59 protein-coding genes and 12 pseudogenes (1 of these 71 only partly in view) are annotated in these 57,671 nt (G+C 39.9%); 21 read left to right on the top strand and 50 right to left on the bottom strand.

The window, feature by feature from the left end; translation table 11 throughout:
- From mtaB to gpr, 12 genes are all read right to left on the bottom strand, one after another.
- Positions 1–1,124: the 5' portion of a tRNA (N(6)-L-threonylcarbamoyladenosine(37)-C(2))-methylthiotransferase MtaB gene (gene mtaB, locus QA442_RS08975; RefSeq protein ID WP_095431717.1), read on the bottom strand. The gene continues 232 nt to the left of window position 1, outside the view; 1,124 of the gene's 1,356 nt are visible here — the first part of the coding sequence; the start codon lies at positions 1,122–1,124; the stop codon falls past the left edge of the window.
- Positions 1,124–1,894 (bottom strand): 16S rRNA (uracil(1498)-N(3))-methyltransferase, encoded by a 771-nt coding sequence (locus QA442_RS08970; protein ID WP_014664656.1) that lies wholly within the window; start codon positions 1,892–1,894, stop codon positions 1,124–1,126. The genes mtaB and QA442_RS08970 overlap by 1 nt, the downstream gene beginning before the upstream one ends.
- 22 nt (positions 1,895–1,916) lie before the next feature.
- A complete protein-coding gene (gene prmA, locus QA442_RS08965; RefSeq protein ID WP_069149894.1) occupies positions 1,917–2,852 on the bottom strand; it encodes a 50S ribosomal protein L11 methyltransferase in 936 nt (311 codons plus the stop codon).
- Positions 2,853–2,876: 24 nt separating this feature from the next.
- Entirely contained in the window at positions 2,877–4,004 is a 1,128-nt protein-coding gene (gene dnaJ / locus QA442_RS08960) for a molecular chaperone DnaJ (protein WP_014114461.1), read from the bottom strand.
- A gap of 199 nt (positions 4,005–4,203) precedes the next feature.
- The gene (dnaK, locus tag QA442_RS08955; protein ID WP_014114462.1) at positions 4,204–6,039 is read right to left on the bottom strand and encodes a molecular chaperone DnaK; all 1,836 of its coding nucleotides are present in this window, start codon (positions 6,037–6,039) and stop codon (positions 4,204–4,206) included.
- Positions 6,040–6,062: 23 nt separating this feature from the next.
- On the bottom strand, positions 6,063–6,626 hold the full coding sequence (gene grpE, locus QA442_RS08950) for a nucleotide exchange factor GrpE (RefSeq protein ID WP_095431718.1): 564 nt from the start codon (positions 6,624–6,626) through the stop codon (positions 6,063–6,065).
- A gap of 71 nt (positions 6,627–6,697) precedes the next feature.
- Positions 6,698–7,729 carry a heat-inducible transcriptional repressor HrcA gene (gene hrcA, locus QA442_RS08945; RefSeq protein ID WP_003226167.1) on the bottom strand — a complete coding sequence of 344 codons (1,032 nt, stop codon included), beginning with the start codon at positions 7,727–7,729 and terminating at the stop codon, positions 6,698–6,700.
- An 80-nt stretch (positions 7,730–7,809) separates the two neighbouring features.
- Entirely contained in the window at positions 7,810–8,949 is a 1,140-nt protein-coding gene (gene hemW / locus QA442_RS08940; protein WP_095431719.1) for a radical SAM family heme chaperone HemW, read from the bottom strand.
- A gap of 55 nt (positions 8,950–9,004) precedes the next feature.
- The gene (gene lepA, locus QA442_RS08935) at positions 9,005–10,840 is read right to left on the bottom strand and encodes a translation elongation factor 4 (protein ID WP_014664662.1); all 1,836 of its coding nucleotides are present in this window, start codon (positions 10,838–10,840) and stop codon (positions 9,005–9,007) included.
- 133 nt (positions 10,841–10,973) lie between these two features.
- A complete protein-coding gene (locus QA442_RS08930; RefSeq protein WP_014664663.1) occupies positions 10,974–11,312 on the bottom strand; it encodes a YqxA family protein in 339 nt (112 codons plus the stop codon).
- 16 nt (positions 11,313–11,328) lie between these two features.
- Positions 11,329–12,534, bottom strand: a complete 1,206-nt coding sequence (gene spoIIP, locus QA442_RS08925; RefSeq protein ID WP_040082576.1) for a spore autolysin SpoIIP — start codon at positions 12,532–12,534, stop codon at positions 11,329–11,331.
- A gap of 62 nt (positions 12,535–12,596) precedes the next feature.
- Complete coding sequence (gene gpr, locus QA442_RS08920) at positions 12,597–13,703, bottom strand: GPR endopeptidase (protein ID WP_069839518.1); 1,107 nt, start codon at positions 13,701–13,703, stop codon at positions 12,597–12,599.
- Between the two features lie 203 nt (positions 13,704–13,906).
- Between gpr and rpsT the strand changes: the two genes are divergently transcribed.
- Positions 13,907–14,173: a 30S ribosomal protein S20 gene (gene rpsT, locus QA442_RS08915; protein ID WP_003229989.1), complete on the top strand. Its 267-nt coding sequence runs from the start codon at positions 13,907–13,909 to the stop codon at positions 14,171–14,173.
- Positions 14,174–14,187: 14 nt separating this feature from the next.
- On the opposite strand, the gene holA is transcribed toward rpsT, so the two are convergent.
- Positions 14,188–15,231, bottom strand: a complete 1,044-nt coding sequence (holA, locus tag QA442_RS08910; RefSeq protein WP_095431720.1) for a DNA polymerase III subunit delta — start codon at positions 15,229–15,231, stop codon at positions 14,188–14,190.
- A 39-nt stretch (positions 15,232–15,270) separates the two neighbouring features.
- Positions 15,271–15,384, bottom strand: a complete 114-nt coding sequence (locus QA442_RS08905) for a hypothetical protein (protein WP_134975484.1) — start codon at positions 15,382–15,384, stop codon at positions 15,271–15,273.
- A gap of 76 nt (positions 15,385–15,460) precedes the next feature.
- Between QA442_RS08905 and QA442_RS08900 the strand changes: the two genes are divergently transcribed.
- The gene (locus QA442_RS08900; protein WP_003229983.1) at positions 15,461–15,595 is read left to right on the top strand and encodes a YqzM family protein; all 135 of its coding nucleotides are present in this window, start codon (positions 15,461–15,463) and stop codon (positions 15,593–15,595) included.
- A gap of 40 nt (positions 15,596–15,635) precedes the next feature.
- On the opposite strand, the gene QA442_RS08895 is transcribed toward QA442_RS08900, so the two are convergent.
- The 3 genes and pseudogenes from QA442_RS08895 to QA442_RS08885 all read right to left on the bottom strand — a co-directional run bounded on the left by QA442_RS08895 (position 15,636) and on the right by QA442_RS08885 (position 19,223).
- Positions 15,636–17,966 carry a DNA internalization-related competence protein ComEC/Rec2 gene (locus QA442_RS08895; RefSeq protein ID WP_095431721.1) on the bottom strand — a complete coding sequence of 777 codons (2,331 nt, stop codon included), beginning with the start codon at positions 17,964–17,966 and terminating at the stop codon, positions 15,636–15,638.
- 3 nt (positions 17,967–17,969) lie between these two features.
- Positions 17,970–18,539: pseudogene (locus QA442_RS08890) on the bottom strand (ComE operon protein 2).
- A 66-nt stretch (positions 18,540–18,605) separates the two neighbouring features.
- Complete coding sequence (locus QA442_RS08885) at positions 18,606–19,223, bottom strand: helix-hairpin-helix domain-containing protein (protein ID WP_095431722.1); 618 nt, start codon at positions 19,221–19,223, stop codon at positions 18,606–18,608.
- Positions 19,224–19,306: 83 nt separating this feature from the next.
- On the opposite strand from QA442_RS08885, the gene comER reads away from it, so the two are divergent.
- Positions 19,307–20,128, top strand: coding sequence for a late competence protein ComER (gene comER, locus QA442_RS08880; protein WP_095431723.1), 822 nt, complete (start codon positions 19,307–19,309; stop codon positions 20,126–20,128).
- Positions 20,129–20,193: 65 nt separating this feature from the next.
- On the opposite strand, the gene QA442_RS08875 is transcribed toward comER, so the two are convergent.
- Genes QA442_RS08875 through QA442_RS08840 form a run of 8 tightly spaced genes read right to left on the bottom strand, consistent with a single transcriptional unit; the run spans position 20,194 to position 25,205 of the window.
- The gene (locus tag QA442_RS08875) at positions 20,194–20,937 is read right to left on the bottom strand and encodes a class I SAM-dependent DNA methyltransferase (RefSeq protein ID WP_095431724.1); all 744 of its coding nucleotides are present in this window, start codon (positions 20,935–20,937) and stop codon (positions 20,194–20,196) included.
- Positions 20,934–21,290 (bottom strand): ribosome silencing factor, encoded by a 357-nt coding sequence (gene rsfS / locus QA442_RS08870; protein WP_014664671.1) that lies wholly within the window; start codon positions 21,288–21,290, stop codon positions 20,934–20,936. Before rsfS ends, QA442_RS08875 begins: the two co-directional genes overlap by 4 nt.
- A gap of 17 nt (positions 21,291–21,307) precedes the next feature.
- Positions 21,308–21,868 carry a bis(5'-nucleosyl)-tetraphosphatase (symmetrical) YqeK gene (gene yqeK, locus QA442_RS08865; RefSeq protein ID WP_069149899.1) on the bottom strand — a complete coding sequence of 187 codons (561 nt, stop codon included), beginning with the start codon at positions 21,866–21,868 and terminating at the stop codon, positions 21,308–21,310.
- A complete protein-coding gene (locus QA442_RS08860; protein WP_014664673.1) occupies positions 21,858–22,427 on the bottom strand; it encodes a nicotinate-nucleotide adenylyltransferase in 570 nt (189 codons plus the stop codon). Before QA442_RS08860 ends, yqeK begins: the two co-directional genes overlap by 11 nt.
- An 11-nt stretch (positions 22,428–22,438) precedes the next feature.
- Complete coding sequence (gene yhbY, locus QA442_RS08855) at positions 22,439–22,729, bottom strand: ribosome assembly RNA-binding protein YhbY (RefSeq protein ID WP_095431725.1); 291 nt, start codon at positions 22,727–22,729, stop codon at positions 22,439–22,441.
- Entirely contained in the window at positions 22,723–23,565 is an 843-nt protein-coding gene (aroE, locus tag QA442_RS08850; RefSeq protein ID WP_095431726.1) for a shikimate dehydrogenase, read from the bottom strand. Before aroE ends, yhbY begins: the two co-directional genes overlap by 7 nt.
- A gap of 17 nt (positions 23,566–23,582) precedes the next feature.
- Entirely contained in the window at positions 23,583–24,683 is a 1,101-nt protein-coding gene (yqeH, locus tag QA442_RS08845) for a ribosome biogenesis GTPase YqeH (RefSeq protein WP_095431727.1), read from the bottom strand.
- A 3-nt stretch (positions 24,684–24,686) separates the two neighbouring features.
- Positions 24,687–25,205, bottom strand: coding sequence for a YqeG family HAD IIIA-type phosphatase (locus QA442_RS08840; RefSeq protein ID WP_003226126.1), 519 nt, complete (start codon positions 25,203–25,205; stop codon positions 24,687–24,689).
- A gap of 361 nt (positions 25,206–25,566) precedes the next feature.
- On the opposite strand from QA442_RS08840, the gene sda reads away from it, so the two are divergent.
- Positions 25,567–25,707, top strand: coding sequence for a sporulation histidine kinase inhibitor Sda (gene sda / locus QA442_RS08835; RefSeq protein ID WP_003226124.1), 141 nt, complete (start codon positions 25,567–25,569; stop codon positions 25,705–25,707).
- A gap of 305 nt (positions 25,708–26,012) precedes the next feature.
- Here the strand turns inward: sda and QA442_RS08830 are convergent, their stop codons facing one another.
- Positions 26,013–26,744 carry an SGNH/GDSL hydrolase family protein gene (locus QA442_RS08830; protein WP_095431728.1) on the bottom strand — a complete coding sequence of 244 codons (732 nt, stop codon included), beginning with the start codon at positions 26,742–26,744 and terminating at the stop codon, positions 26,013–26,015.
- 432 nt (positions 26,745–27,176) lie between these two features.
- On the opposite strand from QA442_RS08830, the gene QA442_RS08825 reads away from it, so the two are divergent.
- The gene (locus tag QA442_RS08825) at positions 27,177–27,803 is read left to right on the top strand and encodes a TVP38/TMEM64 family protein (RefSeq protein ID WP_095431729.1); all 627 of its coding nucleotides are present in this window, start codon (positions 27,177–27,179) and stop codon (positions 27,801–27,803) included.
- 18 nt (positions 27,804–27,821) lie between these two features.
- Here QA442_RS08825 and QA442_RS08820 read toward each other — a convergent pair.
- Positions 27,822–28,306 (bottom strand): annotated as a pseudogene (locus tag QA442_RS08820) (NAD(P)-binding domain-containing protein).
- Positions 28,307–28,540: 234 nt separating this feature from the next.
- Between QA442_RS08820 and QA442_RS08815 the strand changes: the two are divergent.
- Positions 28,541–29,263, top strand: a complete 723-nt coding sequence (locus tag QA442_RS08815; protein WP_095431742.1) for a YqeB family protein — start codon at positions 28,541–28,543, stop codon at positions 29,261–29,263.
- Positions 29,264–29,295: 32 nt separating this feature from the next.
- Here QA442_RS08815 and nucB read toward each other — a convergent pair whose 3' ends face one another.
- Positions 29,296–29,706, bottom strand: a complete 411-nt coding sequence (nucB, locus tag QA442_RS08810; protein ID WP_279474033.1) for a sporulation-specific Dnase NucB — start codon at positions 29,704–29,706, stop codon at positions 29,296–29,298.
- Positions 29,707–29,902: 196 nt separating this feature from the next.
- Here nucB and sigK point away from each other — a divergent pair, with 196 nt between their 5' ends.
- Positions 29,903–30,631 carry an RNA polymerase sporulation sigma factor SigK gene (sigK, locus tag QA442_RS08805; protein WP_013308023.1) on the top strand — a complete coding sequence of 243 codons (729 nt, stop codon included), beginning with the start codon at positions 29,903–29,905 and terminating at the stop codon, positions 30,629–30,631.
- Between the two features lie 102 nt (positions 30,632–30,733).
- On the opposite strand, the pseudogene QA442_RS22220 reads toward sigK, so the two are convergent.
- The 3 genes and pseudogenes from QA442_RS22220 to QA442_RS08790 all read right to left on the bottom strand — a co-directional run.
- A pseudogene (locus QA442_RS22220) lies at positions 30,734–30,871 on the bottom strand (recombinase family protein); the annotation flags it as partial.
- A gap of 352 nt (positions 30,872–31,223) precedes the next feature.
- Positions 31,224–31,844, bottom strand: coding sequence for an amidohydrolase family protein (locus QA442_RS08795; RefSeq protein ID WP_095432930.1), 621 nt, complete (start codon positions 31,842–31,844; stop codon positions 31,224–31,226).
- Between the two features lie 488 nt (positions 31,845–32,332).
- Entirely contained in the window at positions 32,333–33,886 is a 1,554-nt protein-coding gene (locus tag QA442_RS08790; protein ID WP_103750527.1) for an RNA-dependent RNA polymerase family protein, read from the bottom strand.
- A 397-nt stretch (positions 33,887–34,283) separates the two neighbouring features.
- Between QA442_RS08790 and rapE the strand changes: the two genes are divergently transcribed.
- The 7 genes and pseudogenes from rapE (at position 34,284) to QA442_RS08755 (ending at position 39,158) form a co-directional block, all read left to right on the top strand.
- Complete coding sequence (rapE, locus tag QA442_RS08785; protein WP_069839531.1) at positions 34,284–35,411, top strand: response regulator aspartate phosphatase RapE; 1,128 nt, start codon at positions 34,284–34,286, stop codon at positions 35,409–35,411.
- Entirely contained in the window at positions 35,401–35,535 is a 135-nt protein-coding gene (gene phrE / locus QA442_RS08780) for a phosphatase RapE inhibitor PhrE (RefSeq protein ID WP_014114495.1), read from the top strand. Before rapE ends, phrE begins: the two co-directional genes overlap by 11 nt.
- Before the next feature lie 223 nt (positions 35,536–35,758).
- Positions 35,759–37,593: pseudogene (locus tag QA442_RS08775) on the top strand (T7SS effector LXG polymorphic toxin).
- A gap of 11 nt (positions 37,594–37,604) precedes the next feature.
- Positions 37,605–38,057: an SMI1/KNR4 family protein gene (locus QA442_RS08770; RefSeq protein ID WP_019260159.1), complete on the top strand. Its 453-nt coding sequence runs from the start codon at positions 37,605–37,607 to the stop codon at positions 38,055–38,057.
- 96 nt (positions 38,058–38,153) lie between these two features.
- On the top strand, positions 38,154–38,513 hold the full coding sequence (gene cdiI, locus QA442_RS08765) for a ribonuclease toxin immunity protein CdiI (protein ID WP_095432943.1): 360 nt from the start codon (positions 38,154–38,156) through the stop codon (positions 38,511–38,513).
- Between the two features lie 45 nt (positions 38,514–38,558).
- Positions 38,559–38,883 (top strand): annotated as a pseudogene (locus QA442_RS08760) (tRNA-Val4).
- The gene (locus QA442_RS08755; RefSeq protein ID WP_095432937.1) at positions 38,880–39,158 is read left to right on the top strand and encodes a hypothetical protein; all 279 of its coding nucleotides are present in this window, start codon (positions 38,880–38,882) and stop codon (positions 39,156–39,158) included. Before QA442_RS08760 ends, QA442_RS08755 begins: the two are co-directional and overlap by 4 nt.
- 110 nt (positions 39,159–39,268) lie before the next feature.
- On the opposite strand, the pseudogene QA442_RS08750 reads toward QA442_RS08755, so the two are convergent.
- A pseudogene (locus tag QA442_RS08750) lies at positions 39,269–39,522 on the bottom strand (peptidoglycan-binding domain-containing protein); the annotation flags it as partial.
- A 419-nt stretch (positions 39,523–39,941) separates the two neighbouring features.
- Positions 39,942–41,072: an amidase domain-containing protein gene (locus QA442_RS08745; RefSeq protein ID WP_279474024.1), complete on the bottom strand. Its 1,131-nt coding sequence runs from the start codon at positions 41,070–41,072 to the stop codon at positions 39,942–39,944.
- A 124-nt stretch (positions 41,073–41,196) separates the two neighbouring features.
- Between QA442_RS08745 and QA442_RS08740 the strand changes: the two genes are divergently transcribed.
- The gene (locus QA442_RS08740; RefSeq protein WP_095432939.1) at positions 41,197–41,520 is read left to right on the top strand and encodes a hypothetical protein; all 324 of its coding nucleotides are present in this window, start codon (positions 41,197–41,199) and stop codon (positions 41,518–41,520) included.
- A 404-nt stretch (positions 41,521–41,924) separates the two neighbouring features.
- Here the strand turns inward: QA442_RS08740 and QA442_RS22215 are convergent.
- The 3 genes and pseudogenes from QA442_RS22215 to QA442_RS08720 form a co-directional block, all read right to left on the bottom strand.
- Positions 41,925–42,058, bottom strand: a pseudogene (locus tag QA442_RS22215) (N-acetylmuramoyl-L-alanine amidase); the annotation flags it as partial.
- A pseudogene (locus tag QA442_RS08725) lies at positions 42,058–42,360 on the bottom strand (ATP-binding protein); the annotation flags it as partial. The pseudogenes QA442_RS22215 and QA442_RS08725, both read right to left, overlap by 1 nt.
- Positions 42,361–42,519: 159 nt before the next feature.
- Positions 42,520–42,921 (bottom strand): hypothetical protein, encoded by a 402-nt coding sequence (locus QA442_RS08720; protein WP_095432940.1) that lies wholly within the window; start codon positions 42,919–42,921, stop codon positions 42,520–42,522.
- Between the two features lie 346 nt (positions 42,922–43,267).
- Here QA442_RS08720 and QA442_RS08715 point away from each other — a divergent pair, with 346 nt between their 5' ends.
- Together QA442_RS08715 and QA442_RS08710 are read left to right on the top strand one after the other, a co-directional pair.
- Positions 43,268–44,110, top strand: a complete 843-nt coding sequence (locus QA442_RS08715) for a sialate O-acetylesterase (RefSeq protein WP_095432941.1) — start codon at positions 43,268–43,270, stop codon at positions 44,108–44,110.
- A complete protein-coding gene (locus QA442_RS08710; protein ID WP_095432942.1) occupies positions 44,107–44,649 on the top strand; it encodes a PadR family transcriptional regulator in 543 nt (180 codons plus the stop codon). The genes QA442_RS08715 and QA442_RS08710 overlap by 4 nt, the downstream gene beginning before the upstream one ends.
- A 192-nt stretch (positions 44,650–44,841) precedes the next feature.
- Here the strand turns inward: QA442_RS08710 and QA442_RS08705 are convergent, their stop codons facing one another.
- On the bottom strand, positions 44,842–45,378 hold the full coding sequence (locus tag QA442_RS08705) for an ATP-binding protein (RefSeq protein ID WP_279474022.1): 537 nt from the start codon (positions 45,376–45,378) through the stop codon (positions 44,842–44,844).
- Positions 45,379–45,646: 268 nt separating this feature from the next.
- Between QA442_RS08705 and QA442_RS08700 the strand changes: the two are divergent.
- Positions 45,647–45,907 (top strand): annotated as a pseudogene (locus QA442_RS08700) (ImmA/IrrE family metallo-endopeptidase); the annotation flags it as partial.
- A 590-nt stretch (positions 45,908–46,497) separates the two neighbouring features.
- Positions 46,498–46,695 (top strand): annotated as a pseudogene (locus QA442_RS22210) (DUF255 domain-containing protein); the annotation flags it as partial.
- 458 nt (positions 46,696–47,153) lie between these two features.
- On the opposite strand, the gene QA442_RS08690 reads toward QA442_RS22210, so the two are convergent.
- From QA442_RS08690 to QA442_RS08645, 10 genes and pseudogenes are all read right to left on the bottom strand, one after another.
- On the bottom strand, positions 47,154–47,930 hold the full coding sequence (locus QA442_RS08690; protein ID WP_095432904.1) for a sulfite exporter TauE/SafE family protein: 777 nt from the start codon (positions 47,928–47,930) through the stop codon (positions 47,154–47,156).
- A gap of 59 nt (positions 47,931–47,989) precedes the next feature.
- Positions 47,990–48,217, bottom strand: a complete 228-nt coding sequence (locus tag QA442_RS08685) for a sulfurtransferase TusA family protein (protein WP_014664707.1) — start codon at positions 48,215–48,217, stop codon at positions 47,990–47,992.
- 33 nt (positions 48,218–48,250) lie between these two features.
- Positions 48,251–49,415, bottom strand: a pseudogene (locus tag QA442_RS08680) (MBL fold metallo-hydrolase).
- Positions 49,381–49,950: a sulfurtransferase TusA family protein gene (locus tag QA442_RS08675; RefSeq protein ID WP_095432903.1), complete on the bottom strand. Its 570-nt coding sequence runs from the start codon at positions 49,948–49,950 to the stop codon at positions 49,381–49,383. Before QA442_RS08675 ends, QA442_RS08680 begins: the two are co-directional and overlap by 35 nt.
- Before the next feature lie 65 nt (positions 49,951–50,015).
- Positions 50,016–50,384: a rhodanese-like domain-containing protein gene (locus tag QA442_RS08670; protein WP_069839540.1), complete on the bottom strand. Its 369-nt coding sequence runs from the start codon at positions 50,382–50,384 to the stop codon at positions 50,016–50,018.
- A gap of 46 nt (positions 50,385–50,430) precedes the next feature.
- Entirely contained in the window at positions 50,431–50,913 is a 483-nt protein-coding gene (locus tag QA442_RS08665) for a DsrE/DsrF/DrsH-like family protein (protein ID WP_095432902.1), read from the bottom strand.
- A 147-nt stretch (positions 50,914–51,060) separates the two neighbouring features.
- The gene (locus tag QA442_RS08660) at positions 51,061–51,321 is read right to left on the bottom strand and encodes a metal-sensitive transcriptional regulator (RefSeq protein WP_003237170.1); all 261 of its coding nucleotides are present in this window, start codon (positions 51,319–51,321) and stop codon (positions 51,061–51,063) included.
- Positions 51,322–51,342: 21 nt separating this feature from the next.
- Positions 51,343–51,660, bottom strand: a complete 318-nt coding sequence (locus QA442_RS08655; protein WP_095432901.1) for a sulfurtransferase — start codon at positions 51,658–51,660, stop codon at positions 51,343–51,345.
- A 359-nt stretch (positions 51,661–52,019) separates the two neighbouring features.
- The gene (locus QA442_RS08650; protein ID WP_279474018.1) at positions 52,020–52,580 is read right to left on the bottom strand and encodes a cupin domain-containing protein; all 561 of its coding nucleotides are present in this window, start codon (positions 52,578–52,580) and stop codon (positions 52,020–52,022) included.
- 235 nt (positions 52,581–52,815) lie between these two features.
- On the bottom strand, positions 52,816–52,932 hold the full coding sequence (locus QA442_RS08645) for a hypothetical protein (RefSeq protein WP_139123539.1): 117 nt from the start codon (positions 52,930–52,932) through the stop codon (positions 52,816–52,818).
- A gap of 134 nt (positions 52,933–53,066) precedes the next feature.
- Here QA442_RS08645 and QA442_RS08640 point away from each other — a divergent pair.
- Positions 53,067–53,458 (top strand): annotated as a pseudogene (locus QA442_RS08640) (aspartate phosphatase); the annotation flags it as partial.
- A 231-nt stretch (positions 53,459–53,689) separates the two neighbouring features.
- On the opposite strand, the gene ilvD reads toward QA442_RS08640, so the two are convergent.
- The 3 genes from ilvD to QA442_RS08625 all read right to left on the bottom strand — a co-directional run bounded on the left by ilvD (position 53,690) and on the right by QA442_RS08625 (position 57,166).
- Positions 53,690–55,384, bottom strand: coding sequence for a dihydroxy-acid dehydratase (gene ilvD, locus QA442_RS08635; RefSeq protein ID WP_069839543.1), 1,695 nt, complete (start codon positions 55,382–55,384; stop codon positions 53,690–53,692).
- Positions 55,377–56,063 (bottom strand): GntR family transcriptional regulator, encoded by a 687-nt coding sequence (locus tag QA442_RS08630; protein WP_069839544.1) that lies wholly within the window; start codon positions 56,061–56,063, stop codon positions 55,377–55,379. Before QA442_RS08630 ends, ilvD begins: the two co-directional genes overlap by 8 nt.
- 194 nt (positions 56,064–56,257) lie before the next feature.
- A complete protein-coding gene (locus tag QA442_RS08625) occupies positions 56,258–57,166 on the bottom strand; it encodes a LysR family transcriptional regulator (protein WP_095432899.1) in 909 nt (302 codons plus the stop codon).
- 158 nt (positions 57,167–57,324) lie between these two features.
- On the opposite strand from QA442_RS08625, the gene QA442_RS08620 reads away from it, so the two are divergent.
- A complete protein-coding gene (locus QA442_RS08620) occupies positions 57,325–57,612 on the top strand; it encodes a DUF1330 domain-containing protein (RefSeq protein WP_069839546.1) in 288 nt (95 codons plus the stop codon).
- Positions 57,613–57,671: the final 59 nt, after the last annotated feature.

The following is a 57,671-nucleotide window of genomic DNA, read 5'->3' as shown; positions in this document are numbered from 1 at the left end:
TCATACTGAGAAGCGTATTCCTTTGCAAGCTGGTCAGAAAGAGCAATCAGGCGGTGCACACGTTCGTTTTTCACGTTTTCATCCACTTGGTCTTCCATTCGCGCAGCTGGTGTTCCTGTACGTTTACTATAAGGGAAAACATGCAGTTCAGAGAATTTATGTTCTTTAATAAAGTTATAGGTTTCCATAAATTCTTCTTCTGTTTCACCAGGGAACCCAACAATAACATCAGAAGTAACGGCTAAGCCTGGCAGTGCTTTTTTCAATTTGTTTAAACGGTCTGCAAAGAATTCCATTGTATATTTGCGTCTCATCCGTTTAAGCACTGTGTTTGAGCCGGATTGGATAGGAATATGCAAATGATTCACTATCTTATCTGAGCGGTCTAAGACTTCGATCACTTCGTCAGTGATTTGGCTGGCTTCGATTGAAGAAATTCTGATCCGTTTCACGCCTTCTACACGAGAGTCTAATTCGCTCAAAAGCTTAGCGAAGTTGTAATCTTTCATATCTTCGCCGTAACCGCCCGTGTGAATACCTGTAAGAACAATTTCTTTATAGCCCGCATTGACAAGCTGCTGCGCTTGTTTAATGACTTCTTCAGGGTCGCGGGAGCGTAGCAGGCCACGCGCCCACGGAATGATACAGAATGTGCAGAAATTATTGCAGCCCTCTTGTATTTTCAATGACGCTCTTGTCCGGTCCGTGAAAGCAGGCACATCGAGCTCTTCATAGACTCTTGCTTTCATGATGTTGCTGACGCCGTTAATCGGCTGGCGTTCTTCACGGTATTGGTCAATGTAGCCAAGCATTTTTTCACGGTCCTGTGTTCCAACTACAATATCGACACCAGGGATCGCCATAATCTCAGCAGGTGAGGTTTGCGCGTAGCAGCCTGTGACACAGATGACACCGTCAGGATTTTGACGAATGGCGCGTCTGATCACTTGGCGGCTTTTTTTATCTCCAGTATTAGTTACTGTACATGTATTAATGACATATACATCAGCTGTTTGTTCAAAGTCTCTTCTTTCATAGCCCGCTTCTTTGAAAAGCTGCCAGATTGCTTCTGTTTCATAATGGTTGACTTTACAGCCAAGCGTATGGAAAGCAACAGTTGCCATTACTGATCACCTCTTAATAACTCTGTTTGATAAGAAATCGCACTCAACGCATATAGCGGAGCGGTTTCTGTCCTTAAAATTCTCGGTCCAAGGCCGCACGGCACACCGTCTTTCTCAGTGAGCCGTTCAACCTCCGCTTCTGTTAAACCGCCTTCGGGACCAAATACGATCAAAAGAGATGATCCTTTCGGAAGGCTGCTTACAACCGCGCTGAATGCGCTTATTTCCCCTTGCTTCGATGACTCCTCGTATGCAACGACACATTTATCGAAATCCTGCATCCTTTGAAGAAGCTGCTGAAAAGAATGGACATCCATCACTTGCGGCACTTCGTTACGGTACGATTGTTCAGCCGCTTCCTTCGCAATTTTCGTCCATCTTTCCCGCTTTTTCTTCGCCTTTTTGTCATCCAGCTTGACAACAGAACGCGCGGCTTGGAAGGGAATAAAGGCATGAGCTCCGAGCTCAGTCCCCTTTTGGATAATCCATTCAAGCTTATCTCCTTTCGGGAGGCCGCTCGCAATATAGATCTTTATCGGAAGCTCTCTGTTTTCATTCGTCCATTCTATCACAAGGCAGGACACTTTATCTTTGGAAACAGATTGAAGTTCACATTTTGCCTCGAAGCCGTCTTGAGAGCAGCAGATGATATGATCTCCCTCATTCATTCTCATCACGTTCACAATATGATGAACATCTTCGCCGGTAACCGAAAAAGCCGGCGCTTCCTCTATTTGCTGCTTCGTGAGCTCGATAAAATATCGTTGCATACGCTGTGACACCTACTAACTGTTATTTTTTCGCAATAATGCTGACCCAATCTTCCATTGAAAGGATTTCTACAATGGTGAAGCCAGCTTGTTCCAATGCTTCTTTTACTTCTTGTTTTTTATGGCCGATGATACCTGACGTAATAAAATGTCCGCCTTCTTTTAACAGGCTGTACGCTTGTGAAGTAAAGCGAAGAATGACTTCAGCCAAAATGTTGGCCACAATCACATCATGTTCACCTTCAATCCCGTCTAACAAGTTGTTTTGCTTCACTTGTGCAATATCGCTCACTTTGTTCAGCTTAAGATTGAGGCGTGCACTTTCTACAGCTACAGGGTCAAGATCATAGGCATGAACCGATTCAGCCTCAAGCATTGCAGCCGCAATACTTAAAATTCCGGAACCTGTACCAACATCAATCACCTTATCACCCTTTTGCACAATGCGTTCAAGCGCCTGAATGCAGAGCACGGTTGTCGGATGTGTCCCTGTGCCGAAAGCCATTCCCGGGTCCATTTCAATAATCAGTTCATCAGTATGGACCGGCGTATATTCCTCCCACGTCGGCACAATCGTAAACTTTTCAGAAATTTTCACAGGATGATAATACTTTTTCCAGGCAGTCGCCCACTCTTCTTCATTTACTTCAGAAATGGTGATGTGATTTCTGCCCAAATCAATATTGTAAAGAAGGAGATTATTAATCGTTTCTTTAATGCCGTCTACAGTTTCGCCTAGAAAACTGTTAACCGGCAGATATGCTTTGACAATGACACCCTCATCAGGATAATCATTGGGGTCGAGCTGGTAGATTTCCCCGTACACATTCTCACGTTCTTTAATTAAATCAAGCGGGTCCTCTATCACAACCCCACTTGCACCAGCTTCATGCAATATATTTGAGATAGGTTCGACCGCTTCATGTGTTGTGTGAATGCTTAATTCGGACCATTTCAAAACTACCAACTCCTCATCCAATAATTAATCGCCTTTAAACGCGCGTTTTACCTTGTCAAAGAAACTCATTTCCTGTTCATCAGGCAGGTTTCCGCTGACCTCGGCAAATTCGCGGATAATGTCTTTTTGTTTATCTGTCAGGTTTGTCGGCGTAACGACGCGGACGACGATATGCTGGTCACCCTGTCCATAGCCCCTGACATTTTGAACGCCTTTTCCTCTTAATCTGAATTTCGTTCCTGTTTGTGTACCGGCTGGAATTTTCAATTTCACTTTTCCATGCAGCGTCGGAACTTCTACCTCATCTCCAAGAGCAGCCTGAGCAAACGTTAACGGCATTTCACAGTAAATATCATCGCCGTCACGCTCGAAGAACTCGTGGGCGCGCACATGGAACACGACAAATAAATCCCCGGCAGGGCCACCGTTTACTCCTGGTTCACCCTGTCCCGAGAGACGAAGCTGCTGTCCGTCATCTACACCGGCTGGAATTGTCACGTTGATTTTTTTGCGTTTTTTGATTTTTCCTTTGCCGCCGCAATCCGCACACTTGTCTTTAATAATTTTGCCCGTACCTTCACAGTGGTGGCAGACCCGTCTGTTCACGACTTTTCCAAACGGCGTGTTTTGCTCCACGTTTAACTGGCCGGAGCCTCCGCAGTGGGAGCACGTTTCCGGGTTTGTTCCAGGTTTCGCACCTGAGCCTTTACATGTGTCGCACGTTTCCTCTCGCGGAATTTCAATCGTTGTTTCTTTACCGAAAGCGGCATCCTCAAACGACAAGGTCATCGTGTATTGCAAATCGGCACCTTGGCGCGGAGCGTTTGGATCTCTTCGTCTTGTGCCTCCGCCGAAAATACTTGAAAAAATATCATCGAAACCAAAACCGCCGAAATCGCCGCCGCCAAAACCACCGCCGCCGAAGCCCTGATTAGGATCAGTATGCCCAAATTGGTCGTAATGCGCACGTTTTTGGTCATCTGACAGCGCTTCGTACGCTTCTTTTACCTCTTTAAATTTTTCATCTGATCCGGCTTCTTTGTTAATATCAGGATGATATTTTTTTGACAGCTTCCGATAAGCTTTTTTAATTTCATCCTTTGAAGCGCTCTTACTTACTCCCAGCACTTCATAGTAATCACGCTTACTCATCTCGCTTCACTCTCCCGAATTTCTCACATAAATTAGATTGTATCATTTTGAATTATGATTTTTCAATTCCTTTTATCCCGGGCAAGAAAAAAAGTCAAAGCCAAGAGATGCCTGACTTTGACTTTCTAATCATTGAATCAGATTATGAAATGTTTTCTTTTCTGTCAGCCCCGGAAGCGGGACTGACTTTAAAAAGAATTTATTTTTTGTTTTGGTCGTCGTTTACTTCTTCGTATTCAGCGTCGACAACGTTGTCATCCGCTTTGCCTTCAGCGTTTGCTCCGCCTTGAGCTTGCTGTGCTTTAGCAGCTTCTTCATAAAGCTTCATAGAAAGCTCTTGGACGATTGCTTGAAGCTCATCTTTTTTCGCTTTGATCTCTTCAAATTCGTTTTTCTCAATCGCCGCTTTTAAAGCGTCTTTGGCATCGTTGGCTTTTTTCACTTGTTCTTCATCCACTTTGCCTTCAAGATCTTTTAATGTTTTCTCAGTTTGGAAAACAAGCTGATCTGCTTCGTTGCGGACTTCGATTTCTTCTTTTTTCTTCGCATCAGCGTCAGCATTTTCTTCCGCTTCTTTTACCATGCGTTCGATCTCATCATCAGAAAGACCTGAAGAAGATTTGATTGTAATGTTTTGCTCTTTTCCTGTGCCTAAGTCTTTTGCTCTTACGTTTACGATACCGTTTTTGTCAATATCGAAAGAAACTTCGATTTGAGGCACGCCGCGTGGTGCTGGCGGGATATCAGTAAGCTGGAAGCGGCCGAGTGTTTTATTGTCGGCAGACATTGGGCGCTCACCTTGAAGAACATGGATGTCAACAGCTGTTTGGTTATCAGCAGCAGTTGAGAACACTTGAGATTTGCTTGTAGGGATCGTCGTATTGCGGTCGATCAGTTTTGTGAACACGCCGCCCATTGTTTCGATACCGAGAGAAAGCGGTGTAACGTCAAGAAGAACCACGTCTTTTACGTCACCTGTGATAACGCCGCCCTGAATCGCAGCACCAAGCGCCACAACTTCATCCGGGTTTACGCCTTTATGTGCTTCTTTTCCGGTTTCTTTTTTGATTGCTTCTTGTACGGCAGGGATACGAGTTGATCCGCCGACAAGGATGACTTTGTCGATTTCGCTTGCAGAAAGCCCTGCATCTTGAAGCGCTTGACGGACAGGACCCATTGTGCGCTCTACTAAATGAGAAGAAAGCTCTTCAAATTTAGCGCGAGTTAATGTAAGTTCAAGGTGAAGCGGTCCTGCTTCTCCAGCTGTGATAAACGGTAAAGAAATTTGCGTAGAAGATACGCCGGAAAGATCTTTTTTCGCTTTTTCAGCTGCGTCTTTCAAACGTTGAAGCGCCATTTTGTCTTTTGACAGATCAATGCCGTTTTCTTTTTTGAATTCAGATACAAGGTGATCGATGATGACTTGGTCAAAATCGTCCCCGCCCAGACGGTTGTCACCTGCAGTTGAACGAACTTCGAATACACCGTCGCCAAGTTCAAGGATTGAAACGTCGAATGTACCGCCGCCAAGGTCGTATACTAGGATCGTTTGATCTTCATCTGTTTTATCAAGTCCGTATGCAAGAGCTGCTGCAGTCGGCTCGTTGATGATACGTTCTACTTCAAGACCTGCAATTTTACCAGCGTCTTTTGTCGCTTGACGCTCAGCATCGTTAAAGTAAGCAGGAACTGTGATAACTGCTTTTGATACTGTTTCGCCAAGATAGCTTTCAGCGTATGATTTAAGGTGTTGAAGGATGATAGCAGACACTTCTTGAGGAGTGTAATCTTTTCCTTCAATTTCCACTTTATAGTCAGTACCCATATGGCGTTTAACAGACATGATTGTGTTAGGGTTTGTGATAGATTGGCGTTTAGCCACTTCCCCTACTTGGCGTTCGCCGTTTTTGAATGCAACAACTGATGGCGTTGTGCGGTTTCCTTCAGCGTTAGCAATAACTTTAGGCTCGCCGCCTTCAAGCACTGCCACACATGAGTTTGTTGTTCCTAAGTCGATTCCGATAACTTTACTCACTTGAATAACCTCCTGCTATGTAATTATTGATTCACTTTGACCATGGAAGGGCGAATGACGCGATCCTTCAGCTTATAGCCTTTTTGCATTTCCTCAACAACAATGTTGGAGCCGTAATTTTCGTCTTCAGCCTGCATAACGGCTTGGTGCAGATTAGGATCAAATTCCTGCCCTACAGCTTCGATGGCTTCGACGCCTTCTTTTTTCAAGGCTTCTACGAGCTGACGGTGGACCATTTCCATTCCCTGGAGCAAACTTTTCGTCTGTTCATTGTCGGTTTCAACCTGCAGCGCTCGTTCAAAGCTGTCAAGAGCCGGCAGCAAATCAGTCACGATATTTTGAGAACGGTATTTTTGGGACGCTTCCATCTCTAAACGGCTGCGTCGTTTATAGTTTTCAAAGTCTGCTTGAACACGCAAAAGTTTGTTTTCTTTTTCCTCAAGCAAACCTTGCAATTCGTTAATTTGATTTTGAAGAAGTTCGCTTTCATTTATTTCTTCCTGCTGTTCATCAGCGGCAGCTTGTTCTTCAATGATTTCTTGCTCTTCTGTTTCGTTTTGTTCAACGGTTTGTTTTTCTTCTGACATTGTGTTCACCTCCCTCAAAGTGTAAGGAGAAGGACAGGTGCTGTCCTTCGATAAAATTTGCCAAAATTCCCTTATTCATCATACAGATTTGTTAATGCTTTTGACAAGTCCGAAGTCACATGCTGAAGCAGGCTGACAACCCTGGAATAATTCATGCGGGTCGGACCGATGATCGCAATTGAGCCGATCTGTTTCTGGTCAACGGAATAAGATGCCGTAATCAGACTGCAGTTTTCCATCTCTTCATAGTCGTTTTCTTTTCCGATTTTAATCGAAATTCCCGTGTGCGGGGATTGAACCAGCTTGAGAACATCCTGTTCCTTCTCAATTAATGAAAGCAGCGACCGAACTCGGGTAATATCATGGAACTCAGGCTGATTTAGCATATTGATTTTTCCGCCAAAAAACAACTTTTCGACGTGATTTGTGGAATGAAAGGTTGAACGAAGCGCATCGAGTATATTGTCATAGTTCTTAATGTGCTGTCTTAGGTACATGACAACTTCCTTAAATATGCGCTCATTCAGTTCATCCATTGGAACGCCGCTTAAACGGTCGTTCAGTATATTTACCAGTTTTTCAATATCAGACAGATCCATTTTGGCCGGAAAGTTAATCGTTTTGTTTTCCACATGCCCCGTATTGGTAACGAGAATCGCTACCGCCATATCAGGCTGAATCGGTATGATTTGAATCTGTTTAAGGTAATTCTCACTCAGCTTCGGCCCGAGTACGATGGATGTGTAATTCGTCAGATCGGACAAAATTTGCGCTGATTTTTGAACTGTCTTCTCCAGCTCGAAAATTTTCTCTTTGAAGATCGAGTGGATTTGGTCCAGGTCGCTTTTCGTCAGTTTAACGGGTGACAGCAAATGGTCAACATAGTACCGATACCCTTTTTCTGACGGAACACGCCCTGAGGATGAATGGGTTTTTTCAATAAAGCCCAATTCCTCCAAGTCAGCCATCTCGTTTCTAATTGTTGCAGAGCTAAATGTGATTTCATCTTTTTTCGAAAGAGTTCTCGATCCTACCGGCTGTGCCGATTTAATAAAATCGTTGATTATAACCTGAAGGATCAGCAGCTGACGATTTGTTAACATCATCATCACCTCTGTTAGCACTCTCAATAAGTGAGTGCTAATTCTATAACAAAAGTATCAAACCACAAGAAAAATGTCAATTATAACTCACCCAAAAAAGCGCCAAAAACTTCATTGCCTAATAATTTCCCTTGATGAGTCAAATAAACGGCAGACTCCGAATTGTGAATCAGCCCTTTTTCAGCAAGGTCTTTTAATACGTTTGGGAAAAGTCCATCCAGGGAACGGCCGTATTTTTCTGCGAATCGTTTTTTGCTGACTCCGGCTGTTTTTCTCAAACCTAAAAACATTTCTTCCTCAATCTGTTCTTCTGTTATCACTTCATGTGTATCTCTGTACGGAAAACCCTTTTCAGCAATCAGGTCAATGTAATGCTTAACAGGTCCGACGTTCACTGTTCGTGTGCCGCCGATATATCCGTGGGCCCCTGCTCCGAAACCAAAATATTGTTCGTTGCTCCAATACGTCAGATTGTGCTTGGATTCCATGCCCGCCTTAGCAAAGTTGCTGATTTCATATTGATGAATATCGTGAGCTTCCATCCGGCTCATCACCATCTCATACATTTCAGCTTCCTGCTCCTGCGGCGGAAGATGAAGCCGCCCTTTTTGCATCAAATTATAAAATACCGTTTTCGGTTCTACAATAAGGGAGTATACGGAATAATGCTCGGCATCCAGTGATAAAGCAGTGTTTATGGAATGTTCCAGATGCTTGAGGGTTTGCCCCGGGAGCCCGAACATTAGATCAAGACTGATATTCTCAAAACCGATTTCCCGCGCTCTTTCAAAAGAGGCGAATACATCTTTTTGCTTATGCACTCGGCCGATTTTTTCTAACAGATCGTCTTCGAATGTTTGAACACCAAAGCTGAGGCGGTTTACGCCTGCTTCTTTTAATATCTTTAATTTCTCTGCGGACAAGTCGTCCGGATTCGCTTCTACCGCAAATTCCGATAAGTCGCTTGATGGCATCAGCACGCGATTGACCATGTCCATCAGCTTTTTGAGCTGTTCCTCAGACAAGGAGGTCGGCGTGCCTCCTCCGATAAAGATCGTTTTGAGGTCTGGCTGCCCAGTTTTTGCTAATGTATTTATCATTTCCTGTTCGAGTGCGTTTAAATACTCGTCGACAGGCTGACTTTGAATAAAATATTTATTGAAATCGCAGTAGTGGCAAATATGCTCACAAAATGGAATATGGATATAAGCTGATTTCAACGGATTCACCTTCTTTACAGAAAGAAGCCGCAGTACAGGACTGCGGCGGCTTCTATTATTTTTTCGGACTGTCGTCCATTTTCAGGACCGCCATAAATGCTTCTTGCGGCACTTCAACTGAGCCGACCTGCTTCATTCGGCGTTTTCCTTCTTTTTGTTTTTCAAGAAGCTTTCGTTTCCGCGAGATGTCCCCTCCGTAACATTTAGCCAATACGTTTTTACGCATTGCTTTTATGGTAGAGCGGGCCACGATTTTCTGGCCGATCGCCGCTTGAATCGGTACTTCAAAGTGCTGGCGCGGAATGAGCTCTTTCAGTTTTTCTACAATTACTTTTCCGCGTTCGTACGCGTAATCGCGATGCACGATAAAGGAAAGGGCGTCGATTTTTTCTCCGTTCAGCATAATGTCCATCTTGACAAGTTTAGACGGTTTGTAGCCGATCAGTTCATAATCAAAGGACGCATAGCCTTTAGTGCTTGATTTAAGCTGGTCAAAAAACTCATATACGATTTCCGCTAATGGCATATCATAAATGATGCTGACACGGTTTGCGTCTAAATACTGCATATCAATGAAATTGCCGCGTTTTCCTTGGCAAAGCTCCATTACAGCGCCGACATAGTCATTCGGCACCATCATCGTCGCTTTTACGTATGGCTCCTCAACCCGTTCGATCTTTTGAGGGTCCGGCATGTTGGAAGGGTTGTCGACAACGACCTTTTCGCCGTCTGTCATATACACGTCATAGATAACACTTGGCGCTGTCGTAATCAGGTCGATATTGAACTCACGCTCAATACGCTCCTGAATGATCTCCATGTGGAGCATGCCTAAAAATCCGCAGCGGAACCCGAATCCAAGCGCTTGCGAAGTTTCCGCTTCATATTGAAGGGAGGAATCATTCAGCTCAAGCTTTTCAAGGGCCTCCCTTAAGTCATTGTACTTCGCTGTATCAATCGGATACAAACCACAGTACACCATCGGGTTTAGCTTGCGGTATCCCGGCAGCGCTTCTTCTGCAGGATTGGCAGCGCTCGTTATCGTATCACCGACACGTGTGTCACCGACATTTTTAATTGAGGCAGTCAGGAAGCCTACATCACCGACAGTCAGTTCATTTGTCGGAGTCGCTTTCGGCGTGAACACGCCAACCTCTGTTACTTCGAATTCTTTGCCGGTTGCCATCATTTTGATTTTTTGACCCGGCTTTACCGTTCCTTCTACAACTCTGATATACGCCACGACACCGCGGTAGGCGTCATAAAGCGAGTCGAAAATCAGCGCTTTTAGCGGTGCCTCTGGATCTCCGGTCGGAGCGGGCACCTTTTCTACGATTTGCTCTAAAATCTCCTCAATCCCGATTCCTGCTTTTGCGGAAGCAAGCACGGCTTCTGACGCATCAAGGCCGATAACGTCTTCTACCTCTTGGCGTACGCGTTCCGGTTCGGCGCTCGGAAGGTCGATTTTATTGATGACCGGAAGGATTTCAAGATCGTTGTCAAGCGCTAAGTAGACATTGGCGAGCGTCTGCGCTTCAATCCCCTGGGCTGCATCCACGACTAGAATCGCTCCCTCGCAGGCAGCAAGGCTTCGGGATACTTCATACGTGAAGTCGACGTGTCCCGGCGTGTCGATCAGATGAAAAATATATTCCTCTCCGTCTTTTGCTTTATATTTAAGCTGAACAGAGTTTAACTTAATGGTTATGCCCCGCTCACGTTCAAGATCCATAGAATCGAGCAATTGTTCTTTCATTTCTCGTTGAGTGATTGCCGACGTTTTTTCTAAAATACGATCCGCTAAGGTCGATTTTCCGTGGTCAATATGGGCAATGATAGAGAAATTCCGTATTCTCGACTGCCTCTCTAAACGCTTTTCTTTATCTGTCACAATCTATCACTCCTACTATTAAACGCAAAATACACTAGCTTAGATTATATCAATAGGATTGTAAAGATTCAATGTAAAACAAGAAAGAGAAAAGGTCCCCGTCATATCTGGGCTGCTTTTCTCTTCCACATACCTATTGATTCATATCCCGTATCCATTCATACATTGACTGGGCAGTATTGGTTACGGTATCCGAAAGCGCTTTTCCGGCTTTTGAGAACATATTGAATGTTTCCACCTGTTCAAGCTCTTTTTGTTTTTCTTCTAAATCTTTTGCTGTGACTGTTTCTCCTAGAATCGAGGCTTCTTTTTCATTCCCTTTTCCGTCGGTGAGCGTAAACGCCCCCTTCAGTGAAGGGTCATGATAGCCTTTCATACTCAGCATCCCGTTGTTTGCCTGCTGCATGCCAAACAGAACGCCTAAAAACATGATTGTAACAAGCAGTAAGCACTTTCCAAAGTATGCAATCAAATCAACCACCTATTTCTTATTGTTTTTTCGTCTCACCGCTCTTCGCGTTGACCTTTTCAGCATCCCAATACATTTCGCTGAATACATCCGCTGCCGCGTTAGCCGCACGCTGCAGCTCTTCGAGATTATTATCTACTCCGCCAAATTCGAGCAAAAGCGCTCTGTCGGTTAAATCTTGATTGTAAACACCGTTATCGCCTGGCGAACCTTTGGAAAAGACACCTGTACTTAGTCCAGGGTATTTTTTCTCCATCAGTTTATGAAGCTCGCTCGCAATTTTATAGTTTTCTTCGAAGTTTTTGCTTTTTTTCCCGACGACAAAGGATACCCTGGCATAGCTTTTCCCTTTAATCGTTGCGGTCGTGTCTTTTTTGCGTCGTGAGTCTCTGTGGATATCAATGATATATTGCAGATTTTTATTTGTAGTGAGAGCGTCTTTCACGACCGGTCTTGATTCATCATAAGACCTTGCATAGTTTAAGCCTTTTTTATTCAATTTCGACTGTATATCGGTTTTATTCACTGTGGCTCCGATACCTTGGGATTCAAGCGCTTTTCCGAACATATCTCCTACAAGCGTGACGTTGGCTTTAGAATGGCGCGCCATATCAGGATTAGTCTCGCCTTTTAATAGAGGGAGATATGATTCCGTATTGTGCGTATGATAGATAAACACGACCTTTTTGTCACCTGTTGTTTGTTTCGGCGGATCTTTTTGCCCATTGTCTGATTGCGTCTGCTGTTTTTCAATCTCTGCTAAATTCGCTTCTCTTTCTTCTTCCATCACCTTAGACGGCGGCGGCGATTCCGCAGGCATATTCGTATAATCCGTGCCTTGTCCAGCTAACAGAATCTCGGTATCAAATTGTGCAAACCCCGGCAGCTCCCGGCCGAGAAAGCTCCGCGGATCTTCGAGGTTAATGCTCGTCGCCAGCTTTAAAGATAGACGCGAAAGATGAAATGAGCTGTCGGTTTCAGAAAGGTCAGAAGCAAAATAATGGTTTTCCATCCGCAGCAAGTGTGCAAACACGTCACCCGGCAATTCTTCAGCAATCCCATAAAAAGAGTCGGACGACGGCCTGAGTTCCGGCCGGAGAGACGTCAGCACACCGGATAGAACAAAAATCACGATAAGGCTTACGATAAATAGAAAGATGGCTTTTACCGCTTTCCCGCCATTTACCGCAACAACAATTTGTCTGTTTCTGCGTTTATTTCTCATTGAATCCCTCCAGCGCTTGTCTAGTAATTACTCTATGAACAAGCTAGAGGAAGTAGAACTGTTTAGTGATTGTAGGAGCCTTTGTTTTCTTGTGATACTTTTTCATGAAGCGCTGTGTTTAATCCGTTCGCCAAAACATTTGCCATATCATCGATAAATGAATCGACTTCCTTCGGCGTAACCATTAAGTTGTGCCCTAAAGGCGAAAGCACCTCGTGAATAAGCTGCCGTTTTTCATCTTCATGAAGGGTTCCGACAATACCCAGAAACGATTGGCGCTGCTTTTCATCTGGAAGATCTTCTTCAGTAAGCACTTTCTTTTTCCCAAACGTCATGCCAGCTGGAACAAGTGATCTTGACGGACTGTTATCCTTCATTTCTCTGCCAAAATGTTTTAATATGTAGTCCACCGTGTCGCTGGCAATTGTCACGGCATCAACTACTGTCGGAACACCGATAGCAATCACCGGAACACCAAGTGTGTCTTTGCTTAAATCTTTTCGTTTATTCCCCACCCCAGATCCTGGGTGAATGCCTGTATCCGATATCTGAATGGTTGTGTTGACCCTTTCCACCGCCCGTGCCGCCAATGCGTCAATAGCAATGACAAAATCAGGCTTCGATTGCTCAATCACACCTTTAATAATGTCGCTTGTCTCGATTCCTGTAATCCCCATGACACCCGGTGCAAATGCACTGACAGGCCTATACCCTTCCTGTACGTTTTCCGGCTGAAGCTTAAATAAGTGCCTTGTTACCAACAGATTTTCTACAGCCATCGGTCCAAGCGCGTCAGGTGTCACGTTCCAGTTGCCGAGTCCAACGATCAAACAGCTCGCATCTTTTGAGATATTAAGGTTTTCAAGAAAAGCCGAGAATTCCTCTGCAAAGACAGCAGAGACCTTTTCCTGCATTTCCGAATCATTCTCCCTGATTCCCTGTGCCTCAAGCGTTAAATAGCGCCCTTCTTTTTTTCCCGAAAGCTCCGCGCCTTCCTTTGTAACATCAACTGTGCGGATTTTAATGCCGCCGTGATCACGCTCTTTTTCAATAAATCCTTTAATTTCTTTTGTCGGCACAGCCTGCTGATTGGCCATTGCTTCCTTCGTTTCCACTGCCAAATCGGTACGTATCAAATACTGATTCACATCCAGCTCACTCTTTTTCATACAGGGGCCTCCTTCACATTAAGTACCTATATTGTTGCCATTTGCTGAATGAATCATGCTAAAAAGAGAGCCTTCAATGAAAAATACTTTACATTTATATTGCAATCTAAAGATGTGTTTGATAGAATACAATTTGTTCTATTGTGAAGAAGATTTAACCTTAAGACACTGTGCTACAGGTTGTATCTTAGGAGGTGAAACACATGCCAAACATTAAATCAGCGATTAAACGTACAAAAACAAACAACGAACGCCGCGTTCATAACGCGACAATCAAATCTGCTATGCGTACTGCAATCAAACAAGTTGAAGCTTCTGTTGCCAACAACGAAGCTGACAAAGCGAAAACTGCTCTTACTGAAGCAGCTAAACGTATTGATAAAGCAGTGAAAACAGGTCTTGTACACAAAAATACCGCAGCTCGATACAAATCAAGACTAGCGAAAAAAGTGAACGGACTTTCTGCATAATATAAAAACGATCCTCAATAATGGGGATCGTTTTTTTCATTTCTTTTTAACAGCTGTAAAAGGAACAGTTCGAGCAGGAGCTGCTTGTCCTTTTTACCGGTTTTCATCTCATAGTCCATGACGGCAAGCTGCTCAATGATAGAACGGAGCTCCTCCTCTGAAAAAAGCCTCGCTTGATCCATCGCCAGCTTTACCCGAAATGGGTGAACTTTTAGATTAGAAGCGATTTGTTTTTGTCCGTACCCCTGTTCCGCAAAGTACTTTGTCTGCAGAATCAGCCGGAACTGGTTCGAAATAAGCGCCATGATCTTGATCGGTTCTTCACTTTGTTTAAGCAAATCATAAAAAATTTGCAGACTCTCAGTTCGTTTTCGGTTGACGATTTTATTGATCAGCTCAAAAATATTTTGTTCAAGGCTTCTAGCAACAAGCATTTTCACATCATCCAGCGTAATTTCTTCACGATCTCCAATAAACGTGCAGAGCTTTTGAATCTCCTGAAAAATTGATGACAGATGTCCATTCACAAGCAGAACCAAATGCTCCGCCGCTTCAGTGCCAATTGTTTTTTGCTCTGTTTTTGCAAGGTCGACAGTAAAGTCTGTTGTCTCCTTTGCGTTTAATTCCTTCGCCTCCATCATAAACGCGTGCTTTTTTAACGCTTTCGTCAGCTTTTTCCGCTCATCAAGCTTTTCATACGGAGCAAGCAGGACAAAAACTGTGTAAGGCGCAGGCGATTGTATATACGATTCAAGCGCACTTATGTTGTGCTCCAGTTTTTCTTTTTTCTTTTCACCTGTTAAAAAATATGGATTTTTCACAATGACAAGACGCCGCTCTCCCATAAACGGAAACGTTTCAGCATCTGCAATTGCTTGATCCAGCGGGTCCTCTTCCAGATCAAAAACGGATAGATTGAAATCCTTTGTCTCCTGATCAACGACCGTCTGTCTGATCCTGCTGACGGTTTCCTGCAACAGATATGTCTCTTTTCCGTATAAGCAATAAACCGGATGGACATCTCCTTTTTTCAGGCTTTTCCACACATCAAATACCATTGTTGTACGACTTCCTCTCTTTCATCATCCCCTTCTATCCTAAATTGAGTTTACAAAATAGTAAAGAGGAAGCCTGACTGCTGCTTCCCCATTTATATTAAACGCCTGTTCGCAAGCCCCCGGGACAGCTTGTAAAAAGGCGATAATCACCAGAACAGAAAACGTTACCTAAGCTTCTAGATTTTTCAAAACGATTCGATTATACTTAAATCAGTCAGGAGGGATAAAGTTGAATGATTTTGAAAAAAACGTTCAAAGCAAACGAAATGATGCTGTAGACTCAGCTGTTGGTTTTGTTGTGTCCTTCGGATTTTTCGCCTTCTTGTTTGTCATGGCAACGGTTATTCACCTGGTTGGTTCATAACAGCGACTGCCCGGGCTGCTGATTTCTCGGCAGTCTTTTTTTAGTTCGTCTCTGTTATATCTGATGTATCATATGGAGGATAGACAGAAAAGGTTCCAACTCTGTTTTGATATCTATATTGGATCGTTCCGTTTTGATCTGTACGCAGCACACGGATAGAATGTCTCTGTAATATCTGCAGAACTTCTTGATGAGGATGGTGATACCGATTGTTTTTCCCGGCTGAGATAATGGCCGTTTTCGGCTGAAGCTGTTTGATGAATTCTTCACCGGTAGAGCCTTTGCTCCCATGATGCCCCACCTTTAACACATCTGCTTTTATATTCGGAAACACGTTCATCACCTCTTGTTCCCCTTCTTTCTCCAGATCACCCGTCAAGATCCAGCTCATACCGCCCATTTCCATCCACAGAACGAGAGATGAATTATTTTTGCTTGCCGGATCAGGTGCTTCAGGCGACAGTACATGGAACTGCAAATCCTTTATTTGCAACACGTCGCCTCGCTTCACCTCTTCAATTGCCACTCCCTCTTCTTTGGCTGCCTGCAGCACTTTTTCATCTTTAGGTTCAGAAACGAACCCTTTCGGAATCACGAGGCGCTTTACTTTGTGGTGCTTCAGCAAGGTCTCCGCCTCTCCGATATGATCTTGGTCAGCGTGCGTCAGAATTAAAGCATCAAGCTGGTTGATTCCCTTAGCAGTTAAAAACGGAATCAGCACCTTTTCCCCCAGTGAAAACGGATGTTGTTTTTCACGCCAAGACTCTGACGAGTAAGACAAAGTGCCGCCAGTATCGATTAAGACATGTCCCCGCTGATGCGGAGCACCTACATACATGCTGTCGCCCTGCCCAATATCAATCATGTCCACTTCTCCTTCGGGACTAAGACGCGGAGATGCAAAGAGAAGAAACAGCACCGAGCAGCAAATGCCGCTGGTTACCATCAACTGAGAAAAGGAGCGTTTTTCAATCGACATCAGCAATAGGATGATCGTCACTGTGAATAAAAAGAGAAGAACAGGCGCGGGACGTGCGATGATAAGCGTGAACACATCAATATCTGCGATTTTTGTGATCAGCTTATTGGTCCAGCTCATCAAGAAATCAAACCAACTGAAAAACAATCTGCCAAATGAAGCGGAAAGACTTAATAGAAGAACACCTGCTACAGCCCCCGGCAAAATACAGAACGTATAAAATGGAACCAACAGCATATTCATCGGTATGCTGATGATTGAAAACTGATGAAAATGATATAGGAGAATCGGAAGCGATCCGAGCTGGGCGATGAGTGATACAATTGCCAGCTGACCCAAGGAGGTTTTTACCTGCTGAAAAATAGAAGAGGAAAAAATTAATGAAAAACTGACGGCAAACGATAGCTGAAAACCGGCTTCAAAGAGATGATAAGGATTGAAGAGCAGAAGGGCGATATATGAGAGACAGATTGCCGTTGCCGAGCGGACACGCCATTTGACGAGATTTCCAGCTAAGTAAACACCTGACATTAAAGCGGCGCGAAGCACTGAAGGAGCAGCGCCGGTCAACATCACATAGAGCGGCAGAAATAATAGCAACAGAATTGACGCCTTTTCTCTTGTTATACCGACACGGATCATGATAAAAAACAATCCCGCTGTCAAAATCCCAACGTGGAGCCCTGAAATCGCCAAGAGATGGACAACACCAAGCTTTTGATACGCGGTAAGCACTTCGTCCTCCACATAAAATCTGTCACCAACTGTAAGTGCCTGTACAATTCCTGCCGAATCAGGAGGCAGCAGGCTGTTTGTGAATGATATGATATGTTTTCTCAAGCTGAGCACCTTGTACTTGAAATTTTCAGGTTCGCTGCAATTTTGGATAGACGTGACAGAGTAGTTCCAATGAATATGCTGCCGATAAAGATACTCGTTATAATCAAATGCACCCGGCACAGTTGCGTGATTCGGTTCTTCCAATGTACCAGTCAACTCACATGACATTCCTGATTCTATGTATAACAGCTTTTCTTTTTCATCAGCAGACTGAATGCGATACGCAGCAGCCCATTTTTCCTTATCAGGTGTCTTAACGATCATAGACATACGGTCGCCGTCAATTTTGGGAATAGTGTCAATCACTGCCTTGAAATGATAGGTTCCCTGCCGATAGGAAGAGACATTCTGAGAATCTGTGACTGCATACAGTACAAAAAACAATATAAAAGAGAAGAAACAAACAATAATGAGAAAAGCGTGCCTCGTTTTGATTAAAATGATGAGGAGAAAGAGGATGAATAGAAAAGTAGCGGGGAAATAAGCGGCGGCAGTAATTCCAGCCGTTGCCGAAGCTGCCGCCAAAGGCAATAACAAACGCGAATTACGCATTCATCACACGTAGCTCGTGAAAAGTGTATTCGCCTGTTCATGTATCTTTTTCAATTCTTCCTCCGCTAAACCTAAGATCGGCCAATTTCCCTATAAGACCCGCTACAAATGAAAGCTTTTCCCTGTTTTTCAAATCAACGATCATTTCATCGAGTTCAACCTGTTCAACAGTTACACCCGCCTGTTCAAATAATTCCTGCGCATACGGATTTGTTTTGTAATCCTCAGCATAATAAACCGTTTTGATACCCGCTTGAATAATAGATTTGCAGCATTGAATGCACGGATAATGCGTCACATAAATCTCCGCTCCATCAGTCGGTACCCCAAACTTAGAGCATTGTAGAATCGCATTCATTTCAGCGTGAATCGTTCTTGCACAATGATCATCTATCATTAAGCATCCTTCGTCGGCACAATGCACGCCGCCGCGATTGACCCGTTATAGCCTCCTGCAATCATGCGTTTGTCTCTGACTATAGTAGCGCCGACAGATAATCTCGGACAGGTGCTGCGCAGCGCCAATAAATGGCTTTGAGCCATAAAGTATTGATTCCATGATATTCGTTCCACGTTGTTCCCTCCAAATGTTGTGTTGCCTGACCTTTAGTTTACCTATCATAATGCATGACCGTCAAATCACTTTACTGAAATGGAAGACTTTATTTTCTCAAATGACTTTTCGCCTATTCCTGAAACCTTCGTGATATCTTCAATAGTCTGGAAACGCCCATTTTCCTCCCGGTATGCAATAATAGCTTCAGCTTTGGATGGCCCAACCCCTGAGATACCTTGTAACTCCTCTACGGTGGCTGTATTGATATTTACCAGCTCCCCCTTCCCTCCACCGCTTTGGACAGCTCCTCCGGCACCCTGTTGCCCTGCTGTTTCCTCCCCTTTTTTCGGGATGTACACCACTGTCCCGTCCTGCAGAATCTCCGCCAAATTCACTTGCACTTCATCTGCTTGCTCATTGGTTCCGCCTGCTTTCTCAATTGCCTGAGATACTCTGTCCCCTGTTCGCATTTCATAAACGCCAGGATGCTGAACAGCACCTTTGATGTCTATCACAATTGCTTCGCTTGACTCATCTTTGCCTGCTTCCTGCTTTACCTCCGTATTTACCGTCTCAGTTGGTACAGCCTGCTTCACCGGCTCTTTGTTTCTCCCGCTGGCTAGAAAGATCATAATTGCTGTGAAAACAGCTACAGAAGCCGCTAAAATCATTGCTTTCTTATGCTGATTCAACCAATTCATCGTGCATGTTCCCCGCTTTCGTCATATTTTATTTTCATAACACATATGGTTTAGAGGATAATAGCTCAAAGGAGGGGAAACCATTGAAGGTAGGCTTTATCGGCACAGGAAATATGGGTAAGATCCTTATAGAATCATTTATTGAATCAAAAGCAGCCGATCCCTCAAACATGACAATCACAAACCGCACAATTGAAAAAGCGTTGCACATAAAAAACCGCTACAACAGCATCAACGTTACCGAAAGTCTCGAAAAGCTCGTTTCTGAAAACGAGATGATTTTTATTTGTGTTAAGCCGCTTGATATATATCCTTTACTGGCAAGAGTGTTACCTTATTTAAGAAAAGATCATATTCTCATTTCAATTACAAGCCCCGTTCAAACCGAACAGCTCGAACAATATGTGCCGTGTCAAGTGGCGCGAGTGATCCCAAGTATTACGAACAGGGCGCTGGCAGGTGTTTCTCTCGTCACTTTTGGCACAAGCTGCGGCGAATCTGCAAAAGCGAAAATCAATGAGCTGATGCAGCATATTTCTCATCCGCTGCAAATTGAAAGTGACATTACGAGAGTTGCATCAGACATCGTAAGCTGCGGCCCCGCTTTTATGAGCTATCTGATTCAACGGTTTATAGATGCAGCTGTTTCGGAAACGTCAGTGTCTAAACAGGACGCGATTTTGATGTGTAAGGAAATGCTTGTCGGAATGGGAAAACTGTTAGAAACCGAATTGTATACCCTGCCTGCATTACAGGAAAAGGTTTGCGTTAAAGGCGGCGTAACGGGAGAAGGCATTAAAGCGCTGGAAAGCGGTGTGCAGGATATGTTTCATCGGGTATTTCAAAATACTCATATGAAGTACGAGGAGGATATTTCCGCAGTGAAAAAGCAGTTTCATGTGTAGGCGAGTATGTCATACTTTTGTCTGTACTGCAAAAGCATAAAAAAGCATTTTAAAAAACCATCGTTTTAGGAAACGATGGTTTTTGGTTTCTGCGCCTTGAAAAATAGGCGTTCTGATTGTGCTGATGGCTCCGAATCCGTAAAATCAGCTGTCACGTGATGGAGTTGAAAGCCGCAGTTTTTCAGCATTTCTTCGTATTCATCCACTGGGAACGTTCTTTGCTCGTGTGTCTCATCAAAGCGGTCATATGCTTCTCCGTTCCAAACAAAAAACGACATATCATGAATGACAGAAAGCTCTTCACTTCCGGCAAAGCTCTGCCAAATATAGCTGATATCTTCGTCTTGGTCAGCAAATGTGCTATCCGGAAAAGCTTCCGCAATTTTATAAGATGAATGAACATCAAACAGCAAAATGCCTCCAGGCTTTAACACCCGAAACACACTTTTAAAGGTTTGGATTACATCATTTTTTGTTTTTAAATAATTTAATGAGTCACAGCATATCGCAACAGCATCAAACTGACCGTCAAAGCCGGAAATCTCTCTCATATCCTGCTGAAGAAATAGAATAGGCTGGCTACTAGATACCTTTTGCTGGGCGAAGGAAAGCATCTCCTCGCTGAGATCGATGCCTGTAACCTCGAAACCTTTTTCGGCAAGCCGGATGGAGATTTCTCCCGTGCCGCATGCAAGATCAAGAACACGGCCTTTTTCCGGGAGAGATGCATCAATCCATTTTGTCCATTGATCATAAGGCGCGTGTGACATCAACTCGTCATACACGCTTGCAAAGCCTTGATAAATCATTGGTTCATTCCAAGGTCAAGATCTGCGAGCGGAGCGTCTCCCCACAGCTTTTCAAGGTTATAGTAGCTTCTTTCGTCCTTGTGGAAGACATGAACAATCACATCGCCAAGGTCAACGAGCACCCATCTTGCTTCATCAAAGCCTTCCATCTTTTTGACTTGAATGCCGTTTTCATCAGCCTGATCCTTGATTTCACGGGCAATCGCCTGCACTTGTTTATCTGAATTTCCGTGGCAGATCAAAAAATAATCAGCAACTAGAGAAATGCCTTCCATATCCAGTGCTAAAATATCCTCTGCCCGTTTATCATCGCATGCCGCAGCTGCGAGCTTTAAAATGGCCTTTTGGTTCATTCACAAATTCCTCCTGTTCAGTTGCCAGACACAAGCCAGTTATATGTTAAAAATGTGTCTGGAAAAACCGGTTGATTTTTTTTCATAAGAAAAACCATTGTATTTTTAATGGACTGAATCAGCGCTTGATTCAAATCAGTCTCAGCAAGCTTACGCACCTCATCGACACCGGGAAATGCCCGATTAGGCTCAATGTAATCGGCAACGTAAATGACTTTTTCTAAAAGTGTCATGCCAGGGCGCCCTGAGGTATGATACCTGATGGCGTCAAGAATGTCTTCATCTTGGACACCCGCTTCTCTTTGGACCAAATACGCGCCGACCGGAGCGTGCCAGAGCTCCGGATTATGATCCAATAAATGCGCAGGCATTTTTTCTCGCCCAATAATTTGTTTCATTTCTTCTTTTGGGCGGAATTTGGCATAATCATGAAAGATCGCCGCTGTTTCCGCTTTTTTAGAATCGGCTCCAAAACGCTCCGCAAGTTCGATCGCCGTGTTCATCACGCCAATCGTGTGGATATATCGATGTTCGGTCAATTGCTGCTTCACGCATGCAAGTGCCTCCTCACGATTCATATAAACCATTCTCCTCTACATACTTCTTCACTTTATCAGGGATTAAGTAGTCAGTGGGCTTCTTGCTTTTAAACCGTTCCCTTATCATAGTTGATGATACCTCAAATTCCGGAACGTCTGCAAAGAGAAGCGGATAAGGGGTTTCAACATGAAAACCGGGGCGCTTTACTCCAATAAATTGAATGAGGTTCAGCAGCTCGTCCAGCTTATACCATTTCGGCAAATATTCAATCATATCAGCACCGATTATAAAGAACAGCTGATCATTTGGATAACGCTGCTTCAATAAAGAAACGGTATCAAAGGTATATGATGGCCCTTCTCTTTCCATTTCAACAAGCTCCAGCTTAAAGGACGGATTGGATTGAATCGCAAGCTTCAGCATTTCCACGCGATGCAAGCTGTCGGTATAGTCTTCGTCCTGTTTATGCGGCGGAATTTGATTGGGCATAAACCAAATTTCATCAAGCCCCGCCTGGTACAGCACCTCATTCGCCATTAAGAGGTGACCATTATGCGGAGGATCAAACGTGCCTCCGAAAATTCCGATTTTCTTCATTTCAACCACCTTTAAGGAAGCTCGATTTGTTTATTTTCCTTTGATTCCTTATATAACACAATTGTATTGCCGATTGTCTGCACCAATTGAGAGCGGCTTCCTTTTACAAGAACGTCCGCCACATCATTTTTATCCTCTTCGCAATTCTGGAGAACACTGACTTTAATCAGCTCTCTCGCTTCAAGTGCCTCAGCAATTTGTTTAATCATGTTGTCGTTTACTCCGCCTTTACCTACTTGAAAAATCGGCGTTAAATGATGCGCTTTTGAACGCAAAAAACGTTTTTGTTTACCTGTTAACATTCTGTTCCTCCTAATTTTCCTATTACAATTGATCTCATTTTTTCAATATCAGGCTCTTGTCCAGTCCATAATTGAAAGGATAATGCCGCCTGTTCAACAAACATGCCCACACCATCGAGTGTTTTTAAGCCTTTCTGGCTTGCTTCTTTTAAAAGGGCCGTCTGAATTGGATTATACACGATATCACATACGACAGCACTGCTTGCGGCACGCTGTAATGAAAGCGGCACTTCGTCCACATTCGGATACATGCCCACTGACGTTGTATGGATAATCACATCATACTGCTCAAGACGTTCTTCTGCTTCTTTTAAGCTTAACACTTCTTTATTGTGAAACGAGGGAGTGGATTCTGTAAGCCGCTTTGCTTTTTCCAGCGTCCGGTTGCAAATGGCAAATTTTTTCGGACTATTACGGACAATTGTTGTAAAGATGGCTCTCGCCGCTCCGCCCGCGCCGATCATTAAAAATGACAGTTCAGAGATGGGCTTGTCTAATACCTTCATTAATGACTTCACAAAGCCTTCCCCGTCGGTATTGTATCCGACAAGCTTGTCTCCCTCTCTTCTGACCGTGTTTACGGCACCAAGCACTTTTGCACTCTCATCAATATGATCCAAATAATCCATAATAGAAACCTTGTGCGGGACAGTCACATTGATTCCTTGTACGCCTAGAGCTTTTATTCCCTTTACCGCATCCTCCAGATCATTCTCTTCCACCTTGAAGGCATGATAATGCCCGTCAAGCCCAAGATCTTTCAATGATGCGTTATGAATATCAGGTGACATGGAATGGCCAATCGGATTTCCGATAACCCCGTACAGCTTTTTCATACTCCTCTCCCCTTTTCTTAAATTAATGAGCGCCGAACAAATACATGAACGCCTTTTGGAGCGTATGCAGTTACCTTTTTATCGGCGTCATGGACAGTAACCCAGCCTAACCCAGAGAAAACGATATCTGTCTTTTTGTCTTTTATCGTAAACGTATGGGCGACCAATTCCGGAAACTCATCCATTTCATCTTTACCCGGAGGCGTGAGCAATTCCCCTGCATGCTTTTCATAAAGCGCATCTGCATTTTCAAGTTTTGTTCTATGAATCATCAGCTCATTTGGCATATAGCAAATAAAAGGAGATCTTTCCCCAGACACATAATCGAACCTTGCAAGTCCGCCAAAATACAGTGTTTGCTGATCATTAAGCTGGAAAGTGCGAGGCTTCAGCTCTTTTTTAGGGGATAGTATTTTCAGATCCTTCTTATTGACAAAATGCGCCATTTGATGGTTGTTGATAATTCCCGGAGTATCATAAAGCGCTGAGCCGTCATCCAGCGGAATTTCAATCGCATCAAGGGTTGTGCCAGGAAATTGGGATGTTGTAATAATATCTTCTTCACCTGACACTTCTTTAATAATCCGGTTAATAAAGGTGGACTTCCCTACATTTGTACATCCGACAACATAGACATCTTTGCCGTTGCGGTAATGCTCAATCGCATCAATGACTTCTTTGATTCCCTGGCCGCGTCCCGCACTGACCAAAAATACGTCAACAGGTTTTAAGCCAAGCTCTTTCGCTTCACGTTTCATCCATTGGATCAGACGCTCTCTTTTCAGTGACTTAGGCAAAATATCCGCTTTATTGCCAACTAATAAGATAGGGTTCCCCCCCACCAAGCGCTGCAGCCCATTAATCCAGCTGCCGTTAAAATCAAAAATATCAACTATTTTTACGACAAGAGAGTCCGTTTCCCCAATACCGTGAAGGATGTTCAAAAAATCATCATCCGTTAAGGAAACGTCTTGTATTTCATTGTAGTTTTTCAGTCTGAAGCAACGCTGGCAAATCACATTTTCTTTCGTAAGCGATGCAGGCGGCGCGTACCCCAGACCTGTTTTGTCCTCGGTTTGGATTGCAACTCCGCATCCGATACAAACAACCTTTTCCATTTCTTACTCCTCCCACTGAATGTGCCCTTTTCGTTTGAGAGCACTCAGTATTCTGCGTTCAACCTGGCGATTAAAGCGCGTAATGAATCCGTCAGAGGAAGCGACAGGCACGACCAAAATCGTATGGTAGCCGTTTCGGTTTCCCCCGAGTACATCGGTCAGCAGCTGGTCTCCGATGACCACGCAGTCCTCTTTTTTCAGCTCCATATTGCGCACCGCTCTATTAAAGGCTTTACCCATCGGTTTTCTTGCTTTATAAATGAATGGGATTCCAAGCGGTTCAGAGAAAAGTTTCACTCTTCTTTCATTATTATTAGAGACGATTGTCACTTTAATGCCGTGTTCCTTCATTTCTTCAAACCACTCGATCAACCGCGGCGTCGCGTTCGGCCTGTCCCATTCAACAAGCGTATTATCCAGATCAGTAATAATCCCTTTTACATTTCGTTCCTTTAATTTTTCAGGTGTAATATGAAAAATATTTTTTACAAACTCGTCAGGTAAAAAAAACTTTTTTAACAAAACCCGCACCCTTCCCTTTTCTTTCTCCTTAATATGATTGTCGAAAAAAATCGAACTTGCGCCTAAAGAAAAACTGAGCAAAAAAATTTCGACAAAAATTGGGTTTCTTCACCAGGTGTGGATAAATTTACACACACTATCCACTCTTATTACATCACTCTTTAGACAAATTATAAACACGATACTCACAAGTTATCCACTTTTTGGTGTGGATAACAGAACGATTGTTCTTATATTCATTTCATGGTAGATTAAAGATAACTTCAACCTCAGATAAACGCAACTTATCATTGTATGCGTTAAGATCATGAATGATTCCAACTTTTAAGGAGGTGCCTCTCCCATTAATTGGGTTCCTAGCATGAGAAAACTGTCTGATGAATTACTAATAGAATCTTATTTCAAAGCCACCGAGATGAATTTAAACCGTGACTTTATCGAGTTAATTGAAAACGAAATAAAAAGAAGATCGCTCGGACATATTATTTCCGTATCTTCTTAATAGGAATTTGTCTATTTTTTCCGGGCGTATTTCCTTTTTTTACTCAGATGACTGATATTATATCACTTCGGCTGCGCGCTTTACTACTATTTTCAGCAAAAAACACCCCTAAAAAGAGGTGTTTTAAAGGACCGGTTATTATGCTAACCAGTATATGCCGCCCACAACCAGGAGAACAACAACTAAAACAACAATAAAAGCGTATCCATATGCTCTGCCTGCGCCATACATGTGAAGCGCCTCCTTAATAAGGTTTTATAACAGCCTATGTAGGAGAAATAAATCGGACTAGGCGGTTGTCCGGCTCAACGCTGCAGAATCTGCCCATCTTGTATTCCTTCATATACGATCCTTGCCCCTTTAGGTGTCATATGATTGCCTGAAGGATCTATAAGACCGGATTGGATAAGCGCTTCATCAGTTGCTTTTCCGCCGTCTGCTTCTATAAAATGCTTCCAGTTATCTACAAGAGGGACATTTAGGCGCTTCGACACATCTCTTGTAATATCGTTGTATGAGTCGTGCCATTTCCTTGCTCCGCCTTTTGGTTCAAAAGCAGCTGCTTGATATCTGGAATAGTAAAACAGATGATGCTTCCCATTACCTTCTATAATTGGGATACACGTCATTAAGATAGGCTTGATTCCGTGTTTTCTGCTTTCTTCAATAAAATAAACCAGATTTTCTCTAAAACGCTGCTTCGACACTCTCGGTTTCCCTTCAGTCAGTATGGCAGCGTCATTGGTGCCGAACATAATAAACAAATACTTCGGTTTTTGATCCAGCACATCTGTCTGAAATCGGAGACGGGCATCCTCTGTCGTCTGTCCGCCGATTCCCGCATTGAGTATATCAAGGTTACCGCGCTCAGCTGTTTTTAATATATTGACCCACTGCTGTGCTTTGGGATAATCGCGATAATCCCAATTAGAGCCACGCGTATTGCTGTCACCAAATGCTACAACGTCTTCGTATCCCATTCCCTCGCACCCTGCTGTAACGAACAACAGAAGGAAAAGGATGATAAAATGTTTCATCTTTACACCCCCAAAAGCCTCACCTTAATGTTATACCTCTGTTTCCCTTCGTTCAACGAAGAGTTTTTTTGCTAACACTGTTTTTTCCTATAGTTAACGTGTCCCCCTTAGTGAATATCATTCTGCTTTCATTGCGGCGCAGCAGATGACTTTTTATTTTTAAATTCCCTTCTCTCTAATCTGAAAAACACACAAACCAAAGGAAATAAATACGCTAAGATACAGCTTATCCCTTAAGGTTATGGTTACCCTTTCTATCTCCCCTATGTTAAGAAAACAGAGAGATAGACGGACAGCCTTTTTTATGAACTAAAAAGAATTGTGTTCTTAACCTGGTTTTCAGTTGAACGGCTGAAATGACACCAGTTATACTAATTTAGATGACGGAGATTTTGGCTCCTGACATCATCTAAGTTGGGAGTGACATAGACTATGTTAAAAAAGGGAATAGGTATACTTGTGATTATCGCTATCATTGCAGTCGGTTTTTTTCAAAAAGAAGCTTGGCTTGATGCAATCAAAGCAGGGGGGATATTTTCCGTTTTATTTAGTATGCTGCTGATTGCTGTCGATGTTTTTTTCCCAATAGTGCCGTTTGCTTTAGTTGCTGCTTTAAATGGCGCTGTATTCGGGACGGCAAATGGAATTTGGATTACACTGACCGGCTCAATGCTTGGTACAATATTGCTGTTTTTTCTCGCCAGGTACAGTTTTAGAGATTGGGCCAGAAGAAAAGTTCAGGCATATCCTGCCATACAAAGCTACGAGGCTTCCTTCAACAAAAATGCTTTTACCGCTGTTTTATTAGGAAGGCTGATACCGGTCATACCTTCCCTTATAATGAACGTGATCTGCGGACTGAGTCAGGTTCGCTGGCATGTTTTTTTCTTTGCATCTTTCATAGGGAAAATCCCCAATATTGTTGTTGTCACCATTGCAGGTGCCAACTTCACCAGCAATAAATTATTGTCTATCAGCATTTACGGTGCGTATATTCTGATCATCATGCTGGTCATATATAAAAAGTTTCCTCATCTTCTGAAGGTGCAAAAAAAATAAGGAGGCTTGTTCGCCCCCTTACTTTTTTTCCGTCGCATGGCCTCCAAATTCATTTCGAAGGGCAGCGACATGGCGACCACAGGAGTTGCGCTCTGCAGATCAAGCGTGGTTTCCGCCGTCCGTTTCCCTTCACCTATGGATCATTTTTCAAAAATGTCCGCTTCCCGCTTCCGACGGCGGTGTCCTGAAAAAGCAGTTCTACAAGCTCCCATGCTTTATGATCACCCCCCACCATAAAACAGGCTCCATGCCATGCGCCTTCATTCCGCCCGCCGTACCGGCATCGAGATAATGGATACCGCTTCTTTCATTTAATTGTAGCGGTAGATCGATTCTTTTTAATGATAATCATATCGCCTTTTCTTAATAAAGGTCATACATCACGCAAAACTGCCCCACCAACCTTGATTTATATCATATCCAACCGCTTGACGATTGCGGGCTATGAATTGCTTTCCTATGTTTATGCCCATTTTCCCTAAGCCGATTAATCCGATTTTCATGCCTGTTCCTTCTGATTGTCAAAAGCCTTTACTTTTTATGTTCCCTTTGTAGTTGACACGCAGAAAACAAATGAAACTACATCTTCTGCCCATTTTAATATGTTTTTCATGACCGGCTGTACCTGCCAGTTCCATTTCGGAACCCTCTTAAATCCATAATTTTCACTTTATCCTTGATTTACCATCTCGTTGAGTTAAAATATGGGAAGAGAATTTTCAGTAAAAGAAGGTGTCATGTTGCAGAATCAATCTCATACTCTTATTGGGGTTACGAAAACCGCTGTATTCTTTTTATACGCTGCACTTGCAATCATCGGTTTTGCAATCGGTTATTTTATCCCGCAGATTGCGAAATGGGCATTATCCCTTCCGTGGATTCCTTTTGAAGGACCGCTTCGGCTCATCACCTCTTTTCAGGGATCAACAGCTGCATTTATCACTGCTCTTCTCGGTATGACTGCAGGGATTTGGTTCGCTCATTCTGTTATTGCAATGCTGCTGTCTGTCAAGATTACAGATCACACAGTGGAATTCATGAAAGGAAAAAAAGTGCAAACAATTCATTCCGGTGACATCGCTCTCGTGTTTATGGATCACAAACGGCTTGTCCTCCTAGGAACAGCCGGATATGAATTGGTACGGGAAGAAATTGATGAAAAACCAGTAAACGTTGAGAAGGCCTTTAGACAGCATCATTACGAATGGGCAGCAGATGGTGATCCGTTTACAGATCAATTTCGCCGATGGATTCCTGATGCACCTGACCTATCGCAAAGCGCCCATGCCTTATTAAAAGCTCGTCACAAAGCGCTGGAGGACGAACAAAAAGACGATATTGAAGAATTCCGTCTCGAACTGGCACAGCTGGGCATTGTTGTACGGGACGAAGGCACACGCCAATATTGGCGAAAAGCAGAAACCTCTCCCCTGAACATTCAGCACGGCGAAGGGTTGTAACAACAGAGGCTCAAGAAAGAGCCTCTTCTTTACTACTGCACAATAAACAGCACTCTGGTGCCGTCAGGATAGCTGCTCATTTGATTCCCTACCCATGAGCCGGCCCCGCGATTATCAGAAGGCGTCACATATCGGACATCAGCTCCTGCGCCGCCTTCCTCGCAGACTGCCATCGGCCACTCATCCCGATCATAGCCCGGCTTCGTCGGAATACCCTTTAATGATTCCTCCCGCCTTTTGTCTGCTCCATCTCTATCTATGGTGCAAATCTCAGAATGTCCCTCTGCAATCGCATCTCTAATATGATCGCCTGTTTCCGTATAACGAGACAGCGGAAAATATAACACTTTGTCATACAAAGAAGCGCCTTGGATCTGCTGCGGAACCATTACACAAAGAAGAACTGCTGCAGCAAGAAACAAGCCTGCCATCCATTTTTTCATTCCCATCCCCCCATACATTTGTTCATTTCAATGTATTGGTGCATGATAAAAATTATTGTTAACATTTGAAGTTAATATGCTGTTTACAAAAGCCCAGGCTCCCCTGCGAGAAATTTCCCGGTACAGACACAGACAGCCTCCCGCCCACATACATTTACATATAGGCTTTTGCCTACATACTTTTGTGGAGGTGACGATGGTGACAGGTGTTTTCGCAGCGCTCGGCTTTGTTGTTAAAGAGCTTGTCTTTTTAGTATCTTACGTGAAAAACAATGCCTTTCCACAACCGCTCTCAAGCAGCGAGGAAAAAAAATACTTAGAGCTCATGGCTAAAGGGGATGAACATGCCAGAAACATGCTGATTGAGCATAATCTTCGCTTGGTCGCCCATATTGTGAAAAAATTTGAAAATACAGGAGAGGATGCAGAGGACTTAATCTCCATCGGAACGATCGGGCTGATAAAAGGAATTGAAAGCTATTCCGCTGGTAAAGGGACAAAGCTGGCGACGTATGCTGCGAGGTGTATTGAAAATGAAATCCTCATGCATTTGCGCGCATTGAAAAAAACAAAAAAAGACGTCTCCCTTCACGATCCGATCGGGCAGGATAAGGAAGGAAATGAAATAAGCCTGATTGATGTTTTGAAATCAGAAAACGAAGATGTGATAGACACGATCCAGCTCAATATGGAGCTTGAAAAAGTGAAACAATACATTGACATTTTAGATGACCGTGAAAAGGAAGTGATTGTCGGGCGATTTGGACTTGATTTGAAGAAGGAAAAAACGCAGCGTGAGATTGCCAAAGAACTCGGGATCTCGCGCAGCTATGTATCGCGGATTGAAAAGCGGGCGCTGATGAAGATGTTTCATGAGTTTTATCGGGCAGAGAAGGAAAAGCGGAAGAAGGCGAAAGGGAAATAATGCAGAAGAGGCCGGATCTCATATTCCGGCTTTCTCTATTTTACTAAAGTTTCTATTAAAAGAAATAGAAAAAGAGTTATGAACATCATTTTTGTTATCACTGATAAGCTCTCCAGAAAATCCTTCATCGGCATACTTCAGCACATAGTCCCTGCTTTCTTTTACAGGCCTCGATCTGGCTGTCATGCTGAATCCCTTGATCGCTTGTTCCTCGGTCGATACCCTTACATATATTGCTATCTCCCTGGATCTCCTTACTATAAAGTTTTATTAAATAATGATTGCAATCGTTAATGCATTTGTCAGCTTGCGGTCCCTCGATGATTATTACCTTCATTAAATGCATCACCCCTTTGGTAATGCTATGTAGGAGCTGTTTGTCCAAATACGAAGCTTTTTAGTAAGTTCAGAAGTTCTACCAATTTATTAATTTTATTAAATAACCCCCTTTCACACCTTAATATTTAATAAAAAGGGGGCAATCTTAAGCTATTAATGTTATAGTTTATTTTTCTAATATCATATATAATTCAACCTTAACCGTAGAGAATTTCAGCTGAAGTATCTATTTAAAATCTTCTAAGTCCTGTATTTACAAACTGCCAATAATAATTTCTAATATATCAGATCCATCAATACAAATTCTTCCTCCAAATGGGGTCCGTATACAAAACTTCACGTCATCTGGATTTGGATTCAATAGATCAATATTTGCAATTAATTCACTTGTTAAAGAATAAAGATATGGACATCGTCCACAAGGTTTATGAGCATTAACAACTTTTACATATAATTTTACATAACGCAGATCATCAGAAAGCTCTGCAGAACACCCAATCGATCCCCTATTCCCTTTTGGAAGTCCTAAACCTCTAATAAGATCTTCGATTTTTCTACATATTTCATTTTGTATTTCCTCGACTGGCTGTAATTTTGTATGAAGTTCTATAATTTGTTGTATGTTGTTTCCTAGAACATCTAATTGTACATGTTGATTAGTTTGATTCGTCCCACTATAGTTAGGTACTGAAGTAGAATGAATACATGGAAAAACAAATGGAGAGGCAAATACTAACTCGTGTTCAAATATATTAGGACATTTACTTTTTGCTGAAATTATTCTATAATCATAGTTTTGTGTAACTAGATTCTTATAAACACATAAACGACATAACCCCTCATTTTGTTGATAACCTGTTGTTTTATTATTCATTACTAACACCATCCTTGAATTAATCTTTGACATTATACAGATTTTTCTCAAGAGGGGTGCCTATCCGATGTAATAAATTTAAATATATGGTTAATTTAACCATATATCACAAGCAACTTCCCCTAAAATCTCGATAAAGCCAAAGCCACAGATTCAGTTCTTTTTATAACGGACCTGTAAATGCTATTCATTTGCTTTTTGCCTTACGAGGAAATCTTTGATGAGTATGAAAACAAATAAAAAAACCGATGGTTTGGATCATCGGTTTCTTCTCTGACGCATACCACGCCCACTAGCCCCTCAATAAGTGGGAGTACATATTCAGTACAAAAGCCTGTAATTCAAGCATTTGAAGTCATTCATTACATCCATTTAGACCGCTTTACATTTATTTTGGACACAAAATGGGCATAAATAAACTTTTATTGCTTATACGCAAGTCCCCTCTGTCATTTTCCAAAGTGCAATAAATATTTAAAATCATCTAATTAAAGTTCAACTTCAAATTCTTCTTGATCTTCAAATTCTTCCTCCATTTCTTCTATTCGCAATACTAAATAATCTTTAATTTCTTCAAGGACCTCAGGAATGTCCCTAACAATAGATAGTCCAGCTAATATATTTTGTCTATAAAATTCCATATAAGAGTCCCTTTGTTTTTCTTTTTTTGCGTATTTAGGAATTAAATATTGCCTAATACTTTTATCTAAATCACTTTGTAAATCATCAGTATACAATATTAAATGATAATTTTGAAACCAGTATTGTTCATCGACCATTTCTTTTAATTTTTCAATATACTCTTTTCCAAACTGCCCATCTTTTAAGTAATATGAAATTAATATTTGATTATTTGACTTGATGACACTGCTTTTATTCTCTTCCAATATTTCTGTAAATTCAAAGGTTTTTATCGCATAATAAAAATATAGTTGTTCTTCATTAAATTGTTTTTTTAGTGCTTCTCTATATCTGACTTGGAAGAATTTATATAACCTTTCCTTTTCAAAATTGCTCATAACATTGAATTTATCAACTGTATATAATAGAGTCTCAGGAGATAGACCAAGAATGAAACATAATTGATGATAGTCATAATCCTTAACTTGATATTTCTCAAGGTCTAAATCTCTAAAATATTTCGTTTTAAAAAAATTATTTATAAAAACTTTTTTCAGTTTATCATCCTTCAATTTCGAAAGTCTAAAAACAAGTTGATTAATGAAAAATAGCTTGTTATTATCTATTTCCCTATTAAACCTTACATTGCATTTGGCAATTAATTTTTTCCAATACCTTGCTACTAAATTGTAATTGTTGAAAGATTCATATGTCCATACTTCTCTTTTATTTTCATTTCTTTCCAGATCGTATTTTTCCAAAATTTCATCAAAGATTTTTATTACTTTTTGAGCATCACCTTTATTACAGAAAAAGTAAAAATCATCAGAGAAATAAGAGAACTCACAGTCAATCTCTAAGTTTTCAATTTCTTTTTCAATATCAAGACTGATACTTTTCAAGTTAGTTTCTGCAAAATATAAAGATAAGTAATTACCCATAATTAAACCATTTGTTTTTCCATTATTCATACTTGTTAAAAAACGTTCATTATGTCCTTGAAAGTCAATCAAATGGGTATATATCCTTCCATAGTATTCCTTGATATCAATTTTAATCAGATGATCATAAATACATAATCTATTAAAATCTTCCTCCAACTGTCTATCGTATTCTCCAGAAACAAAATCTCCAGTATCAATGTTTGTCGATAAGCGTTTATGTAAACGATCTAAATTTTGCACATTTTCAAAACTTGGTAAATCCTTAAAATGTTCATATGCAGCTACAAAATTCAGGATATTTGGTATTTTTAAAGTACGATACTTATCCTCTTGTTTTTTCACTCTAAATTTGAAGGGTTCAGACCAACTTAAATTATTTATATCTAATGATGATATTTCTTGTGGCATTTTAAGATTATCAACATCAAGAAAATGCTTTACTGCATTTTTAAAATTATATAGATTATTTAGCTTCATTTCATCTTATTCTCCCATCATATTTTCATGATAAGCCAGTATTTTCATTACTCTTTTGGTATCGTCATTACCACAACCATTTATACCATTTTACATTAATTTTCAATACAAAAGGGCATATTTTCAGCATTCCATTCAAATAAAAAGAGAAAGGTGTAATACCCTTCCTCTTTATGCACCAACTCGATTTGAAGCACTGTCTTCATCTACGAAGTGAGTTTTTTAATGACTAATCCCCAAAACCACTTAATTCCCCATTGAGAGTTTTTCCAGGAGAACCAAAAAGTTATTGCGGTCTCACCGAAAATTTAAATTGCGGTGCCCTATTGCCTTTTTCTGCGAAAGAAAACTTGTTAATATTTACATTACTAGTAGAGTTAAGGGAAGGGTGAATATCTTGATATCAATCACATCAGCTGAAGTGGGAATGAAGATTAATGAATGGCATAGGCATATTCAAAAATTTAACGTTACGGATGCTGAAATGTTAAAGGCTGAAATAGAACGTGATATAGAGGTTATGGAAGAAGATCAAGACTTGCTTATTTATTATCAACTAATGGCCTTTCGCCATAAAATTATGTTGGAATACACGCTGCCATCTGATGAAAACCGAATGGAACTTTCAGAATATTTAAAGAAAATCGAAGGGCATAAGAAGAAGCTAGACAATATGCGGGCGTATTATTATAACTTCTTCCGCGGAATGTATGAGTTTAGAAACGGTGAATACACAAAGGCCATTACATATTACAAAAAAGCTGAACGCAAAATTCCAACGATCTCAGATAAGATTGAAAAAGCGGAGTTTTATTTTAAACTGTCTGAAGTCTATTATCATATGAAAATGACACACATTTCGATGCATTACGCTGAGCTTTCATACAACATCTATAAGAAACACGAGCTTTATTCTGTTCGGCGTATACAGTGCCATTTTGTCATTGCCGGTAACTATGATGACCTTGAAAATCATGAAAAAGCTCTCCCCCACCTTCAAGAAGCTTTAAAAGGTGCCGAGCTGCTTAAAAGTAAAAATACTCACATCTATGCCACTGCATTTTTCAATCTCGGCAACTGCTATCACAAAATGGACAACTTAAATAAGGCTGCACGTTACATCGAACAAGCTTTGGTTCAATACAGAAAAATAAACTCTGACGTACTTCCGCAAGCTTATCATGACCTAGCGTTGATTTATTTTAAACAAGGCAAAAAAGAACAAGCAATGGATTGCTTCCGCAAAGGAATCAGAAGTGCTGTAGATTTTAAAGACGAACTTTTTATGAACTTATTTGAAGCATTAGACGTTCTTTATATAAGAAATGGCGATACACCTAAACTCCTCAACATTTTCTCTCGTTTAGAGAACGGCAAAGGATACCCTTATCTGGAAGATCTGGCATTGTTAGGAGGCAACCTTTTCGATTATAATGGAAAAATAGAGGATAGTATCATCTGTTTCAAGAAGATGGTATATGCTCAAAAGCAAATATCGAAAGGGGAATGCATGTATGAAATCTAAATTGTTTATCAGTTTATCCGCCGTTTTAATTGGACTTGCCTTTTTCGGATCTATGTCTAATGGCGAAATGAAGGAAGCATCCCGGAATGTAACTCTAGCACCTACTCATGAATTCCTTGTTTGATTCGATAAACAACATTAGTTCTGATTCCCTTTAGCCGTTTCATAACGGCTTTTTCTTATTTTAGCCATGAAAAGCATTTCACAAAAGCTGGTCAAACCCCAAAAACTAGATCAAAAGACACAGATCGAATGATTCATTCCCCCCCTTTGATCCACACAACACTTAGTTTCATCATTCTTCCATGGTAATATTTTGTTATACAATTAAATGAGAGGATATGATTATGAAAGTCTTTGAAGCTAAAACACTTATGTCTGAAGCTACAGATCGGGCCAAAGAATATAAAGAACTAAGGACGCAAATGGTCAACCTGAGAAAAGCTTTACAAAGCGTCGCTAAACTGGACGACAGCGAATTCTCAGGTAAAGGCGCTAACAACATTAAAGCATTCTATTACGATCATGTTGGTGTCACTGATCAATGGATCGATTACATTGACATGAAAATCGCATTTTTTAACAACATTGCTGGAGCTGTCGAGGACAAAGGTCTCTCTGATACTTATATTGAAGAATCTTTTCTAGAACATGAACTGGCTAACGCCCATAAAAAATCAAAGTCAATCATGTCTGAACAGAAAAAAGCCATGAAAGGTATTCTAAATGACATTGACGACATCCTTCCGCTCGACTTGTTTTCAACAGAAACCTTCAAGGATGAGCTTGCAGATGCCAATGATAAACGTAAAAAAACAATTGAAAAACTAGGTGATCTTGACGAAGATTTACTGACAGAATATGCTATGTCAGAACCAAATGAACAATTCATCAAGTCAGATTTTCAAAAGCTCCAAGAAGCAACGGGCAAAGGTAAAAACGCTACGCCCATCCACTACAACGCTAAGGCGTACCGTGAGAGTGATATACATAAGAAAAAAGGCGATATTGAAAAGCGTACAGAAGCTTATTTGACGATTAAGAAGAAAGAAGAAAAAGAACGGGAAATCGAAAAGCTGAAAGAAAGACTAAAAAATTACGATTATGCAGATGCCGATGAATTCTATTCAATGGCTAAAACCATTGGTTATGAAAATCTGACAGCAGATCAACAAAGATATTTCACACAGATTGAAAACACACATGAACTCACTGAGGGCTTCAAAGGAGTCGGTGTCGGCCTTTATGATGTTGGAAAAGATACTGTAATTGGTTTAAAAGACTTAGCTGTCGATGCCTGGGAATTCTCCCAACTCTCTGATAAGCAAAAAATTTCCACAACAATTAGTACTGTGTTGAATACACCTTCATATGCAAAAATCATATGGAAAAATATAGATGATTCATGGAATGATAAATTTATAAACGGTGATACATACTCAAAGGCACACTATGTTACCTATGTGATCGGCAATCTAGTTGGATTAAAAGGCGCAGAATCTGCTGTAAAAGTATCTAGTAAGATCGCCAAAACTGGCGCAACTAAGGTAGATAAAGTTTTGGAAGCTGGAGAAAAGACAGCAACTAACCATGTAAATAAAGGAATCTCTAAAGGAAAAAATACATCAAATCTTTATCTGGAAATAAAGATGAACAAGCTCTTATAGGAATAGCTGAAGATATAGAGAACACTTACAATGTAAAGAATACATGTATATTAAAAAAAGAGATTCAAGCCAAACAAGATCAATTCGTCCAAGTTGCACCATATACGTACGAAAACAGTGCGGGTAAAACAACGACTATTAACTTAAGAATGGGTCATTTGAAAAATGATGTCCACCCAGTAACAAAAGTTCCCTATGATAAAGATGGATTTCCAATATTCGAATCAAAGCATACACTCACACTTCATAAAGCCGACTTTAAAAAAAGTAGAGACCAGCATTTTGACAAATTAAATAAGCAATTATATAAGCAGATTGAAGAAGACCCATCATTGATTAAAAAGCTTGATTTGAACGAAGATGATTTACTTGATCTTCAAGATGGAATAACACCAGAGAAATACACATGGCACCACCATCAAACTCCTGGAAAAATGGAGCTAGTGGACCGAGTAATTCATGCTAAAACAGGTCACACTGGCGGATATAAAATTTTGGGGAAAGATGAGAAATAGGAGGTTAAACAATGCAAAGTATTAAATGGAGAAAACGAAGCACCTTTCAAGAGGCAACAAACAGTCAGATCAAAGAGGTAGAAGAGAAATTAAAAATCAAGTTCCCGACAGATTACAAAGAGTTCATTAAAGATCATAATGGATGTTCCCCTATAGATAAAAAGGTTGTTTTATTCCAAGATTCTCGAGAATCAATCAACAATTTACTGAGCATAGGAGATCCTACTCGGCCAATTGATCTCCTTAGTACAATTGATAATGTTAAAGACCGGTTAGTTGATAAGATTATACCTTTTGCTACAGATGCAGGGGGAAACCTCTTTTGTTTTGATTACAGAATGTCTTCTCAAGAACCCGTAATTGTTTTTTGGGATCATGAGATCGCCTATGAAGATAAGGAAAGTTCCATTAGTTATGTTTGTGATTCATTTACAGAGTTGATTAATAAACTATACGAGGGATAAACAGATAATGCCTTTCCCTTCTTTTTGAGGAGAAAGTATTAAAAGGTGGAATGCTCTTCTCGTTATGAGAGGGCTTTAATTCGGTGTGAAAATGAAATGGATAATAAAAATAAAGAATTAATTAATTATTTCTTTAAGGTTGTGGGTGATGAACGATTTATACGAATTTTAGAGAAATTCTCCAACGGAGAAGGCTATGGTATAGAGAATGTCTGGTGTGTATTTGCTGATGACTACGAAAAGTGGGAAGAAGATTACTTTGGAGATGAGGGTATAGCTTTTTATTTCGATTACCCAGCAGTCGAGGAAGATGAAGAAGTCATATTAGATTACGAAAATTTCTATAAATATTTAAATGAAATTGTTGGTCAATATGTAGAACAACACCCAGAAAATAAACCCGAGGTAGAGAAATACATGAGATCAATTAAGGATAGGTATGAAATTAAGGTATAAACATAACTGCTATCCGTTATATAAAAAATAATCTTGAAGAGAAAAATGAAATATTCATATAAATTTGAAGAAGATCCATTTGGTGATTTAGAAATAGTATTGTCAGAAGAAATCAGTATTTTCTCTGATTTCATTGAAAACATCGCTACAGAAGAACAAGCCAACGAGTATATAGTTACATTGAGAAGGTTTCAGAAAGGATATATGAAGATTTTAAGATTGAGTTAAATGCAACAAGTGTACTCATCAAGAAAGATGTGACAATCGTTAAAACTCTTTTAGGATGGAAGAACCCTATGAAAACTCAATTGAAACCGATCAATTTAGAGAATTGCTATTAATATGGCGAGATAAGATTCCAGATATATGATAAAATTAAAACCCTTCTTACATAATGAAGGGTTTTACATATCGAGGGGGAGATACCATATAATTGAATGGGATTTCGGAGAGCATCCTGTTAGTAACGAGGAAATTATTGAAGTAGAAAACCTGTTACAAGTAAAGATCCCAAAAGATTATTTAGAATATATCAAAATTATTCTGGCACTACCCCTTCTCCTGAAACTATTGATCTTGAAGAAAGGGAAGGAATTGCATTCGGATACTTACATAGCTTCCATAAAGAAAGTGGGCCATATATAGTTAACGCTTCTAATCGTTATCGAGACGGCAGAATACCCGATAAAGTAATACCGATTGCCGATGACGTGTTTGGCAATGAAATCTGCTTCGTTTTTCCTCGCTTGGCTTTTTTATTTCAATAATGCTTCAAGTTTCACTCGGTCTTAGGTCCATAAATCCATCAACAGAAAGCCCATGCGTTAACTGGAACCGTTTAACCGCGTTTGCTGTTTTCGGTCCATAAACGCCGTTGATGCCGTTATTCTTCGCCCCTTTTGTCCCGGTAGAAATAAAGAGCCGCCAGCACTTTTTGAATCTGTCTTACGTCATTCCCTTTTCGCATAAGGCTTGTGACTTTATAGATGCCAGAAGGCAGCGTATATGACTTTTTTACTGCTTGATTTAGTGCTGGAACCTTCAAGCTTATCTTATTGAACCTTTTAAAATAAAAGCAAACAGCAAAGGCTGGGGAATTTTCGATTGAAGAGTATCCTTTATACCTTTTCTCTTTTTTTACCGAGGTATTCTTTTGTTAATTTCCATTATTATGATGATCGCAAAACAAAATAAAAATAGTAATGTTAGTCTGCATAAATTACATAAAAACAACAAAGCCGCCAATTGTTAAATGGTGGCTTCTTCTTTAACTTACCCTTTTACATATTTATAATTGATTATTTTTGAGTATTTTGATATATCATGCAGCCACTAAACAAAAAGTGGTGGCGATTTTGGAAATGAAAAGTCCAACATCGCCACTACGTGTTAAAATCATATAAACTTTCGTCAAATCAAAAATTTTAATTACATACGGATGCTACTTGCGTAACGTTTTCCACCCTCTTTGGAAGTGTAATACTCTCTAGGAACATTGTGTCTATTGGTAGTATGGTAACTCACAAGAATCTTATTATTAGCTCGGCTAGTAACAATAGCAGTATGTTCCATCCAACCATCAGGACGCGGAAGACCTATTTTATTCCTAGTATCATAATGATATACATCACCAAGCGCAACGTTCGTATAAACGTCTTTTACAGTTTTCATTTTTATGCCGCCAGGTTCTAAAATATAGTTTCTAAAAGAACCTGCATTAATCCATGCATTTGTATAAGGCTTCCACTCTTTGAAATAAGGCATTGAACCTGCTCTTAAAGCCTGAGATACAAAGTTAGTACAATCTCCATTTTTATAATATTTATAATTTTTATTTGGAGACAAAGCATATTTGTCAGCATATTCCATGGCTTTCCAACGATTATATCCTTTTACAGCGGATGCAGATGCAGAGACTTTCGACCCGTTGACCTTTGTTGATTCAGATTTTTGTTGCGTTGACAGTTCCTTATTTTCTTCAACTTCTTGCTTGTAATTCTTTAAAAACTCATCCAATTTTATATTTGACGAATCGTCACCTTCATTCTCATAGTGAAGCGTAGAAGATTTTTTTGTCTTAGGTGCCCCTTTGCTTTCTGATAAAAGACTTTGTTTCTTGGAAACATTATTATTAGAAATCTCTAATTTAATATTGTCCCCTAATCCTGTATCTACTTTTTCTTCACCAAAAACAAAGTTTCTAACAATATAGGCCTCTACAAATTTTTTATTATTTTCTTCATAAGTAGTGACATCACTAATTTTATATGTAAATTCATGCAGCTTTTGTTTGTCAACTGTGGTGAAAGCATAATACAACAAAACACCTTCATCAGAATCATTTAATTTTGAAACATCTTTATGAGCAAAAGGCTCATTGTTCTCAAAATCTCTTTTTTGTTGTTCTAACATTGTATTAAGCTCTTTCATACCTATATCATTTGATACATACGTTCTACCTTTTTCTTCATTTTCAGAAGATGCGGCAAATACATGATTCGACAAAAACAGCAAAGGTAACAGACAGCAAAATAAAGAAGTCAACACTACTTTTTTCATAACACCCTCCATGTTTTCAGAATATAGGAAACTTTGATCATTTACACCAGTGGAAATATGGCATAAAATACATGTAATAATATAACATAAAGCCAAATACAAAAAAAAGGTACAGGAGGAAAAAATGAAGAAAAGAACCAAAATATTGATATCTATTTTAGCAACAGTATTAATCATATTAATTTTAATGCCTCCCCTTTCACCAGTTTTGTTCAATACTTCTTCAGAAAAAGGAGCCATAAGACACGAAATCTATAAAATGGGATACCCTTATCAAAGCTATTTCACAATCCTTCAAAAAAGGGAAAGTGATAAATCATCAGGAAGTCTTTATTCTTTGATGTTATTTAATGCTTGGAAAAGTGAAACTGGTCAAACTCCTTATCTCTGTTATTCAAAGAAAGTAACAGAGGACGAATACAAAGTCGATTGCGGAACAGCACCTTAATTAGTTAAGGCCCTCTCATAGAGAGGGCTCTTTTTTTACTTTCGTTTATTTTACAGTTGCGCGTGTGGACTTCGCAGCATAGATATTTACCTTTCCGAACTGAGCCGTCTTGATTCCGTATTCATTTCCTTTAACCGTTGCTTTGTTAGTCGGATAGATACGCTATGAATCAGCAGATGCCGGAAGGTAAACGTATTTCTTGCCGTTGGATGCACAGCTTAGAAGGGCTGGATGATCCTGTAAGCTTCAGCACTTGGCCAACTATAATTTTATTCGGGTCTTTAATGTTATTCCATTTCTGTAGGTTTGCCACACTAACCCTTCAGCCAATGCAATTTCGAAAAGAGTATCGCCTTTTTTGACTGTGTAAGTTGATCCTGAAGAGCTATTTGAAGAACAATTAGTCTTCCCCCCAGGGTTTTTAGTTCTTTTTCAATGGTAGCCTTAACTTGATTCCATCTTCCCTCTGACAAAATACGGTGCGGCAATACTTGCCGTTCCAGTCTTGATGCTTGCGGACACGATCTCCCCACTCTCGTCCCAATCACCTAACCTATGATTTAATTGCATTCGATCGCCTTTAATAATCACTATGTAATCACGACACATCTGGTGAATTCGTGAACCAAGAGCCTCGTCAATGTCCAAAATCTCATCGATTGTTAACTCCGAAGAAATCAGCAAAGGCATATGATTCAAGTATCGATAATTTAAGACTGATTGGATTTGTTCAACCTGCCAATCGGTTGCCCTTGGCTGACCGTTTATTGGTTTGAATAAATCATCAATGAATAGAACTTCGACCTTTCTCATGGCATCGAGTTTTACTACTAAGTTGTCAAGTTATGTATTGATTTGTTCTACTTAATGCCAGCAATACTTATGATAATCTTCTGGAATCATGCTACTTGCAAGGAAAGAAAAAACTGCTCCTAAATCCGTTTAAATCTAAACACAAAAGCACCGCGACTGGCGGTTCTTTTAGTGTATATCCCTATTTCATTGGACAGTACCATAATCAAAATCAATATCTTTCTTGTCTAATTCCCCCTTAACATTTTTAGCATAGGTCATGGTTAAATGTACGCTTTTATCTATCCACCAAGTTCCATCATCAGTATTCGTATCCCAAGAAACATCTATATCTATGCCAAAATTCTCAAAAAACACCAAATCCCCAACAGCTACTGTTTTTCCGTGAATCTTGTAATATATTAGAACAATTTTCTTATCAAATATACCTGTCCCGTGCTTTACGATTGTTAAACTATAAGGCTTATTAGGACATTTCTCTTCAAGTATAACTTCAGGATTTAAAAATAAAACATAACAAATGAATAGAATTGGTACAATCGCTAACCTTTTTAATAATTTTTTATTGATATTTAACCCCTTCAACATAGCCCTCCCTTTTTAACAATCCATTTCATTTGGAATACACCTCCATCATTGAACGTATTTCCTATGAAAAATGCAAAATAGAGAGTGATACATATTATACATGACTAATATGTATCACTTCTTTAGTTCTTGTTCAAGAATCGCGCCCGATTGGGGGAGATCGTTATTGAACTAAAGCCCCCCGATAGTTGGATAAGAAAAATACATCCACCAAATGTTCAATGTTAGTTTGTTTTTCATACATACTAATAATAAAAGTAAAACATTATTAAAACTTTACAAGACAAACTGAATTGACTATAGTCTAATTAGACTAAAATATTGATGTAAAGAAGTGAAAAATAAGATGATAAAGTCTTTTTTAATGTTGGGGCAGTCGAATATGGCGGGCCGTGGATTTTTGAATGAAGTAGACCCTATCTATAATGAAAAAATAAAAATGCTGCGCAATGGACAGTGGCAGATGATGACAGAGCCGATTAATTACGACCGTCCGGTTTCCGGCGTTGGCCTGGCCGCATCTTTTGCAGATGCATGGTCGAAAGCTCATCCCGATGAAGAAATTGGCTTGATCCCGTGTGCGGAAGGCGGCAGTTCATTGAATGACTGGCATCCGGAAGGCATCCTTTTTCAGCATGCTTTGTCCGAAGCCCGCTTCGCCCTCCAATCCAGTCAAATTTGCGGAATCCTTTGGCACCAAGGTGAGAGTGACAGTTATCGTTCGCTGCATGAAACTTATTACGAGAAATTAACTCTTATCATCGAGACGCTAAGAAACGAGTTGAAACTTGATGAGGTACCGTTGATTATTGGAGGGCTTGGTGACTTTCTTGGGAAGACTGGTTTTGGACAGCACGCGACTGAATTTCGACAGGTTAATGAACAATTGCTGCGTTTTGCTAATGAACAACAGAATTGTTATTTTGTTACTGCAGCAGGTTTGACTGCGAATCCTGATGGCATTCATTTAGACGCAGCTTCACAACGTAAATTCGGTTACCGCTATTTCGAGGCTTTTTCAAAAAAGCACCATATCCTGAAACCCATTTCGGGAGAGGAGCAATCACTGAAAGTGAATGGTGACTATTCTAAAACAGAACAGATTTACCTTCATAGTATGGATTTGGCTTCGGGTAAAATCACGTACGCGGAATTTGAGGCGCGGCTGGCGAAGGTGATGAAACCATGATTCCCTTACTTATCCTTGGCTTGTTAATCCAAAACCCCGGAGCTCACGGCTATGAACTTCTGGCCTTAATGGAAAAGCGTCATTACAAATACATTGTTAACTTCACGAAAGGTTCATTTTATTACAATCTGCAGCAACTTGAAGAAAAGCGTTTTATTGAACAGATTCAGCAGAAATCCTCAACCAGCGGGCGTGAAATCCGTAACTTTAAAGTTACAGAATCGGGAAGGGCAGAATTCGAAAAATTAATGATCAAATACGGCACCAAATCGGAATATGTGAACCTGCAATTTTATGGGGCGTTACTCTTTGCCGATGAATTCGACAAAAATAAATTACTGGATCTGATCCAATCACAAATCGATCAGACTAAAACTCGAATCGAGCTCCTTGATGAATACCTGTCCATCACTCAAGAAATTCCCGGCACAATCGATTACTTTCGCCGTATGAACGAAAATTCCCGTTCACATCACTTGGTTAATTTAGAATGGTTCGAAAAATTGAAAGCAGAAATAGAATCAACTATTGCAGAATAAAAAATGCAAAGTTAAATATAAGAATATTAGTTACCTAAATATAAAACCTGTGTCGTAGATATTTAGTAACATCTTTGATACAGGTTTTATACTTCTTCTTTAATTAAACCAGCAATAGAGTCAACACTTGCCCCCCAAGAAGAACAAGTGAATCTGCTGCGTGTTCTTCTTTTTCAATCGCTATTCCTTAGTTTAATTAGAACTCAGATAATCCAAGACACGGTCAACTCTTTCACTGACTGAGCAGTCGCCTTCAATCTTTAACACTGGACAAGATAAATCTGCCATCCAATGTTCATGCAAAGCTCTACTTCTAACTTCCATTCCAGCAGTGTCATATAAAGAAGCCCACTCTAAAAATGTTTTTGATTGTTCATATTTACTGCCACCGGCTAACACTTCATTTCCATAACGCTGAAATTCCCTATGCTTTAATCTCTCAAGCCGTATATCTTGTGGAATCCATAAGAAGACGACAAGGTCAAAATAACTTTTTAGATTATCGCCCCAGCCACACACTGCACCAGAAAGAATCCATTTCTCATTTATTGTTAAGTCTTTTTCAAGCAACCTTTTTCTTTCAGGAATTTCTCTTTTTTTAGTGAATTTATCTAACCAATAGTAATTATCAGTATCAAGATGCGTATGAGGCAAACGCTTTGATAATGCACCACCCAAGGTTGAAGTTCCGACACCAGAGGCTCCCAATATGTGAATATTTTTTTTCATACTTCCCCCTCCTTATTAAGCAACCAAACTCCCTGTTTGTTGCATAAGGTACTTACTATTATTTTGACATAAATCCATAAAGACCTTTACTTTTTTAGGGAAATCCAGATGCGTGTTAAAATCATCGTACTTACGATAACAGTCCTTATTAAACAGATTTATTTTCCATAGACTCAGACCCATTTTCCTATGAAAAAAGTCATGATTCACCTATAATATTTAAGCCAATCCAATTTTTAGATTGTCGTCTTTAAAGAGGTTTTTCATCTTGAGGTATACAAACAGTCATTTAGAGGATTGGATTGAAAACTTATACAGGAAGAATGATATGACAGAGCCTGAACAAATTAATTTTGAACGGATTGCCGAAGCTTTAGACATCAGGCTTTCATTTAAACCTGTTACAAGCTTTGCACTTAAACACAGCGGAACTTATAACATATGCTTGGACAGCCGAAATGTATCGCGGATTGAAAAGCGGGCGCTGATGAAGATGTTTCATGAGTTTTATCGGACAGAGAAGGAAAAAGCTAAAGAAGGCGAAGGGGAACATCATTTTTGTCATCACTGATATGCTCTCCGAGAAAGACAGTCTGGATCATAGCAGATGATTTCGCTTATGGGGCCTTACTGACACCCTCCCTTGAGCAGTTCAAAGCCGGACGTTCTAACAGCTCTCCAGAAAAGCATTCATTGTCAAACTTCAGAGATCCTCGTTCCTGCTTTCTTCATGCAGGCTCCGGTCTGGCTGTCGATGCTCGCCCTCTTGATCGCTTGTGCTTACACGACACCCTTACAACATTTCCATTTTCAATAATATCCATCGTTAATAACATTGTTCAGCTTGCGGACCCTCTTATGATTATCACCTCATAGAATGCATCACCCCTTGGCAATGCTATGTAACAGCTGTTTGTCCTAATGAGATGATCTTCACTAGGTAGGATAAAACACCAAATGTGTTGTTGGTAAGTTATATTGACTCCATCTGAATACCCTTTAAGTAGTTGCTTTATTCGTAAATAGATTAGAAGTCCACAGAACAAGGCTATAAAGATATAGCTTGCGGTATACCAAATAAAGAAAATCATACTCGATAATAAATCATAAAGAAAGAAGGTGATCAAATGCCCGCACAATAGACCCAATGCTGAGAAGTCTCCTTACTTACTTCAACATGCTCACAACCCTGTAAACTGGTTCCCTTGGGGAGAAGAAGCATTTGAAAAAGCGCAACGAGAAAACAAACCTTTCTCGTATTTATTGAGTATAACTAGCAGGGCAGCTACACAAACTTGCCATTGGTGCCATGTCATGATATTCAAATATAATAACTCTAAAGCAAACAAAGATACCCATATAGTTTGGCATCTTCTTTTTAGTTCGAATCCCTCAACAAAAGTGGTATATTATCAGTTACAAAAGCACGCCGTTTCAAGCATTTGAAATCATGCCATACAGCCTATTATACAAAATAGACATAATTTATATTAACTCATTAATACCCATTAAACCAATCAGGATTAAAACGTTTAAAAAAATGATCAAAGGTGAAGTTATGGTTTTTTTTATTTTCTTAACGTTGTCCTAATTCCACTGGACGCCACTAAGTCAAATGCATTTCAAGGTACTATAGTCAAGACTTGTCCAAGTCACCATTATCAAAATGAATTTCATCAAATACTTGAAACATTTATTGAACATGGCCAAGTGTCATAACATTAATAAGAAACCAACGAGTGATGAATCTTTTAATCTTTCATTTTACCCGCTGGCTATATCAGCTCTAACCAAATTTTAATAGCTGTCGCACTTATTAATAGCGCTAAAATCCATTGCAGGAATTTTGTATTTACTTTTTGCCCAACTGATGCGCCAATAGGAGAAGCAATTAAACTAGCAATCATAAGAACCAGAGCTGGTACAAAAAGAACCTGGCCCGTGATTACTTTTCCAACTGTTGCGCCAATAGATGAAAGAAATGTAATCGCAAGAGATGAAGCGACTGTGATTCTAACAGGAATATTTAAAATTGATAACATAAAGGGGACCAGGATAAAGGCGCCGCCAGCTCCTAAAACACCCGATACACCACCAATGATAAACGCTAGGGACGAAGCCAACCATTTATTAAATATCACTTCTTTGTCTTCGCTTTGTTCTTGTCCTTTTTTAGGTATAAACATTAAAATAACTGCTAAAATAGCCAGAATACCGTATATAAAGTTAATTCCTTTTTCAGATATATAATGAGAAAAGTAACTCCCCAATACACTCCCTAAAAGGCTGCTGCTTCCCATGTAAATAATTAATGCTTTATTTAGAAGACCACTCTTACGATAAGCCCAAACACCGCCAAGTGTCGCAAAGAAAACTTGAATAGCCCCTATACCTGACACTTCATGGGCAGTTAATGACATCACTCCCACTAAAGAAGGAATGTATAATAGCATTGGATAATTAATAACTGCTCCGCCAATACCAATCATTCCAGAAATAAAGGCACCAATAAACCCTATAGTGAAAAGAGTTGTGATAAAGGCAATATCCACTTTGGTTTCCTCCTTTCAAAGGAAAAGGGTATCTTTTTATTCGATACCCTTTCCATTCATTAGCCTTTTTTAATCCAGAATTTCAATACATCGCCTTCATCAGTTTGCTCTAAAAGGTCATGCCCGCCTGATTTAGACCAAGCTGCAAGATCACTTTTAGCTCCCTTATCTGTTACATGCACTTCTAATATTTGACCTGATTCCAGTTCATTCATCGCTTTTTTTGTCCTAACGATTGGCATTGGGCATGCCAGGCCTTTTGCGTCTAATACTTTATCTGATTTCATGTTCATCTCTCCTCTTTTTAATAGAAACTTGTGTTACCGTATTGCACAGCGGTTTGGACCAATCTCCATTTCACGCTGTTTTTCTTCATCTGGGCTGATTTTCCCCATGTTTGTTTCTCGAATCTCTTGGTATGCATTTGGCTGCGGAGGCAAATGATCTGTTACTAGGTGTCTAAATTCTGTTTCATCCGCAATGTTCAAACCATGGTTCTCGCTAAATAACGTGCTTAGTTTTTTACCAACACTTCCATTCTCATTTAGCTCGTCAATGATCATAAAGTGTGCAGGTAATACAATTAAATCCTTTGATAACGCCTTGTAACGGCTATAAAGCGTTTTTCTTAAATCTCCTACCCAATCTTCTGCCATACCGGCTAAGTCTGGTCTGCCAATTGAATCAATAAACAAAATATCACCTGAAAGAAGATACAGATCATCGACAATGAAAGAAGTGGACCCAATCGTGTGCCCCGGAGAATAAATCGGTTGAATTTTAATCTTTGTATTTCCAATGATCATGTCATTTCCTTCTTCCAACGGCTGATAATCGAATGCCACTTCTTCAGCATCTTTAGGCGGTAACCAGTAGGTTGCTTTTGTTTTTTCAGCAATGACTCTGCCGCCTGAAATATGGTCTGCGTGAAGATGTGTATCAAATACGTGAGTAATCTCCGCACCCTTCTCTTTCGCAAAGTCTATAAAAATATCTGCCATACGTGCCGCATCAATAATCGCTGCTTCACCATTGGAAATGACCATGTATGACAGGCAGCCTTTACCGATTCGAACAAACTGATACATCTCACCGCCATCTTTTAAATCCCCGACTTTTACCGGCTCTAAATGTTCGCTCCATGCTTTCATTCCACCCTTAAGATAGGATACAGAATGACCTGCTTCAGAAAGCATTTCGGATACCATGACGGATGAACCTTCTTTTGCACAAACGACCAGCACTTCTTTATCAGAAGGAATTTTCTCCAAGATATCTTCTACGCCATCTAAAAGATCGAAATACGGTACATTTAAATAGTCAAAACAATGTCCTTCGATCTTCCAATCGTTAAAGTCATTTTCATTACGCACATCCAGAATAAATAAAGATTCTTTGTTAAAGATTTTTTGTGTGACTTCTTTTGCGGTAAGTGCTTGAACGGTCATGTTTACATACCTCCTTTTTCTGTTTTACCTGTCCAATCCCGCATACCGGGGACAACATTAATAACCTTTTTAAAACCTTGTTTTTTCATGGTGTGGGCCGCCATTTCACTTCTTCTTCCCGAATGGCAGATAATATAAATTTCATCATTTTTGTTTAATTCGTTAGAGCGCTTTTCCACTTCACCAAGAGGGATATGCACAACTCCAGGAATATGAGCTTTTTCATACTCCTCTATCTCTCGTACATCTAAAATGTTAAGAGACTCGTCACTATCCACTTTCTGTTTGAAAGCTTCTAATGAAATCTCAGGAATTGAAGCTGCATTTTCTGCTGAAAGCTCTCCTCCTTTTCGAAGAAAATGACGAAGTATTTCCCCCTCTGCTTCAGTACCTAGATATTCATGGCCTGTACTATTTGCCCATGCTTCCAGATCTGCTGTAGAACCTTTATCTGTCGCTTGAATTTCCAATACTTCACCTGCTTTTAAATCCTTCATACTCTTCTTCGTTTTTACGATAGGCATTGGACACGCCAAACCTTTAGCGTCTAGTACAATATTTGCTTTCATCATTTTTTCCTCCTTTTCTCATATAGGGGTGGGGGTATATAAATATGCAAAAAGGTTCCCTCTAGAAGTTAATACCATGTATTCATACCCCCTTTTATATTTGTGATGTTTTTAAATCCTTGTTTCTTCAATATGTTACTTGCCTTTAAACTTCTCATTCCGCTTTGACAGATAACAAAAACTTCTTTGTCTTTCGAAAGCTGATTAGTTAGATGAGGCAAGTTAGTCAAGGGAATATTTTTGAACCCTTTAATATGCCTTGTACGAAACTCATAAGGTGTTCGCACATCTATAAACTGTATGTCTTTATTTTTCAGCTCTGACTTTAAATCAGCAGTTGTTATTTGTTTAACACCTTGCAATGATAAAAAACGTCGAAATACGAACCATAGTAAAAATAAAATGAGTAAGATATTGAACATTACGCCACTATCCATAGTGTAGTGTTATAACCTCCCTTCATTTATTTAGCAATGAGTAACATTAGATAAATAAGTTGACATTGCCTTCCTCAGCATCTGCCAAATAAGCTGCTACACCAGCATAGTCGATATCATCTAATAGTTCTTTTTCCTGTAAACCAAGAAGATCCATTGTCATCGTACAGGCTACGAGCTTTACCCCCTGTTCTTGAGCCATCTCAATCAACTGAGGCAAAGTAAGTGCATTATGCTTTTTCATCACATTTTTAATCATTTTAGGGCCCATACCTGCAAAGTTCATTTTAGATAAACCCATCTTATCAGCACCACGAGGCATCATCTTTCCAAACATTTTTTCAAGAAATCCTTTTTTCACTGGAATCAGCTCTTCTTTACGTAAAGCGTTTAATCCCCAAAAAGTATGGAAGATCGTCACTTCATGATCGTAGGCAGCTGCACCATTTGCAATAATATAGGCTGCCATTGCTTTATCATAATCCCCGCTAAATAAAACAATTGTTGTGCGTTTTGTTTGTTCTGTCATGTTTATTCTCCTAACTGATTACCCCTATGGGTATAACCGAAGTCAAAAAATTTTTTCGAAAGATCTGCTATTATTCAACTCTTTAAATACCATAGGGGGTATAATATAACGCATATAAAAACTCGTCAACCTTAGGTTGATGAATTTTTATCGGCTCTTTACCAATAAGTCGACTGCTTCTTTTACTAAATTTTGTGTGTCTTCGCCTTTTTCTAAACTTTCACGAACACAATGTTCAAGGTTTGTGCTCACTATTAAACCCATCGCTCGATCGATCGCATTACGGGAAGCTGCTAATTGGGTCACAACCTCTCTACAATCTTTTCCTTGTTCCATCATAGTCAATACACCTTTAATTTGTCCTTCTATCCGTCGTAAGCGGTTTTTAATCTTTTGATCATACTCCATATATCAATGAAATCCTTTCTATCATTTATTTTTACATTTACATGTTGCCAGTTCATAACTGTTTACATGGATACCTTTGCGCTTTAGAAAACGCACTCCTAAATTTAATTCTACCCGATCACGAGCTATTATGTGTATTTTATCACGTGGAATCTCTAAATAAAAACGTTTTAGATACGCATATGGGATGTTTAAAATAATATTATCCGAAAAATTGGGTACATCGTTATAATGACGAATATCTAATATTGTGATGTCCATAGCCTCTAATTTATCTTTATGGATACAAGAGAGTCCGGTTATAGGATAATAACGTCTATAGGTTGCAATGATAATCACAAAAATAAGCAGGAATGCAATAACTAAATAATTGATACGAGTTACACCACCTTATTAACTCTTTGTTATTCACAAAACAATAATATACCCCCGCAGGTATATAGTCAAGTGTGAAAGTTACTTTCTTTGAGTTGATAGATTCTTTCGATAATACCAATTCTGCAAAAAGTGACTCGAATAAAGAAATAAGCCGATTTTATTAAATCGACTTTATTTTATCAATTACTTTTAAAATTAGCACAAGACTGCTTGGATATTACATTGGGTTTCATTTACATAAAAACAATTCTTAGGTACTGGTTCCCTATGTTTCATGCTGGATGTGACTCCAATTACATAGAATTCTGTGAATATCTATGCTAACCTTCCGCAGCCACTGCATCTGCTTTAGTTTCATGAACTGTACCAAATGGATGGTTAGGAGGAGCATAAATGGAGTAAAGTTTTAATGGCGTATTCCCTGTATTCATCACGTTGTGCCAAGTGCCGGCAGGTACAACAATGGCAGAATCATCATAAACATTTCTTTGAAAGTTCAAATGATCTTTGCTCTTTCCCATTTTGACGATCCCACGCCCCTGCTCAATCCGTAAGAACTGATCGACGTTAGGATGGATTTCTAAACCAATATCTTCTCCAATACCAAGACTCATCAAAGTAACTTGAAAATGCTTTCCTGTCCATAAAGCAGTACGGAACGTATTGTTTTGTTTTGTGGCTCTATTGATATTTACAACAAATGGTTTTGGTCCATAATCCTTCAAAAGAAGGTTTCTATCTTCATATGAAGAGCGCAAATCGGCACATCTGTGTACGTGTTCCATCTCATTTGGAACAGTCCAATAAACAGATCTTCCATCGTTATACATCGGTACATTCACATAATAATAACATTGAGGCGAAAAAGGGTAATAGTACATTTTTTGATCCCCGCAATTTTAAATTTTTGTGATAGTATCCTATGCATTTATTAAGGGAGTGTGCTAAATCAAGAAAACTCATATTAAACACCAAATGGAATGTTCGATCACCGTTTGATTCACGGATGAATAATTTATCACCGACCTTATAATCGTTTTCTGGATGTTGAATTTCACTAGCCTTTGTTAAACAAGACATCGAATACATCGGATGACACTTTTATATGATGGATTATCAAAGGTCGACGCTCCTAAATGGCTTTTGAACATTTACATAGTACAACAACAGAGTATACGGAATTCTGTTGTTTGTCCCCCCTATCCCAGCTCTTTTAGATTTATCTCTTTGGATGCGCTAGAAAGTTTGTAAATCTTTTTTACTTATCTTCACCTATATTTCCTAATCCAGACAAACGTGTTTGTGTTTGTCTAAATTGAGGTTTGCAAAATTCCTAAGATAATCTAAGTAGGCTATTTTGATTTAGCTTGGAATACACACTGCCATCAGAAAAAAAGAATAGAACTGCCATAATATTCTGAATAAAATAGACAATATGCGGGCATATTATTATAACTTCTTCCGCGGGATGTATGAGTTTAGAAACGGTGAATACACAAAGGCCATTACATATTACAAAAAAGCTGAACGCAAAATTCCCACGATCTCCGAAAGATTGAAAAAGCTGAGTTTTATTTTAAGCGAAATCTATTATCATATGAAAATAACACATATCTCAATGCATTACGCCGAGCTTTCATACAATATCTATCAGAAACACGAGCTTTATTCTGTCAGACGTATACAGTGCCATTTTGTCATTGCCGGCAACTACGATGACCTTGAAAATCATCAAAAGCTCTCCCCCACCTTTAAAGATTTGGGTGTTTATGTTTTACGTCTATTTTAGAACATAAAAAAGTCCAATTTCTCAGCTTTGAATTTAAGAAATTGGGCTTTTTTCGTTACTCCAGAAAGTTGTCATTTAAAATCAAATAGCCAGATATTACAACATCCTTAATTCACTAAATTGTTCTTCACTAACCTCTCCCGATACTTTGTGTTTCTTCGAAATCTCTTTTAAAATCTACAATTGTAATACCTTATAAACCTATTGTTCAAATAGGTCTGTGACTGCACCTTTTGATGCTGCTGATACTAAGCGTGCATACTTTCCCAGTGCTCCTGTTGATACTTTTAGTTTTGGTTGGGTCCAATTATCCTTACGGTGTTGCAATTCTTCTTCTGTAATGTTGAATGAAATTTCCTGACTTTCACTATCAATGGTTACGATATCACCATTTTTAAGAAAAGCAATTGGACCACCTACTTGTGCTTCAGGTGCAACATGTCCAATTACAAAACCGTGAGATCCACCAGAAAATCTTCCATCTGTAATCAGGGCAACTTCACCGCCTAGTCCTTTTCCTACAATTAAAGCTGTTACTGACAGCATTTCAGGCATTCCAGGTCCCCCCTTTGGACCCGAATATCTAATAACAAGAACATCCCCTTTTTTTATCTCATTACGCATAATGGCTTCTGTTGCCGCTTCTTCACTATCATAAACCTTAGCTGTACCAATAAATCGTGATCTTTTCATACCAGACATTTTAGCAATCGCCCCATCAGGAGCTAAGTTGCCTTTCAATACAATTAATGGTCCATTAGGCTTTAATGGATTATCAAAAGAGCGAATAACATCTTGATCTTGATCCAAGTCCTTAGCTTCCGCTAAGTTTTCTGCTAATGTCTTACCTGTAACGGTTATACAATCACCATGAAGGAGTCCCTTCTCAAGAAGAATCTTCATGACACCTGGAACCCCACCTATATTATTTAGGTCTTGCATAGCATATCTTCCACTCGGTTTTAAGTCTGCGATATGAGGGACTCTTTTGCGAATACGTTCAAAATCATCATAGTTTAAATCTACTTCAACTGAATGTGCTATCGCGAGAAGATGCAAGAAAGCATTAGTTGAACCTCCCAGAGCCATGACAACCGTAATCGCATTTTCAAATGCTTTTTTGGTCATGATATCTCTAGGGAAAATACCTTTTTCTAGAAGATCAAGAACCCTTTTGCCAGCTTCTTCACACTCAATAGCCTTATTCGGGGATATAGCAGGAGTGGAAGATGAGCCAGGAAGACTTATTCCCATCGCTTCAGCAGCCGCTGCCATTGTATTTGCTGTGTACATTCCACCGCAAGCCCCAGCTCCAGGACATGCACTGCATTCAATTTTATGTAATTCATCTTCCGTAACTTTACCATCATGGTATTTACCAACAGCCTCAAAAGCACTTACAATATCCACCTTATCTCCATCTAACTGTCCAGGTTGAATGGTCCCCCCATAAATATAAACAGCAGGTAAATTCATGCGTCCTATAGACATTAAACAGGCAGGGGTATTTTTATCACACCCACCAATTGCAACAATGCCATCAAAACGCTCTGCATTTGTTACAATTTCAATTGTATCCGCAATAGCTTCTCGGCTAGGCAAAGAATAAGACATGCCATGATGTCCCATGGAAATGCCATCTGAAACGGTAATGGTATTAAAGATTAAAGGTGCGCCGCCATTATCCTTGGCGCCCTTTTTTGCTTGTATTGCCAAATCATTAATATGCATATTACAAGGAGTTACTTCACTCCATGTACTCGCTATTCCTATCATTGGCTTTTTAAAATCTTCATCTTGAAACCCAACAGCTCTCAACATGGCACGATTAGGTGCTCGGTTCACACCCTCACTAATGACTTTACTACGAATTCTCAAATCTCTTTTATTACTCATTATTCTCTTTCTCCTTAAATAATTTAGTTAGTTCATGCATCGGTCTGATTACATTTTGTTTCATTAACTCCGAAACTCTTTGTACATCTTTATTTTCTAAAGCAGTTATTATGGACTCATGTTCATTTACTGAATTTAAAGTTTCTTTGATAGGTTGTTTTAAAAAGACATATTTAAATCTTCTAATATGAATTTGTAGGGATTCACTAAACGAAGCAATGTATGGATTTTCCGATATTTCTATAATTAAGTTATGGAATTGTTCATCTAGTTCCATTGCCTGATAAGGTTGTCCACTTTCAATTGCCTTTTTAAACTGTATATTTAATTCTCTTAGCTTTTCTATTTGCTCAGGTAAAATGTTATTTGCAGTATATTCAGCTGCCAATGCATGAAGAGATGCAAGCGTAGGATATAAATGAAAAATATCACTCTTCTGAATATTCGAAACACGAGTTTCCTTACCTGGATACATTGAAACCAAGCCTTGAACTTCTAAAAGTTGAAAAGCTTCTCTTATAGGAGTTCTACTTACAGCCAAAGATTCTGCGAGCTCGGCATCTATTAGCTTCTCACCAGGTTGTAGAGTACCGTCGATAATCCATCTCTGAATTTGGGAAAGTGCTCGTTCTTTAGCAGTCATCCGAACTGGTGAAGAAAAATTTTTAGGTACTGGCATTTGTATCACCTCAATTAAATTATTGTTACATGTAATATATCGCATAAATATATCGCATGCAATATTTTCAGAAAAATTTATTTTTTCTAACACACCTTGTTGTTCTTTTTTATAATAAAAAGCACATCTCATTAAAAAGCGAGACATGCTTACTGTTTAAGTAACACCTATTTCATGCTTGTCTATAAATATTTTCACGAAATTATGGTTTGTATTGAATCGTCAAGAACCCTTTCGGCAACATTTAAGAATGCACTTACTGCAGGGGATATCCACTTATCCTTATGCCAAATCACTTGAGTCTTGAAATTTGGATTCGACATCTTCAATGGAAGAGAAACCAATTCTCCTCTCTCAAGTTCGGATTTAACAGCGACTTCAGGTAAAAAACCTATTCCCATTCCCGCCATAGTACACTGCTTGATAGCTTCGGCACTGCAAAAATCCATGTCAGTTATTCCTTCGATCCCTTTTCTCTCCAGTAACTGGTCAAACAATGTACGGAATGTACATCCTTTTTCCGTCAGCAGGAATACTTCGTCTTGAAGATCTGTGCCGCTGATTTTTTTCCTTTTGGCAAGAGGATGATCCAATGAGACTAGAAGTCGAAATGCCTCACTCCTTAATGTTTTTGAAAGGAGGCTTGTCGTAACGAGCGGTTCATCCAAAAGAAACACTACATCAGTCTTCCCTTCATAAAGACTTTGTTTCAATTGTTCATTCGGAAAGGAACGGAAAATTAAACGAACGCCTGGATATAAGGATCTAAACTCTTTTAAAAGGGCAGGTAATCGGTAGGTTAAAACTATCTCATTGGCACTAAACGTAATGGTGCCTGTTATTTCATTACTTTCTTTAACGGCTAGCTTCGCCTCTTCGAGATCGTTTAAGACTTTTTTCGTATGTATGAGGAATCTTTCTCCTATTTCTGTAAGGATGATTTGTTTTCCCAAGCGGTCTATTAGACGAACGCCCAACTCTTCCTCCAAAGCTTGTATTTGCATGGTGACATTGGATGGTACGTAGTTGAGGACTTCAGCTGCTCGTGTAAAGTTCAATGTGGAAGCAACAGTTTGAAACGTGATTAACTGGCGAATCTCCATTTTAACCCACCTAACATTCATTTATTTTGAATATTATCATCAATTATAGTTAATTTACTTGAATTGTATCAAGTCTGTATACTTTTATCTAGAAAGGGGTCTTAGAAAACGAGGAGATAAAACTCAGCCCTTTCCAAATCAACTAAGGTGGTGTTACTTTGAGTGCTTATCTAGTTATTGATATTGATATTACTAACCCAGATAACTTCAAAGAATATGAAGATCGTATTTTTAGTGTCGTCAATCATTTCGGTGGTTACCCCATCGTTCAAGATGACAACACAACTGTCATGGAGGGAGATTGGAAGCCTAAAAGACTTGTGATTCTCAAGTTTCCTAGTAAACAGAACATTGAAGCTTTTTTCAACTCGGAAATGTACGAACCTTTAAAGAAAATAAGAAGGGCAAATACCGTAGGAAAGGCAATTGCTGCAGAAGGTTTATAGTTTATAAATCCATTTTCAAAAAAGCAGACGAGACTTTTCACTGAGATCGAAAGGATATT

The sequence above is a fragment of the Bacillus stercoris genome (genome assembly GCF_029772985.1).
In the GTDB taxonomy this organism is placed as follows: domain Bacteria; phylum Bacillota; class Bacilli; order Bacillales; family Bacillaceae; genus Bacillus; species Bacillus stercoris.
The sequence above is the reverse complement of the archived record's forward strand: the minus strand, read 5'-3'. Positions and strand labels throughout refer to the sequence as shown.

Coding starts and splice junctions, on each gene's coding strand:
- QA442_RS08720 (WP_095432940.1), bottom strand. CDS start 42,921: ATGTTGAAGGGGTTAAATATCAATAAAAAATTATTAAAAAGGTTAGCG.
- QA442_RS08670 (WP_069839540.1), bottom strand. CDS start 50,384: ATGGATAGTGGCGTAATGTTCAATATCTTACTCATTTTATTTTTACTA.
- nucB (WP_279474033.1), bottom strand. CDS start 29,706: ATGAAAAAATGGATGGCAGGCTTGTTTCTTGCTGCAGCAGTTCTTCTT.
- QA442_RS08860 (WP_014664673.1), bottom strand. CDS start 22,427: ATGAAGAAAATCGGAATTTTCGGAGGCACGTTTGATCCTCCGCATAAT.
- QA442_RS08755 (WP_095432937.1), top strand. CDS start 38,880: ATGATAAAATTAAAACCCTTCTTACATAATGAAGGGTTTTACATATCG.
- QA442_RS08795 (WP_095432930.1), bottom strand. CDS start 31,844: ATGAATAATAAAACAACAGGTTATCAACAAAATGAGGGGTTATGTCGT.
- QA442_RS08790 (WP_103750527.1), bottom strand. CDS start 33,886: ATGAAGCTAAATAATCTATATAATTTTAAAAATGCAGTAAAGCATTTT.
- QA442_RS08685 (WP_014664707.1), bottom strand. CDS start 48,217: ATGAAATCAGATAAAGTATTAGACGCAAAAGGCCTGGCATGCCCAATG.
- sigK (WP_013308023.1), top strand. CDS start 29,903: ATGGTGACAGGTGTTTTCGCAGCGCTCGGCTTTGTTGTTAAAGAGCTT.
- rsfS (WP_014664671.1), bottom strand. CDS start 21,290: ATGAACCAAAAGGCCATTTTAAAGCTCGCAGCTGCGGCATGCGATGAT.
- QA442_RS08825 (WP_095431729.1), top strand. CDS start 27,177: ATGTTAAAAAAGGGAATAGGTATACTTGTGATTATCGCTATCATTGCA.
- QA442_RS08665 (WP_095432902.1), bottom strand. CDS start 50,913: ATGACAGAACAAACAAAACGCACAACAATTGTTTTATTTAGCGGGGAT.
- QA442_RS08715 (WP_095432941.1), top strand. CDS start 43,268: ATGATAAAGTCTTTTTTAATGTTGGGGCAGTCGAATATGGCGGGCCGT.
- yhbY (WP_095431725.1), bottom strand. CDS start 22,729: ATGTTAACAGGTAAACAAAAACGTTTTTTGCGTTCAAAAGCGCATCAT.
- QA442_RS08830 (WP_095431728.1), bottom strand. CDS start 26,744: ATGAAACATTTTATCATCCTTTTCCTTCTGTTGTTCGTTACAGCAGGG.
- QA442_RS08740 (WP_095432939.1), top strand. CDS start 41,197: ATGAAGAAAAGAACCAAAATATTGATATCTATTTTAGCAACAGTATTA.
- QA442_RS08660 (WP_003237170.1), bottom strand. CDS start 51,321: ATGGAGTATGATCAAAAGATTAAAAACCGCTTACGACGGATAGAAGGA.
- QA442_RS08970 (WP_014664656.1), bottom strand. CDS start 1,894: ATGCAACGATATTTTATCGAGCTCACGAAGCAGCAAATAGAGGAAGCG.
- QA442_RS08650 (WP_279474018.1), bottom strand. CDS start 52,580: ATGTACTATTACCCTTTTTCGCCTCAATGTTATTATTATGTGAATGTA.
- QA442_RS08770 (WP_019260159.1), top strand. CDS start 37,605: ATGCAAAGTATTAAATGGAGAAAACGAAGCACCTTTCAAGAGGCAACA.
- QA442_RS08895 (WP_095431721.1), bottom strand. CDS start 17,966: ATGCGTAATTCGCGTTTGTTATTGCCTTTGGCGGCAGCTTCGGCAACG.
- ilvD (WP_069839543.1), bottom strand. CDS start 55,384: ATGAGTAATAAAAGAGATTTGAGAATTCGTAGTAAAGTCATTAGTGAG.
- spoIIP (WP_040082576.1), bottom strand. CDS start 12,534: ATGAGAAATAAACGCAGAAACAGACAAATTGTTGTTGCGGTAAATGGC.
- QA442_RS08675 (WP_095432903.1), bottom strand. CDS start 49,950: ATGATGAAAGCAAATATTGTACTAGACGCTAAAGGTTTGGCGTGTCCA.
- cdiI (WP_095432943.1), top strand. CDS start 38,154: ATGGATAATAAAAATAAAGAATTAATTAATTATTTCTTTAAGGTTGTG.
- dnaJ (WP_014114461.1), bottom strand. CDS start 4,004: ATGAGTAAGCGTGATTACTATGAAGTGCTGGGAGTAAGTAAGAGCGCT.
- QA442_RS08745 (WP_279474024.1), bottom strand. CDS start 41,072: ATGAAAAAAGTAGTGTTGACTTCTTTATTTTGCTGTCTGTTACCTTTG.
- hrcA (WP_003226167.1), bottom strand. CDS start 7,729: ATGTTAACAAATCGTCAGCTGCTGATCCTTCAGGTTATAATCAACGAT.
- yqeK (WP_069149899.1), bottom strand. CDS start 21,868: ATGAATCGTGAGGAGGCACTTGCATGCGTGAAGCAGCAATTGACCGAA.
- QA442_RS08710 (WP_095432942.1), top strand. CDS start 44,107: ATGATTCCCTTACTTATCCTTGGCTTGTTAATCCAAAACCCCGGAGCT.
- QA442_RS08630 (WP_069839544.1), bottom strand. CDS start 56,063: ATGCCAGTACCTAAAAATTTTTCTTCACCAGTTCGGATGACTGCTAAA.
- gpr (WP_069839518.1), bottom strand. CDS start 13,703: ATGAAAAAGAGTGAGCTGGATGTGAATCAGTATTTGATACGTACCGAT.
- grpE (WP_095431718.1), bottom strand. CDS start 6,626: ATGTCAGAAGAAAAACAAACCGTTGAACAAAACGAAACAGAAGAGCAA.
- QA442_RS08815 (WP_095431742.1), top strand. CDS start 28,541: ATGTTGCAGAATCAATCTCATACTCTTATTGGGGTTACGAAAACCGCT.
- holA (WP_095431720.1), bottom strand. CDS start 15,231: ATGGTATTTGATGTGTGGAAAAGCCTGAAAAAAGGAGATGTCCATCCG.
- sda (WP_003226124.1), top strand. CDS start 25,567: ATGAGAAAACTGTCTGATGAATTACTAATAGAATCTTATTTCAAAGCC.
- aroE (WP_095431726.1), bottom strand. CDS start 23,565: ATGAAAAAGCTGTACGGGGTTATCGGAAATCCGATTGGCCATTCCATG.
- rpsT (WP_003229989.1), top strand. CDS start 13,907: ATGCCAAACATTAAATCAGCGATTAAACGTACAAAAACAAACAACGAA.
- phrE (WP_014114495.1), top strand. CDS start 35,401: ATGAAATCTAAATTGTTTATCAGTTTATCCGCCGTTTTAATTGGACTT.
- QA442_RS08885 (WP_095431722.1), bottom strand. CDS start 19,223: ATGAATTGGTTGAATCAGCATAAGAAAGCAATGATTTTAGCGGCTTCT.
- QA442_RS08625 (WP_095432899.1), bottom strand. CDS start 57,166: ATGGAGATTCGCCAGTTAATCACGTTTCAAACTGTTGCTTCCACATTG.
- QA442_RS08875 (WP_095431724.1), bottom strand. CDS start 20,937: ATGATTTATCAAGGCTTTGCAAGCGTGTATGACGAGTTGATGTCACAC.
- QA442_RS08705 (WP_279474022.1), bottom strand. CDS start 45,378: ATGAAAAAAAATATTCACATATTGGGAGCCTCTGGTGTCGGAACTTCA.
- yqeH (WP_095431727.1), bottom strand. CDS start 24,683: ATGGAAAAGGTTGTTTGTATCGGATGCGGAGTTGCAATCCAAACCGAG.